The organism is Pseudomonas sp., assembly GCF_050739655.1.
In the GTDB taxonomy this organism is placed as follows: domain Bacteria; phylum Pseudomonadota; class Gammaproteobacteria; order Pseudomonadales; family Pseudomonadaceae; genus Aquipseudomonas.
Window position 1 is genome coordinate 1 of sequence record NZ_JBOIBY010000314.1, and the last position, 40,533, is coordinate 40,533.

Genomic DNA, 40,533 nt, shown 5'->3' on the forward strand with positions numbered 1-40,533 from the left:
AGCACCCGCTCCACCAGGATTTCCAGCTTGCCGCCGGAAGCCTTCTGGCCAAACAGCCGCGCCGGAATCACCCGGGTATTGTTGAACACCATCAAATCGCCCGGGCGCAAATGCTCAAGCAAATCAGTGAATTGACGGTGTGCCAGAGCGCCGCTGACCCCATCGAGGGTCAACAGGCGACTGCCGCGCCGCTCAGCCAAAGGGTGGCGAGCGATCAGCGAATCAGGGAGTTCGAAAGTAAAGTCAGCAACGCGCATGATGGGGTGTCGTCTAGCAGGGCCGGGAAGTCTAGCGGAAATATCAAAAATTCTCTATGTACCTGATTGACCGACGGTAATCACCTCTCTATACTCCGCGGCCATTGCCCTGATGGCGGAATTGGTAGACGCGGCGGATTCAAAATCCGTTTTCGAAAGGAGTGGGAGTTCGAGTCTCCCTCGGGGCACCAAATTAAAAAAGGTCTTGCTTAGCAAGGCCTTTTTTTTCGCCTATAGAAAAGTGATCCACCGCGTCGCTCTTTGTAGGAGCTGCCGAAGGCTGCGATCTTTTGATCTTGCTCCCCCCTGCCCTCCCCGCAGGAAGACCAATTCACAAGGATTCCCCCCATGGAATTACACCTGGAAACCGTCGCCCTCTTCTCCCTCAAACTCGCCTACGAAACCGAAGGCCAAAGCCCGATCCTGCGTGATGATTTGGTGATGGGTGATTACCAGCGGGACGTGTTTGAGCTACTGGTGCGGCGCGGGGACGTTGAGGGGATTCAGGTGAAGGTGGGTGAGTGTGTGGGGTTGGCGTTGGAGGCGGTTGGGGGTGTGGAGAAGCCGTTGGGGCGGGAGTTGGGGAGGTTGGCGGGGGAGTTTGCTGGGATACAGGTTATGGAGCGGCTTGGTGATCCGCTCATTGCGCTCAGGGATTATCTGAAAGACATTCAGTGAATGACAGCGTGACCTAAAAGGGGGAACGCCCGTAGTCAGGCCCAAGTTGGTTGCCATGTTAATCCAATAATAAATCTGTCCCCTTTTTCAAAGTCTGCCTTCAGCCAGTACCGGACGCTCAACCTTGGTGCGCAGTCGGTTTGCCAACCTCAAAAGCGTTCGATCGCGGTGATTTGATAGAAAATCGATGATGTATGTGATGTGCGAGGTGAACAAGGACTAATCCTTCGATTTGGGCAACCTCATTTTCCAGTCGCCCCCGCTGCAAAACTCCCGACAGCAACATTGCCAAACGTGGTGATAGCATTTAGCCTCACGCAGCAATAGGTTGGCGGATTATTATGCCTTAATCAGGCATCCGAGAAATGAGACTCCAACTGAGGACGAATCTCAGAATCCCACCACACTGTTACGTCCAAAGGGACTTGTTATGACGAACACTTATAATATCTACAAAGTCAAACCAACCAAAATTGGCCAACTAAAAGAGAAATTAAAATCAGTTGGGTTAGTAGAGCAGAAAACCCTAGAAAAGGATGGATACTTAAAGACTTTTTACTTTTCTGAAAAAGTAGAAGGCAACGAAGTTTGGTGGTGGAAGACATACCGCGACTTTTTCAATGAAAATATTGAAGAGCCAAAAAATATCTTCAATTTTGCTGTTTTAGTTTGCCAAAATACTGCAGAACCTGAAAGAATTTTTGCTGTCAGCTTGGGAAAATCACATTTTTATTTATCGAAATTCATTCAGCTAGATTTCGGGATTGACCTCGCTCTGCATATGGCAGATGAGAGTTCAATACTTCTTAAAAAAAGCCGGTATTTTACTGGTACGAAAAGGCAAGACGTTTCCTCTTACCAGCAGTTCCAGGTAAACAACTACGAAGCTGGCGAGTCCGTGGACCATATAAAACTAAAGGCAGCAAACAAAACTGTCTGGGGTAACCGCAACATTATTTTTGCTGACTCTATACAGATGGATATGGATAAGCAGCCCATGCATCTCCCTGAAATATTCGAAATCATTGAAGCCAGCTTCAAGGATGATCGGATAATACACCTTCCTAAACTCGAATCAGCCAATTCAGATATCGCCAATGATCTTGATATTCAGGCTCTCACTCATTTGAGAGATGGCGAAGGCAGCGTGGGGATTGATCAGTTCCATGTAAACGGTGTATCGATATGTTTCAGCTTCCATGACTATGACTATGCTATCAAAGCGAAGAACAGTGAAGGAAAACTCCTGAGCAAGCAACTCGGCAATACAATTGGCACCGAAGAAATTTCGGAGTTCCTCGTGGACAATCCAGATATTGACAATATAAATAATGTGACAGTGCAGTTTAAAAACGAGGAGACCGGACGCTTCACGAGAAGCCTCAAAGAGCTGCTGGATATGCCTATTGTGTGGGGCGACCAACAGTACTTCTTGAAAAATGGCGAATGGTTCTTTTTCAATCAAGTTTTTATGGAGTATCTGAAACGTTCCCTCAGCGGTATTGAGATTGTTCTCGAAGAAAAGTTGATTGAAACAGAGTTTACTGCTTGGCAAGCAAACAAACGTGCCAATCGAAAAGCCGGAGATGACAAAGTTGATTATCGGGAAGCCTATTTCAATCAGAAAATATGCAGCGAGCGCGGATACACGCTTTTAGACAGAGAACTCACTGCAATCCGCTCACTAGAAAGAAAAAGAAGGGACTATCAAGTTGATAGTTGCCGATCTTTATTACAAAGGCGAGATAATATCCGTAAAGATCTCAAAAAAGAAGCCGGAATTAATTTACAACATTGAACAATCAAAAGATTCCATAACCCTTATTAAAAACAACCAAATCAAATTTAGCAAAAAACTTACTTCGGCAGCACTTTGGTTTGTCTTTGAAGAAGACGTTAAGTCCATCACAGATGTTAATTCCATCCAATTCCTTCTCGCACTCGAGGCGTGGAAAAAACTAGTATCCGGATACTCACTGAAACCAAAGATCTACATATCGCGCCACGTAAAATAAAAGGGCCTATTGCGACCTATCAACCACCGATTCACTATCAACACACGGTGCAACTTGAAATTTCTGTATATCGTTGGACTAACAGATCTCCAAATCTCAAAAACACTTGATCAACCAATAAAGGTAGCCAACGACACATTCATCACAAATAACGCAGATTTTGTAAAATCTCTAATTCCCCCTCAACACATAGGTGTTCTAGGTCTGCTCGAATATAATTTCCTAACCAGCGGCAGACCGGTGATTTTTAAAACAGGATCGGTGCTTGTCGAAGAGGGGGCCCACATAGAAGTAATAAACTTGCTTAGAGGCGCGCATGGTTTTTTACTCTCGCTCTGGATGAATCGTGACTCTAGTGCAAATTGTGATACAGGATTTGCTATTGGTTTGGATAGCGACGCCATGCATAGCAACACCTTAAAATTTCACTATTCTCTCGCGAATGGAGAAAAAAGTGTCACAGCCTTAGGCCAGAATGATCTTGAGCGTGTGTGTGATATTTCAGATAAGCACTTTAGGGGTTTGAAAGAACAAGACAATCCATCTAGAACAGTTCTGCAAAAAACGACAGGCAGAATTAACATCTCCACCTACCATCTGCAGATGGCACGCTCCGCAAGCGACCTTGCAATAAAGATCGCCACTTACTGCTCATTTTTTGAATCGCTATTTAGTACCAACACAACAGAATTATCTCATCAGCTTTCAGAGCGCATCGCTTTTTCGCTAACAGACGACCCGCATGAAAGGTTAGAAATATTCATAAAAACCAAAAAAGCTTACGGCGTTCGATCCAAAACCGTGCATGGAGACATAATCCAGCCAAGAGAGATACTTGGACTTATAGAAACAGCAGGGCATTGCGATGTTATTGCACGAAAGATATATACAAAAGTAATAACCTGCCCTGAAACATGCAAACTATTTGAAAGCACAAATGAAAAAATTGACGACCACATGAGGAATTTAATATTCGGAATCACAAGGGCATTCTAAAAAACCTTGGAACCACCTTTTTGGCTGGGCTACGTTTATTTGGCCCCGATCGTGCCGAACCGGAAAAATGGTTAAGCAAAAAGGGGGCAGATTTATTGTCAAGAAAATAAATCCGCCCCCTTTTTGGTCGACTCGCTTGACCTATACTTCCCCATCTCACCTAAAATGGCGTACATCAGCAGTTCGGGAAATGAATACCATAAGCCCTCATAATCAGTTGACGAAGAAACAATTAAAATGCTGAATAGCCGTATAGCTATAAATTCCCACCTAAGTATTTATGGAACCTCACGAGAAGCGATAAAAAACGCTAGACGTGGTTATTACTAAACTAAGCTAGGTTAGGCCTACTATTCAATTTATAAAAACCTTGAGAAAGTAAATATGGACTTGAACACCATAGCCAACGGACTTGCGAGCCTCGTTGATGGTATTTATTCGAAAGAAGTCGCAATCGCGCTTATCGCAGCCTACATCGGTGCAAGAGCAACAAGAAAAGCCACCATAAAAGCTCATGAATATGCCGCAGAAAAATCTGCACAGGATGAAGTTAGACTCACAAAAAATACATTATTACTACTAAGTGTCGAACTAACCACCGCCTGGGAGCTCTATAAGGAAGAGTACGGAAATGAACTCTTAGAACTAGAAACTTCCGAGCCCTACATTTGCTACTTCTCTATCGGCGCAAATACATTCCCAATATTTGACTCTGCGCCTTCCCACCTTGCAAACATCAATCCCGACCTATCATCCAAAATAGTACGTATCTACATGCGCATGAAAGGCTTGATAAGCATGATAGAGATTAACAACTCCGACTTTGACGCTGCAATCAAGGCAGGAAATGAAGCAGTAGAGCGAATGATGAAAAAAGCTAATGAGGAAGAAAAAACACTAAGCGAAGAAGCGATCGAACGTCTAGACATCTACCGAGAAAATTACATCACGCTAGAAGCCAAAAAAATAGACATGGGCTCAACCGCTGATGGCATAAAGTCTTTGACTCACGAACTTCAAGATCTGATAGACGCAACAAATAAAGAGATCGAGAAATACTAAGTAATGTTACTGGTGCAGCCTACAATGTTACCGCCTTTAGTTTTATTGCTTGTAGCATTGCCGCACTCGATAGTGAATTGAATGCTGAGGCATCTGACGGCCTTGGCGTCGGTCCTGGTATTTGACTTATCCCGCGTCACGCTTGATGCCATGGGGAGACGACCACCGGCAGCGCCCATCAATTCTCCTCAAAGGAGCGCAGAATTAGAAAGCTTTCTTCCGCTTAGCACTCAAACGTAAGGAAAAATGGGGTGATCGATTTTCTTGAAAAATTAGCTGCTCACCTGCGTAGCTTCTAAGTTGTCAACATAAGCCTCTCGCGGATCAACTGCGGGAAGGATTGCTTACTCAGCAATTTCCTGCTGCATAAGTCATTGCCGTCGAAACGTGCTGCATTGAACTCTGTGGAAGGTTGCAGCGAGGAAGTCTGCAAGCTACCCTCCCACCCGTCGCTGCCAAATCAGCGACCGGGTGTGGAAACCCGTGTAATTCAAGGCGCAACAGCGCCCCCATCACGTCTGCCGGCGCTTTTTTATGCCTGCGGCGTGCGTTATGGCGGCTGTGCGTGGGACGTCTTCGGGCGTGCCGGTTTCCTTGATTCCCGGTTTTCCACCCTGCGCACAGCTGTCACCCATTCGTGTGGAAACGAACGTGGCAGCTCCTCATATCAAGGAGTTGGATAATGAGCAGTATCAGTACGTTTGAAATTTGGCTTTTTCCTCTACGCAATTCCCAATCGCGTCCCCCCCTCCCCCATTGCCTCTCCATCCTCGGAGGTGGCCAATGACTGAACAACCTGAACTCAAAACCATCGGCCTGACACCTGCCATCTATTGCGCGGATCAAGCGCTGTTTCATGTCACTCGGGGGGTTCCTCTCGGCGATGCGTTGTCCATGGCTTCGGATTTTCTGTTCCTGGCTAAAACACTTACTGAAGATGCTGCTTATACCAAGGACACTGACCGGCATGCTTGGGCGGCGCATTATCTGACTTCGATGAGTAAGGCGTTGGTGGATGATGCGGTGAAGGTGCTGACTCGGGATCGGGAGATTGGGTCGATGGCTGCGCGAGCGGCGGCTAAGGCTGAAGCTTAGTGGTTTAGGCCCTTGGGGTGTGGGTGGCTTGTGAGGGTGGCATCTTAATCAGCATTTATGTTGGCTGGGCTGGCGCCTTCGCGGGCAAGCCCGCTCCCACATGGATTGCGGTGTGCTGACGGCATTGTTTGGCCCGAGTTGTGGTTGGGCTGGCGCTTTTGCTAGCAGGCTCGCGCCTATAGGGGTTTAGATTCTGGCGCCACTGTGAGCATGCAAAAAATGGGGATCGAGTAGTTTACGGATTTATTTCCGACCAACCATCGTGACCGCAGTTTGAAGTCAGGTATCAGAGCTGGACTCAATTTCGCCTTGAGTTTTCACACCGAACAACTGGGCGGCTATCCGCCGACCGCGCTCCAACCCTTCCTCCGTTAACCAAATTGATTTGTTCTTGTTCACCGGATCACTGATGAAACCCTGTTCATGCAATCGGTTCATGATCTCAAAGTCGAACCCTTTCCAGGCGTTGCCGCTGTCGGAACTGAAGGCTGCCAACAGGGCGAGCACGGCGTCTTCAATGAGTTTGTCGTCGTATTCCATGATCATTGCTCCACTCGTATTTAATCGCTATCGCCGGGTCTGTGATGGGCGCTCCATTCCCGGTCTGACTTCCATAAAAACACAAGGATAGTGCGCATTCGTGAGCAGGCCGCAGGGAATACGTCAACGCATCTGCACCTGAGAAATACCCACGGTTCTGATGCTTACTCTCTCCTGTAATGCTTGCTATACATCAGCCATCGACAAGCCCTGCGGGCATTAGGCCTATGTGAACGCGCCTTGCCACGCTCATCTAGACTTAATGGATAGTCGTAGGCAGAACCGAGCACGTCGCTTTGGTGCGGTTCGATCAATAGCAGCGTGGCAAGCTGCCGTAATGCCCAGTAGAGGCGCGGCGAAGACCGTGCCGGGTACGACAAGATGCCCATTCAGGGTGCCCTGGCCAACGGCCGATGCCACGATACCGTGACGTGGTGTGAATGCCGCAGCCGACACTTTCGGACGACCGACAACCATCTGGTGTGTCCGTGACCGTGAGGATTGCTGAATGCCTGATGAGAGTTTGCACCTGTCTGTGGTCAACAGCCTTTTGGAGCGCCATGCGGGCACTCCGGGTGCGCTGTTGCCGATTCTTCATGATATTCAGGAGCGCATTGGGTACATCCCCGATGCCGCCGTCCCCGAGATTGCCCATGCGCTGAACCAGAGTCAGGCTGAGGTGCGCGGGGTGATCAGTTTTTACCATGACTTCCGTACCTCGCCACCGGCCCGCCATATTCTGCGCTTGTGCCGCGCCGAGTCGTGCAAGAGCCGCGGGGCTGAGCAGTTGGCGGCGCAGTTGCGCGATCGTCTGCAACTCGATGACCACGGCAGCAGTGCCGATGGCAGCATCAGTTTGCGGCCGGTGTATTGCCTCGGCGCTTGCGCCTGTTCGCCGGCGTTGGAGCTGGATGGTCGGGTGCATGCGCGGCTCAGTGCCGAGCGTTTGGATGCCTTGCTTGATGCTTGCCGGGAGGACGCGTGATGCCGACTCTTTATTTGCCGACTGATTCGCTGGCCCGTGCCGTGGGTGCCGATGAGGTGTCTACGGCGCTGATCACTCAGGCCAAGGAACGCAATTTGCCGCTGGAGCTGCAGCGCACCAGTTCCCGTGGTTTGTATTGGCTGGAACCGCTGCTGGAAGTGGACAGCCCGCAAGGTCGGATCGGCTTTGGCCCGCTGACGGCTGCTGATGTGCCGTCGGTGCTCGATGCGCTGCAAGTCCCATCTTCCAACCATCCACTGGCCTTGGGGCTGGTGGAAGAGTTGCCGTATCTCAAGTCTCAACAACGCCTGCTGTTCGCCCGCGCCGGTATTACCCGGCCGTTGTCGCTGGACGATTACCGGGCCAACGGCGGTTTCGAAGGTTTGACAAGGGCCGTCAGCCTTGGCGGTGAGCAGACTGCGACCGCTGTTTTCGATTCGGGCCTGCGTGGCCGTGGCGGCGCGGCCTTCCCCGCCGGGATCAAATGGCGCACGGTGCGCGCCACCCAGGCTGCGCAAAAGTACATCGTGTGCAACGCCGACGAAGGCGACTCCGGCACCTTTGCCGACCGCATGTTGATGGAAGGCGACCCGTTCCTGCTGATCGAAGGCATGGCCATTGCTGGCCTGTGCGTCGGGGCCACCTATGGCTACATCTATGTGCGTTCGGAATACCCGGATGCGGTGGCCGTCCTGCGCAACGCACTGGAGATTGCCAGGTCGAACGGTTATCTGGGCGCCAATGTCGGCGGCAGCGGGCAGGCCTTCGATATGGAAGTGCGCGTCGGTGCCGGTGCGTACATCTGCGGTGAAGAAACTGCGTTGCTGGATTCGCTGGAAGGCAAGCGCGGACTGGTTCGCGCCAAGCCGCCGATACCGGCGCTGAAGGGTTTGTTCGGTCTGCCGACGCTGGTGCACAACGTGCTGACGCTGGCCTCGGTGCCGCTGATTTTGGCCAAGGGCGCGCAGTTCTATCGCGATTACGGCATGGGCCGTTCGCTGGGCACCATGCCTTTCCAACTGGCGGGCAATATTCGTCACGGTGGTTTGGTGGAGCGGGCGTTTGGCCTGACCCTACGCGAGCTGGTGGAAGGCTACGGCGGCGGCACCGCCAGTGGTCGCCCGCTGAAAGCTGCACAAGTGGGTGGCCCACTAGGCGCCTGGGTGCCGCCGTCGCAATTCGACACGCCGCTGGATTACGAAGCCTTCGCCGCCATCGGTGCGATGCTCGGTCACGGTGGTGTGGTGGTGGCGGACGACAGCCTCGACATGACGCACATGGCGCGCTTCGCCATGGAGTTCTGTGCCGAGGAGTCCTGTGGCAAATGCACCCCTTGCCGTATCGGCTCGACTCGCGGCGTCGAGGTGATCGACCGTCTGCTGGCAGCAACCGATGCCGCCGCACGGGACGAGCAGGTGATCCTGCTCAAGGACCTCTGCGACACCCTGACCTATGGCTCGCTCTGCGCTCTGGGCGGCATGACGGCCTTCCCTGTGACCAGCGCACTCAAGCACTTCCCCGCTGACTTCGGTCTGCAAGCCTCGGAGGCCGAGCAATGATCACTGTATTCGATCCTAAAACCGACATGGATCTGGGCACGCCCGCTCGAGAAAGCCAGGTGCAGATCACCCTGAACATCGATGGCCGCAGCATCACCGTGCCCGAAGGCACCTCCGTGATGCGCGCTGCGGCGCTGATGGGCACCACCATTCCTAAACTCTGCGCCACCGACAGCATTGAAGCCTTCGGCTCCTGCCGCATGTGCCTGGTGGAGATCGACGGCATGCGCGGCTATCCCGCGTCCTGCACCACGCCGGTCACTGAAGGCATGACCGTGCACACCCAGACGCCCAAGCTCGCGACCCTGCGCCGCAACGTCATGGAGCTGTACATCTCCGATCACCCGCTGGACTGCCTGACCTGCTCGGCCAACGGCAACTGCGAGCTGCAAACCGTGGCCGGTCAGGTCGGCCTGCGGGAAGTGCGTTACGGCTATGAAGGCGAGAACCATCTGGAGGACGTGAAAGACACCTCCAACCCGTATTTCGATTACGACCCGAGCAAGTGCATCGTCTGCAACCGCTGCGTGCGCGCCTGTGAAGAAACCCAGGGCACCTTTGCCCTGACCGTCACCGGGCGCGGTTTCGAATCGCGGATTTCGGCGGCCGGTGGTGAGGATTTCCTGGATTCCGAATGCGTGTCCTGCGGCGCCTGTGTGCAGGCCTGCCCGACTGCGACGCTGATGGAAAAAAGCGTGGTTGAACTCGGTCAGCCTGAGCGCGCCGTAATCACCACCTGCGCCTATTGCGGCGTGGGTTGTTCGTTCCGCGCCGAGATGAAGGGCGACCAACTGGTGCGCATGGTGCCGGACAAGAACGGTCAGGCTAACCATGGTCACTCCTGCGTCAAAGGGCGTTTTGCCTGGGGCTACGCCACTCACCCGGATCGCATCACCAAGCCGATGATCCGCAAGCACATCAACGACCCGTGGCAGGAAGTCAGCTGGGATGAGGCGGTGACTTACGCGGCCAGCGAAATGCGCCGCTTGCAGCAGAAATATGGTCGCGATTCCATCGGTGGCATCACCTCCAGCCGCTGCACCAACGAAGAAACCTATCTGGTGCAAAAACTGGTGCGCGCCGCGTTCGGCAACAACAACGTCGACACCTGTGCGCGGGTTTGCCACTCACCTACCGGTTATGGCCTGAAACAAACCTTGGGCGAGTCCGCTGGCACCCAGAGCTTCGATTCGGTGATGCAGGCCGATGTGGTGCTGGTGATGGGCGCCAACCCGAGCGACGCCCACCCGGTGTTCGCTTCCCAGCTCAAACGCCGGCTGCGTGAAGGTGCGCGGCTGATCGTCATCGACCCACGGCGCATCGATCTGGTGGACGGCGTGCATGCCCGCGCCGAACTGCACCTGGCCCTGCGTCCGGGTACCAACGTCGCCATGCTTAATGCGCTGGCTCATACGATCATCACCGAAGGCCTGCAAGACCAGGCCTTTATCGACGCCCGATGCGAGGGCAGCGATTTCGCCCGCTGGAGCGAGTTTGTCAGCCGTGCGGAAAACGCACCGGAAGTGATTGGCCCGATTTGCGGTGTGCCTGCTGAAGACATCCGCGCCGCGGCCCGCCTCTACGCTACCGGCGGCAACGCGGCGATTTACTACGGTTTGGGCGTTACCGAACACAGCCAGGGCAGTACGTCGGTGATGGGCATCGCCAACCTCGCCATGGCCACCGGCAACATCGGCCGCGAAGGCGTGGGCGTGAACCCGTTGCGTGGGCAGAACAACGTGCAGGGCTCGTGCGACATGGGCTCCTTCCCTCACGAGTTGCCTGGTTACCGGCACATCTCCAACGTGGCGGTGCGGACCGAGTTCGAACAGGCGTGGAACGTCACCCTGCAACCCGATCCGGGCCTGCGCATTCCCAACATGTTCGAGTCGGCACTGGCCGGCAGTTTCAAGGGTCTGTACTGCCAGGGCGAAGACATCGCCCAGAGCGACCCGAATACCCAACACGTGACTGCGGCCCTATCGGCCATGGAATGCGTGGTGGTGCAGGACATTTTCCTCAACGAAACCGCCAAGTTCGCCCATGTGTTCCTGCCGGGCAGCTCGTTCCTGGAAAAAGACGGCACCTTTACCAACGCCGAACGCCGTATCTCGCGGGTACGCAAGGTGATGGAACCGCTGGGCGGCAAGGCCGACTGGGAAGGCACCGTGGCCCTGGCCAATGCCTTGGGCTACCGGATGGACTACAAGCATCCGTCGGAAATCATGGACGAAATCGCCCGCCTGACGCCGACCTTCACCAACGTCAGCTACGCCGAACTTGAGCGCCACGGCAGCCTGCAATGGCCGTGCAACGCCGAGGCGCCGGACGGTACGCCGACCATGCACATCGAGGAGTTCGTGCGCGGCAAGGGGCGGTTCATGCTCACCGGCTATGTGCCCACCGAGGAGAAGGTCAACGCTCGTTATCCGCTGCTGCTGACCACTGGGCGCATCCTCAGCCAGTACAACGTCGGCGCGCAAACCCGGCGTACCGAGAACGTCGCCTGGCATGACGAAGACCGCCTGGAAATCCACCCGACCGACGCCGAGAGCCGTGGCATCAACGAAGGCGACTGGGTCGGCATCGGCAGCCGCGCCGGGCAGACTGTGCTGCGCGCGCGGGTGACCGAACGGGTGGCGCCGGGCGTGGTGTACACCACCTTCCACTTCCCGGAATCGGGGGCCAACGTGATCACCACCGACAACTCCGACTGGGCGACCAACTGTCCGGAGTACAAGGTCACGGCCGTGGAGGTCAGCCGTGTGTACCACCCTTCCGAGTGGCAAAAACGCTATCAGGCGTTCAGTGACGAACAGGATCGATTGCTTAAGGAGCGCCGTCAGGCACGGGGCGATAAAGCGGAGGTACGCCGATGAGCACTGCCAACCTGATCAAGATGGCCAACCAGATCGCCCAGTACTTTGCCAATGAGCCCGACCAACAACAGGCCGTGCTCAGTGTGAGGAATCACATGCAGTTGTACTGGACGCCGGGGATGCGCAAGGAGTTGTTGGCTTGGCAAACGGCAAATAAGGGGGCGGATTTGCATCCGTTGGTGCAGACCGCTGTGAGTGAGGCGGGCTGGGAGGCTTGATCGCCGAGAATCTTCAAAACCACAAACAACCTGTGGGAGCTAGCCTGCTAGCGATGACGGCGGCACATTCGGCATCTGCTTTGAATGTGAAGGCCCTATCGCTAGCAGGCTAGCTCCCACAGTAGTCATGGGTTGGTCACGGAATTTGCGATCAACCGAAAAACAGTGTGGGAGCTAGCCCTGCTAGCGATGACGGCAGCACATTCAACATATTCTTTGATTGTGAAGGCCCTATCGCTAGCAGGCTAGCTCCCACAGGGGTTGTGTCGTGGTTGAGGGGGTTACTTATCGCCCCCGGTCACCCGCACTGCCGTCTCGATCGCCCGCACGCTGATCGCCGCGAAGATCGCCGTCAACAGCACGCCGTTGAAGCCGAGCACTATCGCCAGTATCCGCGACAGCGGCAGTTTCGGTACGAGTTCGCCGTAGCCGATGGTCAGGCCGGTGACGAAGCCGAAGTAGACCCCATCGAGAGGGTCCCAACCTTCCACGTAGCTGATGATCAGGCCAAACGTGACGATGACGATCAGCATGGTGGAAAAGATCGGCCAGGTAATTCGAAGGTAATAACCGACGGCCTTGTAGAACTCTCGACGGATATGCGACGTGTGCTTCATCTGATGGGCTCCCCGGGATTTGCCTGGATTTGCCTGGGTGCCAGGCGAATTGGCGTTCCATCAGCTTGGCACAGAGTTGTCAGTTCGCTTCGCTCTCTCGAATCAGTTTCTTGTTGATCTTGCCGACGCTGGTCTTGGGAATTTCCGAGACGAACTTGAACTGCTTGGGAATTGCCCATTTGTTGATGCGCCCGCCATCAACGAAAGCTTGCAGATGGGTTTCCAGCACTTTGCGGTCCAGGTATTGGCCCGGTTCACTGACCACCAAGGCCATGGGACGCTCGCCCCACTGCTCATCGGCAATACCCACCACCGCCACCGACATCACTGCCGGGTGTTCGCTGATCAGGCTTTCCAGTTCCAGGGAGCTGATCCACTCGCCGCCGGTCTTGATCACGTCCTTGATGCGGTCCTTGATTTCCACGCCGCCCATGGCGTCGATGGAGGCCATGTCGCCGGTGTGCAGCCAGCCGTCGGCCCAGAGTTCAGCGCCCTTTTCCGGCTCCTTCAGATAGCCTTGGGTCAGCCATGGCGCACGGACCACGATCTCGCCCAGGGACTCACCATCGTGAGCGACGTCGTCGCCGTTGGCGTCGATGATTTTCAGGTCGACCATCGGCACCGGCGTGCCGGTCTTGATGCGAATGGGCAACTGGGCTTCGCGGTCCAGTGCGAGGTCTTCATCGCGTAGATAGCTCACGCACAGCAATGGGCAGGTTTCCGACATGCCGTAACCGGCGTGCACCACCATGCCGTGGGCGCTGGCGTCACTGGCAACGCCAAGAGTCAGCGCGCTGCCGCCCAGGAGCATTTTCCAGCCGTCGAAACGGGTCGTTTTCCCTTCCTCGCAGTTGAGGATCATCTGCAGGATGGTCGGCACGCAGTGGGAGAACGTGACCTTCTCTTCGCGGTACAGGCGCACCAGGCTGTTGGGTTCGTAGCGGCCGGGATAGACCTGCTTGATGCCCATCATGGTCGCGACATAGGGCACGCCCCAGGCATGCACGTGGAACATCGGCGTGATCGGCATGTACACGTCATCGGAGCGCAGCAACGGCTGGCCCTGGTAGCCGCCGAGGGTGCCGACGGCATTGAGCGTGTGCAGGACCAGTTGGCGGTGGCTGAAGTACACGCCTTTCGGGTCGCCGGTGGTGCCTGTGGTGTAGAACAGCGTGGCGACCGAGTTCTCGTCGAAATCGGGGAAGTCGTACTGGTCCGATGCCTCGGACAGCAGGTTTTCGTACTCGCCCAACACCGGCAAGGATGTTGCGGCTGGCGTGTCGTCGGTCAGCTGGACGTAGCCCTTGACCGTCGTCAGCCGCCCTTGGATCTGCTCGATCAGCGGCAGGAAGTCGTCATGCACCAGCACCACGTCATCCTCGGCGTGGTTCATGGTGAACAGCACCTGCTCCGGCGACAGACGAATGTTCACGGTGTGCAGCACCGCACCGATCATCGGCACGGCGAAGAAGCATTCCAGGTAGCGGTGGCTGTCCCAGTCGAGCATGGCCACGGTGTCGCCGGCCTTGACCCCGGCCGCGGTCAGCGCGTTGGCCAGGCGGCGGATGCGCTGGTTGAGGGTCTGGTAGCTGTAGCGCAACTTGTCGGCGTAGACGATTTCCCGACCCGGCTCGTAGCGCACGCCGGACAGCAGCAGTTGCTTGATCAGCAATGGGTAGGCATAGGCGCCTTCGGCGGGCGGAATTATTTTTGTCGCCATCATGATTGGGTTTCCTTGTCCTTTAGAACTGATCGGCTTGCAGCGCGTACAGGCAATCGCTGCCCGCCTTGGCCGATGCGCTCAGCGAGTGGATACGCGGCAGCAGTCGGGCGAAGTAAAAACGCGCCGTGGCCAGTTTGCTGATGTAGAAATCGTCCGAGGCCTGTGCGCTCACGGCGGCCTTGGCCATGCGTGCCCACATGTAGGCGTAGGCGACGTAGCCGAACACGTGCAGGTATTCGACCGAGGCCGCGCCGATTTCATTCGGGTTGGTTTGTGCGCGGTCCAGCAGCCATGCAGTCAGTTCGTCGAGGACGTCCACGGCAGCGTTCAATGGTTGGGTGAACTCGCCAAGATCGGCGCAGGCTGCGCTGAATTCGCGGATTTCCGAAGCGAAGGAACGGTAAAGCGCCCCGCCGCTGCCGACGATCTTGCGCCCGGCCAGATCGAGGGACTGGATGCCGTTGGTGCCTTCGTAGATCTGGGTGATGCGCACGTCACGCACCAGTTGCTCCTGGCCCCATTCGCGAATGTAGCCGTGGCCGCCGAACACCATTTGCCCGTGCAGGGTGGTTTCCAGGCCCATGTCGGTAAGGAAGGCCTTGGCCACCGGGGTCAGCAGTGCCACCAGATCCTGGGCATGGCTGCGGGTCGCGGCATCTTCGCTGTACTTGGCGGTGTCCAGTTGCAGCGCGACGTAGCTGGAGAACGCACGGCCGCCTTCGTTGAGGGCTTTCATAGTCAGCAGCATGCGGCGCACGTCGGGGTGGACGATGATCGGGTCGGCGGCCTTGTCCTTGTTCTGTGCACCGGTAGGCGCACGGCTCTGGATGCGGTCCTGGGCATACGCCAGGGCGTTCTGGTAAGAACGTTCGCCCTGGGCCAGGCCCTGGATACCAACGCCCAGACGCTCGTAGTTCATCATGGTGAACATCGCCGCCAGGCCTTTGTTCGGCGCATCGACGATCCAGCCGGTAGCGCCGTCGAAGTTCATTACGCAGGTGGCCGAAGCCTTGATGCCCATCTTGTGTTCGATGGAACCGCAGGACAGCGAATTGCGCTCACCCAGGGAACCGTCGGCATTGACCAGCACCTTCGGTACCAGGAACAGCGAAATGCCCTTCGGCCCCGCCGGTGCATCCGGCAGACGCGCCAGCACCAGGTGGATGATGTTCTCGCTCAGGTCCTGGTCGCCGCCGGTGATGAAGATCTTGCTGCCGCTGACCTTGTAGCTGCCGTCAGCCTGGGGTTCAGCGCGGGTTCGAATCATGCCCAGGTCGGTGCCGGCGTGGGCTTCGGTCAGGCACATGGAACCGGTCCAGGTGCCGGCGTACATGTTTGGCAGATAGGCGGCTTTCAGCTCTTCGCTGGCGTGGGCGTTGATCGACAGGCAGGCGCCCGCCGTCAGCATCGGGTACAGGCCGAACGACAGGCTGGCCGCGTTGACCATCTCTTCGACCTGGGCCGAAATCGCCTTGGGCATGCCCATGCCACCGAACCGTGGATCACCACCGACACCGACCCAACCGCCGTCGGCGAAGGCCTGATAGGCCTCGGCAAAACCTTGCGGCGCGCTGACCGAACCGTCGCTCCAGGTACAACCCTCTTCGTCGCTTGGACGGTTCAACGGTGCGATCACTTCACCTGTGATCTTGCCGGCTTCTTCAAGAATCGCGGCGGCGGTTTCTTCATCAATCACGTCCGCCAGGCCAGGCAATTGGGCCCACAGCCGGGACACCTGGAAAACCTCGTTGAGTACGAAGCGCATGTCGCGCAGGGGAGCTTTGTATTCAGACATCGTTGGCTTACTCGGAAGTGGTCACGGCATGGGTCATGCCAGGACGTTCAGTGGTTTGGGTAGACGTAACGGCGGCAGATTCAACCGCCCGTTCACGCAGCAGGAAGTACGACAGAGCCGGGATCAGGATCAGCGCGCCCAGCATGTTCCACAGGAACATGAAGGTCAGGAGGATGCCCATGTCGGCCTGGAATTTGATCGGCGACCAGACCCAGCACACCACGCCTGCCGCCAGGGTGATGCCCACCAGCCCGACCACTCGGCCCGTGAAGGACACCGCATTGCGGTAGGCCTGGGACAGTGGCAGCCCCTGGCGCTGGAAGTGCAATTGGACGCTGAGCAGGTACAAGGCGTAGTCGACGCCGATGCCCACCCCGAGGGCGATCACCGGCAGGGTCGCGACTTTCACGCCGATGCCCATGGCAACCATCAGCGCTTCACAGAGGATCGAAGTCAGCACCAGCGGCAACAGCGCCACCAGCGTGGCGCGCCAGCTGCGGAAGGTGATCAGGCAGAACAGCGTCACCGCCGCGTAGACGTACAGCAGCATGGTGCGATTGGCTTCACGCACGACGATGTTGGTCGCCGCTTCGATGCCAGCCGTACCGGCCGCCAGCAGGAACTGACGATCCTCGGTGCTGTTTTCCTTGGCGAACTTGTCGGCAATCGCTACCACGGCATCGAGGGTTTCGGCCTTGTGGTCCTTGAGGAAGGTGATCACCGGCATCAGCGAGCAGTTGTTGTTAAACAGCTCCGGCGAGTTGACCGAGGCTTGCTGCGCGGCGTAGTTGAGCACGTCCTGGTTGCGCTGGATGCTGTTGAGCTTGGGGTTGCCTTCGTAGGTGCCGGCGGTGATCTGGCGAACCGCGTTGACCAGCGACGCCGTCGCCTGCACGCCCGGGTACTGTTGCAGCTCCCAGGCCAGACGGTCGGCGAGTACCAACGTTTTGTAGTTGAGGCAGCCTTCCGGCGCGGTCTTGATCATCACCGCGAACAGGTCGCTGGACAGCGCGTAGTGCTGGGTGATGTAGGCGTTGTCGCGGTTGTAGCGCGAGTCGGCACGCAGCTCCGGAGCACCGCTTTCGAGGTCGCCGATCTTGAGGTTGAGGCTGACGACGTAACCACCGATGCCCATCAGCACCGCGACCAACACGGCGCCTGTGGCCCACTTGGCGGTGGTGAAGCGGTCGAGCAGGTCCCACAAGCGACCAAAGCCTTTGTGTTTTTCGGCGCGGGTGTCGATTTTCAGGGCACGCTCGGCGGCCTTGGCACCGACGCCGACATAGGACAGCGCCACCGGCATCAGCAACAGCGAGGTGAAGATCAGCACCGCGACGCCGATGCTGGCGGTGATCGCCAGATCCTGGATCACCGGAATGTCGATCAGCATCAGCACGGCGAAGCCCACGGCGTCAGCCAGCAAGGCGGTGACACCGGCAATGAACAGACGGCGGAAGGTGTAGCGCGCAGCGATCAGTTTGTGGGTGCCGCGGGCGATGTCCTGCATGATGCCGTTCATCTTCTGCGCGGCGTGGGAGACGCCGATGGCGAAGATCAAAAACGGCACCAGTACCGAGTACGGATCGATGGCGTAACCCAGCCAGGCGACGATGCCCAGTTGCCAGACCACCGCGATCAGCGAGCAGCCGACCACCAGCAAGGTGCTGCGCACGCAACGGGTGTAGGCGTAGATGATGACCAGTGATGTGACGACGGCGAGGCCGAAGAACATCATCACCTGGATCAGGCCGTCGATCAGGTCGCCCATCAGTTTGGCGAAGCCGATTACCCGGACCTTGTACTGGCCTGTGCCTTCAACGCCGGATTTACGCGCAGAGCTGTCGCCGGCGTATTCAATCTTGTCGCGCAACTGCTCTTCGAGCATCTGCGAAAAAGCGTGGTAGTCGATGCGTTGGCCACCGGCAGCGGCCTTGTCCAGCAACGGCACGATCAACATGCTCGATTTGAAATCGCTGGCCACCAGGCTGCCAACGATACCGGCACGGGAAATGTTCTGGCGCAGCTGTTCAATTTGCTCGGGCTTGCCCTCGTAGGTGTCAGGCATCACCGGGCCACCCTGGAAGCCTTCCTCGGTGACTTCGGTCCAGCGCACAGCCGGGCTCCACAGGGACTTCATCCACGCACGGTCGACACCTTCGGTGAGGAACAGCTGGTCATTGACCTTCTTCAGCACGTCCAGGTAATCGGGGTCGAAAATATCGCCCTGGGTGTTCTCGACCACCACCCGTACCGAGTTGCCCAGGCCGCGCAGGGACGCACGGTTTTCCAGGAAATTCTGGATGTACGGCTGGCTCTGCGGAATCATTTTTTCAAAGCTTGGGCGCAACTCCAGGCGAGTCACGGCCATGAAGCCCAGCACCACGGTGGCCAGCGCCATCAGCAGCATGAACAGCGGGCGATAGTTGAACACCAGCCGTTCCAGCAGGTTGCCGGAGCGGCGGTCAAAATCACGCAGGTCGCGGATCACCGGCATGGCGTCTTGTTTGATATTGCCCATGTCTGGGTTCTCGCTCTTAGTTTTTAAGGACAGCGTCGAGGGCTGGCTCGACGGACAGCGTGCGGGCGCCACGGCTGCCCGCTACTACCAGCGCGCCATCGGCGGACTGGGTAGCGCCGGCGACCGGCGTCGGGGCCGGTTGCTGCACCAGGTGCAACTGCTCGCCCGTCCCTTGGCTGACCAGCATCTGTCCGCCTTGGGTGAACAGGCGGTAGTTGCCCTTCGCATCGATCAGGCCGGCGGTGAGGCTGACGTGCAGGCCGGTGTTCAGCGCGGTCCAGTTCTGGCCACCATCGGTGCTGCGCAGAGCGTTGCCGCGCAGGCCGTAAACCAGCACTTCGCCAGGCTTGCCGAGCACGCCGAAAAAGCTGCCCTGATACGGCGTCGGCACGGCGGCGAAACGCTGGCTGTTGTCATCCCATTTGAGCAACAGGCCCTGCTCGCCGGCGATGTACAGCGCATCACCGGTAGAGGCGATGGCGTTGAGGTGAAAGGCCTGGGGGTTTTCGGTGCGGTCCTGGAATGGCGTCCAGCTCTGACCACCGTCTTCGGTGCGCAGGATCAGGTTGAATACGCCGACCACGTAGCCGGTTTTTTCATCGGCAAACCAGACGTCGAGCAAGGGTTTGTCCGCGCCCTGCTCCGCCAGGCGCTGGCCTTCGGCGACCAGCAACGGCCATTGCTCGTTGCCCGGCTCGGCACTGGCCAAGGCCTCGTAATGCTTGACCAGCAAGGCGCCGATCTGGCGACCGTCGAGCTGCTTGCTCCAGGTCACGCCGGCGTCGCTGCTGTGCAGCACCACGCCGTCATTGCCCACCGCCCAGCCTTGGGTGGTGGTGGGGAAATTCACGGCGGTGAGGTCGGCACTGACCGGCACGGCGGCCTGTTGCCAATGCTTGCCGGCGTCGTCGGAATACAGGATGTGGCCACGTTGGCCGACGGTGATCACACGCTCGCCGGCGCGGGTCATGCCGGACAACGGGCTGTTGATGGCCAAGGCGCTGACCCTGGCAGGCTGGTCCAGCACGTCGACGTAATCGGCCGCGTAGGTGATGCCTTGCGACAGGCCAAGCGAAACGCCGAGCGCCAGCCGCAAAAGAAATTTATTCGAACACATACCGCGTCCTCTCCGGAAAACCGCGTCACAACACAATGTGGGAGCGAGCCTGCTCGCGATGGACGTGAACGATGACGCGCGCATCCAGACAGCCAGCGTTATCGTTGGCCTCCATCGCGAGCAGGCTCGCTCCCACAACTTTCGGTTGGTTTAGCGAATGCCGGCGCCGGCCAGGGATTCCGACGACCATTGCGCCTTGGAGAGCGGATCGACGTACTTGATGCCGCCGTACGGGCCGACGACACCGTTGATGTTGTACGAGCCGCCCACCAGGTCATAGATCATGAATGGCGTGGAGTCCGGAACCTGCTTGTCGTAGCTCTGGCTCAAGAAGGCGAAGGAACCGCGATAGAGCTGACCACGGGCGTCATATTGGTCCGAAGCCAAAGCGGTCCAGCTGTCTTCGTCGAGGTAGAAGCGACGCTTCTGGTAGATGTGACGGGCGCCAGCCTTGAGGTTGCCTTCGACGACCCACACACGGTGTTTTTCCCAGCGAACGAAGTCCGGTGCCAAATGGTTCGGCGTGGTGATCGACTTAGGATCCTGCACGTAGGTCAGCTTGTAGGTGTTGTAAGGCACGATCATTTCCTGCTTGCCCACGACCTTCCAGTCGTAGCGATCCAGCGCACCGTTGAACACGAACACGTCGTCGTAGGTGCCCGCACCGGCAGTACCTGGGTTAGGCGTGTCGTAGGCCAGGCTTGGTGCCAGTTTCACTCGACGCTGACCTGGCAAGTACTGCCAGGCGCGGCGCGGCTGCTGCAAAGGGTTTGCGGCGTCCTTGAGCATGATTGCCTCACCGGCACGGCGCGCAGGACCGGTGTACGCCAGCTTCATCTGGTAGTACACGTCGGCGCTGCTGATCGGCTGCGAGAGGTTTTCATAGATCGGGTAGGAAATGTTCGCTTGCCCGGTGGTTGCCAGGCTCGCCACGCCAGCCGAGTCGACGTTCCAGGAATCGTACTTGGAGCTGATGCTCACGCCCTGGTAGCGCAGCAGGAAGTTCCACATCGCTTCGTTGCCCGACTGCGGAATCGGGAACGGAATGCCCGGCAGCACGTTGTCGATGGCCAGGCCACCTTCCAGGGACTTGGCGCCGCTAGCGTTCTTCACGCCGTTGTCCAGAATGGCTTGAGGCAGCGAAACGGTACGGTGAGTCGGGTACACGTCGACACGGAAAGTCGGGAAGCGCTTGGCCAGTTCTACCGTGGTCGCCGTGAGCATGCCCTTGTACTGATCGACGTTCTTGCCGTCGATCACCAACAGCGGTTTTTCACTGACAAACGGATCCGGGCGCATGCTGTCGCCGGCCTTGTAGCTGGCTGGCGGCGTGGTCAGGCCACCGTTGTAGGCCGGAATCGAACCATCGGCATTGCCGGCCTTTTCGGCGCCCACCAGGGTCAGGCTGCTGCCCAGTTTGGCAGCTTCCTGGGTTGAAACAGCGGCCTGTGCCTGGGCGGCAAGGACCATGGCCAGCGACGCGGCCAACACGGTTTGTACGAATTTCATATTGTTATTCTCCTGCTTGCATTGAGCAAATCAGTGGTGCATCAAAAAGTTGTTTTCATCGTCAGGTACAGGGCGCCACGGTCCTCAGTCGTTGCACCACCTCCGGAGAAGGACGAATAGCCGCCGGCGTAACAGGCGTAGTTTTCGTTGCCGCTAAAGGCGTTCGGGGTAGAGCCGTCACCGCCTTTCGGGCCGGTACTCACACCACTGTTGTTGCACTTGTCGGTCTGGCCGAAGGAGTCCACGTACTTCAGGTCGACGAAGTATTTGTTGTACACAACGGCACCCAGGCCGACTGCGTAGTTACCGGTGTCTTTGGCACCGCCACCGGAGACCGGCGACACACCATCGAGACCGACGTTGACGGACATCGGCGCGTTGAGGTCAACACCGGGGAACACCTGGTACCAGGTCGGTGTGAAGTTGACCGCCAGGCCCCAGTTATCCCGGGTCGGTGCGTCGATGCCACGGTAGGAATCCTTGCCTTTGTAGAGCGCCTCGTTCTTGCTATCGAGCTTGAGCAAGTTGCTGTAGTACAACTCGGTGAGGATGGTTGCCTGATCGAATACCGGTGTTTTCGGCAGGGTCATCAGGCCGTTGATTGTCCAGTGCAGGGTGTCACCAGTGGCGCTCATGCTGTCGCCGCGGTGTGGGGTGTCATAAACCACGCCGGTGGCAGCGGTACGTGGCGGCAACAGGCCCAGGCCTTGCCCCAGCCCCAAAGGACTGGTCGAGCTGACAATCGCCGGAATACTGGCCAGCGGCATGTTGTGACGGAAGTTCAGGTCCGAACCGACGCTCACCCCACCGACATCCTTGGACAGGCTCAAACCAAAGATCTGAATGTCGTCGCCGTAGGCCATTTGATAGCTTGCGGTGTTCAACGAGTTAAGCGTGTTGACGACCGTGCCCAAGGGTCCCGGTCTGCTTCCATTGGCATTGGCCGCCGAAATCCCGGTGGCCGTCAGGTAGGCCTGAGGCAGAATGTCTGACGTATTGCGGAAGTACACACCGAGGGTGCCGTCCAGCCAGGCTGGCGACCACTTGGCCATGACACCCCAGTCGCCGCTGCTGTGCGGCGTCAGGTCTTTGCCTCGAACAACGTTGGTCAAGCCATTACACGGCGCCAGGCCACACCCCAGAAAAGCAGGGCCAGAAGGACCATTAGTGTTGCCCAACAGGAACGACTGCGCGCCGAAACCGACCAGGTCCGACCCGCCGTAGTAGGTGCCCGCTTCGGGTAGGCGAGCGGCATCCCAGTCGAGAAAGTATTGAGCGCCCACCGTCAGCTCGGGGTTGATGGTGAACGACATCGACAGCTGATTACGCGGGACAAACAGCTCTTTAGCTTCCGTACCCGGTGAGGCTGCCAGTTTTGCCAGGTCGAGACCGGACTGGCCGTAGCTCATCGAGTGCACCGGGTTGAGAATGGTCTCGCCCCAGAACACGTTGTGCTGACCGGCCTTGACGCTGAGCATCGACTCTTCACCGATTTCGGTGCTGTAGAACACGAAGGCGTCGAGGATTTCACCAGACGGCCCGGTGTAGTAGCGCTGGGCATAGTTGCTCAGGTGCGGGCTGCCATTGCCGACGTTGTCACGGGTGACGCCGGCAAAGCCTGGACGTGTGTCGTTCCTGATCAGGCCCGAAACATCGCCGTTCCCGTTGACGAACGGGTTGGAATTGGAACCGGTGTTCTCATAGGCCTTGTCGTACCAGCTGGCGGCGCTGACGCGAAAGCCCATGGCGTTCTTGTAGACCACGTCCATCTCGGTCAACAGGTCGATACGGTTGGTGATGTTGGTACCGGCCTTACGGAAGTTGTAGTCACCGTCGTTGTTGTTCGGTGTACCCAACATGCGCTTGTCGGCGCCTTCGGTGCGCACGCCGTAGTTGTACTTGACGGTGTTGTCGAAGCGCGCGGTCCAGTCCGGGTTGCCCAAATCGAGCTCGGCCGCATGGGCCGTCGGCACCATTGCCGCGAGAATGGCCGAGGCCAGCAGGGTGTAGCGTGAAGCGGTGAACCCGTGACTCTTGATGTTGTGCATTGCGTTGTCTCCGCCTTTTTGTATTTATTTTTTAGCGCAGCCGCCCTCGCGCATTCCTCTCCGGGTCTGCGTTTAAGGTATGAGGGCAAATGCCGGCTGGCGTACTGCCAGTCCAGCTCCTTGTGCTAGCGATCCAGCTCCTGGATGAGTGTTTCAGCTTGTTGCCATTGGCCAAATCCTGCGGCCGGATTGAGGTGGCCGACATCGCCCAGATCGAGCAATTCGGCACCCCAGTTTTCTGCCATGCGAGTCACGGCCGAGAAACTGGCCAAGTGATCGTTGGTGCTGCCGGCCACGATGCTGCGAAACGGCAACGTGCCTTCGGGTAGAGGATCCCAACCATTGCTGCGCAAGGTTTCAGGGGATGGGTAGTTGGCGGGCCAGGTCGCTTCGAGATCCGGTGGTGCGGCCAGCAGCGCGCCCTTGATCGAACCGCTGTAATGAGCCGCCCAGTGCGCGACCATCAAGACGCCGGCGCTGTGGGCGACCAGGATCACCGGCCCGTCGATCTGTTCCAGCTGGTGCTGGATCGCCCGAACGCGGGCCATGCAGTCGAGCTTGTCGGTTTCCAGTGGCGGGACACTGCGTACCTTTTCGAGCTTCGCTTCAAGCAACGTTTGCCAATGTTCGGCAACGTGCTCGCGCAGGCCCGGTACGATCAAAACGGTGGCGGCAGTTTGCAGTTTGTCCACGGTAAACACCTTCGCTATCTCGATGACTCGACTGGCTCTTTCGCCAGATTCTTTTTTTGTTGTGTCGACATTAAAGAGCGGCCACCCATGACGCTTTACATTGGACGTCATGCACTTTTCTTTTGATGACAGATTGTCCGACACTTAATCGCCACTACCGCTGGTCGAAAAACCCCACGGGGTGGCGCAAGCTCACTGTAATCAACGGATGAGACTGGATTGCGCCCCTCGGCAGTGCTGATTTGGCACCTGCAGGTGTGTAATCCATCAACGACAAGACAACTGTTCAACGGCCGAAGCGCTGGATATAGTCGCTACGCTCATGCCATTCACCATCGGCCCAGGGAAGACCTACGCATGTCCAAGCTTGTTCGCGCAGCCGTGTTGACCAACTACCTGGAGGTCACCCAGTACCTGGGATTCAATCCGCGCGATGTATTGGAGGCTGTCGGTTTGAGCAGGGCTCAGTTGCTGGCGCCGGAACATCGCATTTCCATCGACGCCGCCGTGCGTCTGCTGGAAGATTCGGCTACCGCCAGCGGTTGCCAGACCTTCGGCCTGAGCATGGCCGAGTCGCGTCAGCTGTCGGACTTTGGTGTGGTCAGCCTGCTGCTCAGCCATCAGCGCACCTTGCGCGATGCCTTGCAGGTGGTGGTGCATTACCGGCACCTGATGAACGATTCCCTGGCGATCTTCATCGAAGAGGCCGGCAAGATGGTGATCATTCGTGAAGAAGTAGTCACCGAATCGCCGATGCCCAGCCGCCAGGCCACCGAATTGGCACTGGGCGTTATGTTCCGCCTGTGCGCCGCCCTGCTCGGCTCACACTGGCATCCCTACAGCGTCAACTTCATGCACCAGGCGCCAGACAACATGCAGCTGCATCGGCGCCTGTTTGGCTGCAAGCTGGAGTTTGGCAGCGAGTTCAACGGCATCGTCTGCTCCGACGCCAGCCTGGACATGACCAACCCCAATGCCGACCCGGCCATGGCCCGCTACGCCCAGAGCTATCTCGATTCGTTGCAGAGCAACGAAGGCGCCTCGATGCTGTTCGAGGTGCGCAAGGCCATCTACCTGCTGCTGCCCATGGGCCGCGCCACCATCGAGCAAGTCGCCCAGAGCCAGGGCATGAACGTGCGCACCCTGCAACGCCGCCTCAAGGACGACGGCTGCGCCTTCAACGATGTGATCAACGACGTACGCCGCGACCTGGTGCTGCGCTACCTGGACAACCCGAACTACTCCCTCAGCCGCATTGCCGACATGCTCGGTTATTCAATGGCGAGTTCGTTTACCCGCTGGTTCATTTCCCAGTTCGGCATGCCTCCGGCCACTTGGCGGGCGCAGAAGCATGCGGGTGCGAAACCGACCTGATAGCACGGCAAAAAAAAACGGTGACTGCTGGCACAGTCACCGCAAAGAGCGAAATTGGAATGCAATCCCTGTGGGAGCTAGCCTGCTAGCGATTGCGGTGTGTCTGGCACATCGATGCTGGATGTGCTGATGCCATCGCTAGCAGGCTAGCTCCCACAGTTGATTTGGGTGATATCAAACTCTGTGTTCGCAGATGGGTTAGAACCCCCAGCGCAGCAGCAACAGCACCAGCACCACCAGGAACACCGTTTCCCCCACCATCAGCAGGATCGGCTTGATCCCAACCGACGCCAGCTCCTTGAGCCGGGTTTTCATGCCCAATGCGCTGATGGAAATCACCAGGCACCAGCGGGACAATTCGTTGACCGAGCCTTGCACCGCCGGCGCGATCCAGCCGGTGCTGTTGATGCAGGCCAGAATCAGGAAGCCGACGGCAAACCACGGCAACAGCGGAGGGCGCTTGCCGGTCGGATCGGCGCCCTGCATGCGGGTGATCATCGCTGCGGTGACGATCACCGGCAGCAACATCGCAACGCGCATCAGCTTGACCACGGTGGCGGTGTCGCCGGTTTCGGTGGACATGCTGTAACCGGCGCCGACCACCTGGGCCACGTCGTGAATGGTCGCACCGAGGAACACCCCGGCCACCTGTGGCGACAGCGACAGCCAGTTGGCGATCATCGGGTAGACGATCATCGCCATGGTGGACAGCGCCGAAACACCAATCACAGTAAACAAGGTCGCCCGTTCTTTCTGTGGATGGTTTGGCAAGGCCGCCGCCAGTGCCAATGCCGCCGAAGCACCGCAGATCGCTGTCGCGCCACCGGTAAGCATGCCGAACAACCGTTGAAACCCCAGGGCCTTAGCCGCAATCACCGACACACTGATGGTCACCACCACCAGGATCACCACCAGCGCAATCGGCTTCCAGCCCAGCGCCGCCATCTGCTCAAGGGTGATGCGCATGCCCAGCAGCGCCACACCGATACGCAGCACCGTGCGGGAGGTGAACTCGACCCCGGCCTTGCACGGGCCGTCATCGGCCAGGAAGTTCAGCGCCATGCCCAACAGCAAGGCAAACAGCATGACCGGCGCACCGTAGTGCTCAGACAAAAACGACGCGGCGGCCGCCACGATCAGGCTGACGATAAACCCCGGGGCCAGCTCGCGCGTGCGGCTCTGGATACGGGTAAGCGCGATGGCAGTCATGGCGCGGACTCCTCGGTAACGATGACGATAAACGCCTGGTCGTCGATGATCTCGACCGGGTAGTTGGTAACTTTGACCAGCGTGGAATTGAGCATGTAACCGCTGCGCAGGTCGAAACGCAGACCATGGGCGCAGCACTGGATCACCCTTCCATCAAGACGTCCGCCACACAGCGAAGCGCCCTGGTGCGGGCAGCTGTCGTCGATGGCATACAGCTGACCGTCGACGTTGAACAGCGCCAGGCTTTTGTCCTCGAACTCGAACAGAGCACGGCCACCGGCCGGCGGGAATTTGCCCGCCGGTACGGGAATGCGCCGGGTCATGCCGACTGCCGCTCGCGTTCACTTTCCTTGAGTGCTTCGCTCATGGCACCGAGCAGTGCCTGAGCCGGTTGCGCACCGATTACCGTCATGCGGCCGTCGAACTGAAAGCTCGGCACGCCACTGGTGGCATTGGGCGATCCTTCAAACGGCGTGCCGTCGCCCTTCAGGCAATCGAGCACCCCATCTGTATCGACGCCACAGGAGCGGGCAATGTCGAGCAAGGTGTCACGGCACCCCAGGTTTTCGCCTTTGCGGAAATACGCGGCGAACAGTCGCTCGAGCAACATTTCACGCTGAGTGGCATTGCCCAGCTCGCTAACCCGTTCGAACAAACGATGGGCGTCGGCGGTGTTGGGCATCGTCTGGATCTGGCTGAGGTCGAGGGTCAACCCCACCGCCCCTGCAGCCTGCTGTACCTGCGCCTGACGCATGGTCACGGCATCAGCATTGCCCAGGCGCTTGCGGTAGAAGTCGGCGAAGGGTTCACCTTCTACCGGCAAGTGGGTCAACAACTGCACGCCATGCCAAACCGTGGTGATCTGCACATCCGGATTGCGGCTGCGAAATTGCACCTGCGCATGCTCCAGCTGGCGTTTGCCAATCAGGCACCAAGGGCAAATGAAATCGAAATACACATCAACGCTTAAACAACGACTCACAGCTTCACCTCAATCCCGGCTTCGCTGACAGGCTCAGAAACGCTCTGACCCTGAAGACGGGCAATATCTTTGTGGTAGTGACACTTGGCATAGAAAAACACCGCGGCTGCCGCGAGGCTGACCAGTGGCACCAGTTGAAACGCGGCATGCAAACCGATGAGATCGGACACCCGGCCAGTGATGAACGGCCCCGGCGCCAGCCCCAGCATGTTGTTGACCAGGGTCAGCGTGGCGAACGCCGTACCGTGGACCGAGTAGTGGGTCAGGTTGGCGACCATCGCACCGGCAGGGCCAGTGGTACCCGTGGCAATCAGCATGCCCAGGCAGATCAGCAGCAGTTGCACGGGGCCTGCCTGCAAGGCAAAGGCGGCCGACAGCAGCAAGCAGCTACCCAGACAAAAACCGATGGCCAGGGCGACCTTGCGCTCAGGCGAATGCCGGCACAGACGGTCGCTGAGCATGCCGCACAGGATCATCCCCGCACCGCTGCACAGCACGATGATTGCCGCCATGCCGCCGGCCTTGTCGGTAGGCATGTCGTAGTAGCGGTTCAGGTAGCTTGGAATCCACACCATCACCGTGCCGCCGACGAACAGCTGCAAGCCGCTGCCGATGTAGGTGGCTACCACCGAGCGGCTGGACCACAACGTGCTCAGCGGACGCTTGACCGCAGCCGCTGCCTTGTTCGCCACTTGAGCGGCACGTTGCGGAGCGATGCGCGCTTCCTTGACGATGATCGGGTACAGCACCGCCAACAGCAGGCCGAACAGGGACATACCGGCAAACGACCAGCGCCAGCCCAGCTTGGCCGCAATCGCACCGCCCAGGGCCATGCCCAGCACCGAGCCGAACATACCGCCTGCCATGAAGGCACTGGCCAGGGTGGCGCGCATGTGTTTCGGGAACACCGAGATCACCACGGCGATGCCGACGCTGCCATAGGCCGCTTCGCCGACGCCGACCATGAACCGGGCGATGAACATCTGCTGGTAGTCCTGCGCCACTGCGCAACCCAGGGTCGCCAGGCTCCACAACATCGCCATCAGCGCCAGGCTCTTGACCCGGCCGAAGCGGTCAGCCATCAACGACAGTGGGAATGTCAGCAAGCCGACCATCAGGGCAACGATGCCGCTGAGCAGACCGAGCTGGCCGTCAGTCAGCGCCCACTCGGTCTTGAGCAGCGGGAACACCGCGTTCAATACCTGACGCGACATGTAATCGGAAATCAACAAGCCGAACGTCAGGGCAAAGACGATCCAGGCGTACGGACGCGCAACAGCGACGGCACCGTCGTCATCGTCGGCGGCGATCGGGTGAAAGGCCATGCAGCCTCCTCAAAGCTTTGTTTTATTGTTGTTATCAGCGTGTAGCTGGACGGCGAACGAGCGGTCACGGCCGCTCGTTCACTGTGTCGGTCAGCCGCGTTGCGGCACGCCTTTTTGCCCAGCCTTGCGGTTGGGGGCCATGCCGTTGGCCAACAGGGTTTCTTCGATGCTGTTGTACTTCACACCGATGCGATAGATCTCACGGGCTTCTTTGCCGGTGGCGATTTCGCGACCCAATTCGTGGGCGATGCGCACGGTCTGCTTGATCTGATCGACCGAGCCGAAACGATCGCCCTTGTGATCAATAATCGTGTCTTCGTTGCCCACACGCGGGTGCAGACCCATGGCCATGGACATGGTGTTGAACGGCATCACGTTCTTGAGCAGCGACTCGGAAGTCAGCGTGCAACCGTCCGGTGCGCGGTGGATGAAGTTCATGAAGTTGAACGGGTTCGGGCCGTCGAAACCGCCACCGATGCCGATCCAGGTCAGGTTCAGCGGGCCCATGTACACACCACGACGCACCAGGCGTTCAAGGGTTTCCAGGGCGTGCATGCCGGTCAGTTGGAAGTGCGGCTGGATGCCGTTGTCCATCAGGCGCTTGAGGTGTTCCGCCACCCAGGCCGGACCTGCCGGTACGGTCATTTCGCTGTAGGCGGCGTGGATCATCGGGTTGTCCAGGGAAGTGCCCTTGAGGTACTCCGGATACAGCAGCTCCATGATGTTCATCTGGGTGGTGTTGATCGCCACCGTGACCTGGTCCGGTTTTGGCGTCAGCTCGGCCAGCATGTGGCGAGTGTCGTCCGACAGCCACTTGGCCGCTTCACCGTCGCTTTCAGGGGCGAAGGAAATCGAACCGCCCACCTGGATGATCATGTCTGGCACGGCTTCACGCACACCGGCGATCAGCTCGTTGAACTTGGACAGGCGCTTGGAACCCTTGCCGTCCAGTTCACGTACGTGCAGGTGCAGAACCGTGGCGCCGGCTTCATAGCAATCGACTGCCTTCTGTACCTGCTCGTCCATGGTCAGTGGGATGTCTTCCGGGAAATCTTCAGGCATCCACTCCGGGCCGTACGGGGCCACGGTGATAACTACCTTTTCCATGTTTTCCGGGTGCAGGGAATCGTCGAAGAATTGCATGGTTAACTCCAGTTCTTATGATTGTCCCGCCTGCCCGGAGTCGTGTCGGGCAGACGTTTTTGAGTTCGGATGCAGAGGGCGTTCGATCAGAACGTCTTGTCGCCGATGATCCCGGCGCGTTCCATCTTGCGATGGCACGGCGGGTAGTCCATGACGGCGTAATGCTGGGTACTGCGGTTGTCCCAGATGGCGATGCTGTTGGGTTTCCAACGCCAGCGCACTTGGTACTCGGGGATGTACACCTGGCTGACCAGGTAGCGCAGCAGCTCGCTCGCACCAGGGTTGGCGTCCTGGCCGAAACGCACCCGCCCGGGGGTGTGGTAGTTGCTGAAGTGGGTAGTAAAGGCGTTGACGAACAACACCTTCTCGCCGGTTTCCGGATGGGTACGCACCACCGGGTGTTCGGCATCCGGATACATCGCCTTGAGCGCCAGGCGTTTTTCGATCGGCATCGCAGCGCCAAAGCTTGCTTCGATGCTGTGGCGCGCGCGCAGGTCGGCGATCTTGACCTTCACGTCTTCCGGCAGGTTCTCGTAGGCCGCGACCATGTTGGCCCACATGGTGTCGCCGCCCACTGGCGGGCATTCCACGCAGCGCAGCACACAGCCCATCGGTGGCGACTCGCGCCAGGTGGCGTCGGTGTGCCAGGCGTTCTCGTAGCGGTCCATCGGCTGGTCCGGGTTCTTGTAGATCCGAACCAGGCCCGGGTGATCCGGATCGCTGCCGGCCACCGGGTGATCTTCCAGCTCGCCGAAGCGACGGGCGAAGGCCACGTGCTCGGCGCGGGTGATGTCCTGGTCACGCAGGAACACCACGCGATGCTTGAGCAATTGGGCTCGAATCTCGGCGAACAAGCCGTCATCGTGCACGGCGTCGGCGAGATTGACGCCGACCAACTCGGCGCCAATGCTGCAGGTCAACTGTTCGACTTTCATGGCTGACCGCTCCTTAAATGACGAAAATCGACGAACCGGTGGTCTTGCGCGATTCAAGGTCGCGATGGGCCTGCACCGCGTCCTGCAAGGCGTAGTGCTGGTTGATCTCGATCTTGATCCGGCCGCTGCCGACATGGTCGAACAACTCGCCGGCCAGGGCGGCTTTTTCCGCCGGGTCGCTGATGTAGTTGGCCAGGGCCGGGCGGGTCAGGTACAGCGAACCTTTCATCGCCAGCATTACCGGGTCGAACGCCGGGATCGGGCCGGACGCGGTACCCACGCAGACCATCAGGCCACGGGGTTTCAACGAATCCAGCGAACCCATGAAAGTGTTTTTGCCAACGCTGTCGAACACCACGTTGACGCCCACACCGTCGGTCAGTTCGCGAACGCGAGCTGCAACGTCTTCATGGCTGTAATTGATCGTATGGTCGCAACCGTGAGCCTTGGCGATTTCCGCCTTTTGCTCGGTCGACACGGTGCCGATCACGTTCAGGCCCAGCAGCTTGGCCCACTGGGAAACGATCAGGCCGACGCCACCGGCAGCGGCATGCAGCAAGATGCTGTCGCCTTCCTTGAAGTCGTAGATGCGACGCATCAGGTACGAAGACGTCAGGCCGCGCATGGTCATGGCTGCAGCGGTTTCGAAGCTGATGGTTTCTGGCAACTTGATCAGCGGCGCGGCGGCGATCAGGCGCTCGGTGCTGTAGGCGCCGAGGGTATTGAGGAAACCGGTGTAGGTGACGCGATCACCCACTTGAACGTTAGTCACGCCTTCGCCGATGGCCTGGACCACGCCAGAGGCTTCGACACCCATGCCGTTAGGCATTGGAATCGGGTAGGTGCCGTTGCGGAAGTAGGTATCGGCATAGTTCAAGCCGACCGCCACATGGCGAAGACGTACCTGGCCTGGACCGGGTTCGCCGACGTCGACGTCCTCATAACGTAGAACCTCGGGACCACCGGTTTCGTAAAAGCGTACGGCTTTGGCCATTTTTCTTATTCTCCAATCTGCAATGGGGGCGTGTTGCATTGAATTGCGTGATTGGACTGTAGGACGAGGCCCTTTGAGACGCTTCTCATCAGACGACAATGGCTTTTCATTTGGTGACAGGTGGCGCGGCGTCCTCTTTTGGCTGTTGGGCTTTATCGTCAGTGGCAGGTGCTGCGGGGTTGGTAAATCCGGCCTTGGCATTCTCGGCCTTGGTCTTGTGGATATCGCAGCCCTGCAACTCGCTGACCTGGGTGCAGCCAGACTTTTCGAGCTGCTTGCGGTACTTGTCGTTGATCGCATGGGCCGGGGACTGGGCGAGCAGCAAAATGGCCAGTGTTGGCAGGATGATTTTGTTCATGGTTCCCTCTCGTCGGTTGAACACCACGTTGCGCATGGCTGCTGCACTTTAGCCTGCGCCAATGCCACCTGCGTTATCATCGCCCGCCTCTGTGCCTTCAAGAGCCTTGACCTGGATGTCCACAACACAGCCGCTGTCTGACGATCACGTTCCCTTGCCAGCGGTCTTGGCCGGCCCGCTGCTGCGGCGTCTGGAGCCCACGCGTCTGGTGCTGTGGCTGGTAGGTTCGCGGGAACTGGATCTGACGTTGCGCTTGCAGGGTGTTGCCGACATTCGTCTCGACAGCGGGCAATGCACGGTCATTGCGGTGGGCACCCATGCCTTCGTGCATTTGATCGATGTGTCGCTGGACACGGCCCTGCCCTGCGATGAGCTGATCGAATATGACCTGCTGATTGACGGTACTGAAGCTGGCATCGCCGACTGGGCACCGCATTTGCTGTATGGCGACGCCCGAGGTCCAAACTTCGTTCTGCGCTCCCGGGTCGACCAATTGCTGCACGGTTCCTGCCGCAAGCCTCATCATCCGGCGACGGACGGTTTGCTGTGTGTCGATAGCCTGCTGGCGCAGGAGCATGAAGCGAAAGATCGCCCGGCGTTGCTGATGATGAGCGGCGACCAAGTCTATGCCGACGATGTCGCAGGCCCCATGTTGCGCGCAATTCATGCCCTGATCGAGCGGTTGGGATTGTTCGGCGAGCACCTGGAAGGCGCCATCGTCAGCGACAGCGCCGAGCTCTACGGTCACGCCGCTTGTTATTACCACCGCGCGGACTTGCTTCCGGCGCTACAGAGCAACGAAACCCTGCGTGATCGCTTCTTTGGCGGCGCGCGCAAGCCGATTTTCACCAGCAGTAGTGCCGATAATCACCTGGTGACCTTCGCCGAAGTCATGGCCATGTACTTGCTGGTGTGGTCGCCGACGCCCTGGACCTTGATCGCGCCAAAACCGCCGAAGCTGATCAAGGAACGACGCGAGCGCTATGCCCTGGAGCAGACGCGCATCGACGCGTTCAAGGCTGGTCTGGGCCAAGTCGCCCGGGCATTGGCGCATATACCGACGCTGATGATTTTCGATGATCACGACATTACCGATGACTGGAATCTCTCCGCGCAATGGGAGGAAACCGCCTACGGTCATCCGTTCTCCAAACGCATCATCGGCAACGCGCTGATCGCCTACCTGCTGTGCCAGGGCTGGGGCAACAATCCGGACGCCTTTGGCGGCGTGCTGGAAAAGGCCCGTTCGTTCAGTGCCACCGGGCACGACCAATATCTGGACAGTGATGTCCAGGACGGGTTGATCGATGACCTGCTGAAATTTCAGCATTGGCACTACGTACTGCCCACCACGCCAGCCATGGTCGTACTTGACACCCGCACCCGGCGCTGGCGCAGCGAGATGAACCTCAAGCAACCCTCGGGCCTGCTGGACTGGGAAGCCCTTTGCGAGCTGCAACAGGAATTGCTCGACCACCCGAGCGCGATCATCGTTTCTCCGGCGCCGGTGTTCGGCGTCAAGCTGATCGAAACCGTACAGCGGGTGTTCAGCTGGTTCGGTTATCCCCTGCTGGTGGACGCGGAAAACTGGATGGCCCATCGCGGCGCTGCGCAGGTGATCCTGAATATTTTCCGACACTCGCGTACGCCGGGTAACTACGTGGTGTTGTCCGGCGATGTGCATTACTCGTTCGTCTACGAAGTGCTGATCCGCCACCGCAAGGCCGGGCCACGCATCTGGCAGATCACCAGCAGCGGCATCAAGAACGAATTCCCGCCAGCGCTGCTGGAATGGTTCGACCGTCTCAACCGCTGGCTGTACTCGCCCCGCTCGCCCCTGAACTGGCTGACCAAACGCCGACGCATGCGCATCGTGCCGCACATTCCCGAACACGCTGAAGCGGGTGAGCGCTTGTGGAATTCGGCGGGAATCGGCCAGGTGTTCTTCAATGAACAGGGACAGCCGCGGGATATCTACCAGCACAACTCCAACGGCTCGCCCAAGACTCGGATGGTGGCGCCAGTAGGCGATGATTAAGGTAGAGCCGACACCACAAAAAAACTGTGGGAGCTAGCCTGCTAGCGATAGGGCCTTCACCTTCAAAGAAGATGCCGAATGTGCCGCCGTCATCGCTAGCAGGCTAGCTCCCACAATTGATCGGTGTCGCTCATGAACCTCACCCGAACCCTGATCATCGGCAACTCCGGCTCAGGCAAGAGCTGGCTGGCGCAACGGCTCGCTGCGCAACTACGTGTGCCCTGCACCGACCTCGACCCCATTCACTGGCTATCCGACGAACACAGCATCCCCCGCCCCCGCGCGCAAGCGTTGGGACTGGCACGGATCGCGGCCGATGAACCACGCTGGGTGATCGAAGGTGTTTACGGCTGGATCATCAGCGAACTGTTACACCGGGCGACCGCGCTGATCTGGCTGAGCGTCGTAGACGACGATTGCGTCGCCAATATCCGCCAACGGGAAACAACCGATGACGAACGATTGATTGCCCTGCTGCAGTGGGCGGGCAGCTATCGCCAGCGGGAGGATTCCAGCGGGTTTGCGACGCATCAGCGGTTGTTTGAGGGGTTTTGCGAGACGAAATTTCAGCTCGCTGATCGAGCTGAAATTTCGAACTTCATCAGCACACTGCAAAATATCTAATGACTCTTCTTCGCACCCTTCCAGATCGGACCGGGACTACACCACTTACGGAAACCTCCTTTGGAAAACCACTGAATACTGAGCGCCCACCAAAAGCGGAAATGAATATGCGAACCATCCAGCGCTCATCAAATCGCTACAGGAAAAAAGCATTCACTCTGGTCGAACCCGAAGCTCCAGATGAAACCGCCTATCTTTTAAGCTCCAAAGCCAATGCTGAACGGTTACTAAAATCGATCAAGCGCCTGCGTAAATCATCCGGCTAAGTTCCCTATCAATCATCTCCGCGTCCCGCTCATCAATGGTCAACGGCGACGCCGGCTTCCACAAATTTGTGATGTAGCCAATCTCGTCAAGCATCCACACCCCTGTGGGAGCTGGCTTGCCAGCGATAGCGCTCTCACATTCACCACCGGCATCGCCAGCAAGCCGGCTCCTACAGAATGGCGTTGTACCCATTCTCACCAAACATGTATCAGGCTATTTTCAGTACCCGACCAATCCCCCTCACAATCATCTCCACCTCCCGACCATCAATCGTCAACGGCGGCAACAAACGAATGACCTGCCCCCTTGTCACATTGATCAGCAAGCCATGATCCCGCGCAGCGATCAGGCTCAGGTCGCGGATCGGTTGTTTGAGTTCGATGCCGATCATCAGGCCCTGCCCGCGTATCGCCAATACGTTGGGATTCCCCGCCAACTCCATGCGCAGTCTTTCCAGCAGGCGTTCGCCTTGGAGTTGGGCGTTTTCCCGCAGTTGCTGTTCTTCGATGATGTCCAGCACGGTACACCCGACCCGACAGGCCAGTGGATTGCCACCGAAAGTGCTGCCGTGGCTGCCGGGGGTGAACAACTCGGCCGCTTTGCCACGGGCCAGGCAGGCACCGATGGGCACGCCGTTGCCCAGGCCTTTGGCCAACGTCATGACATCGGGGACGATGCCCTCGTGCTGGAAGGCGAACCACTGGCCGGTGCGGCCGATGCCGGTCTGGATTTCGTCGAGCATCAGCAGCCATGAACGCCGGTCGCACAGTTCACGCAGCGCCTTGAGATAACCGGGCGGCGCCAGTTGCACCCCGCTCTCACCCTGAATCGGCTCCATCAGGATCGCCACGATGCGCGAGCCATGGGCATGCTGCACCTCGTCCAGAGCCTTGAGATCGCCAAAAGGTACCTTGATGAAATCCCCCGGCAATTTATTGAAACCCAGGCGCACAGCCGGGCCATCGCTGGCGGACAAGGTGCCAAGGGTGCGACCGTGAAAAGCGTTCTCCATGACAACCACCAAGGGTTGCTCGATGCCTTTGCGCCACCCGTGTAGCCGAGCGATTTTCAGTGCCGTTTCGTTGGCTTCAGCCCCAGAGTTGTTGAAGAACGCCCGGTCCATGTCCGCCAACCGCGTCAACTTCTGCGCCAGCCGCTGCTGCCAGTCAATGCTGTAGAGATTGGAGGTGTGCAGCAGCAAACCAGCCTGCTCAGTGATGGCCGCAACGATCTTGGGATGGGAATGGCCGACGTTGGTCACCGCCACGCCGGCCACTGCATCCAGGTACTCACGACCCGCCTGATCCCACAGGCGCGTACCCAGGCCCTTTTCAAAGCTCAAGGCCAGCGGTTGGTAAGTGCTCATCAGGCAGGTGGCGGTCATGACATCAAGCTCCATCAATGGTCGGTGTTTTTGCAGTATGGTTAGCCACTTGAGCTGGATAAACGCTGCAATACTTCAATCATTTTAAAGTCAGGCTTGATAATGGATTTGTTCCAGGCAATGAGCGTTTACGTGAAAGTGGTGGAGGCCGGCAGCATGACGGCCGCCGCGTTGGAGTGCGCAATGTCCACGACCATGGTCGGCAATCATCTCAAGGCACTGGAGCAACGCCTGGGGGTACGTCTGCTTCACCGCACGACACGACGCCAGCGCCTGACTGAATTTGGTAGCGCGTATTACCAACGCTGCCTGGAAGTGCTGGGACTGGTGGCCGACTCCGAGCGCCTGGCTGAGCAGGCCGTGGACGAACCGAGCGGGACCTTGCGCATCACCGCTCCCCTGACCTTCGGCACCGAGCGCCTGGCGCCGGCATTGAGTGAATTCAGCCTGCAAAACCCGCGAGTGAAACTCGACGTGGTCCTGACCAACCGTCGCCCGGATCTGCTGGAAAATGGTCTGGATGTAGCCTTTCGCCTCGGCGCACTGGAACCCTCCAACCTGATTGCCCGCCCACTGATCGACTACACCCTGACCATGTGCGCCTCACCGCAGTACCTGGCCCGTCGGGGCACGCCACAGACACCTGAAGACCTGCGCCACCACGACTGCCTGTCCTTTGCCTATCCGGCCGGGGATGACTGGCAATCGGTGCAAAAGGAATGGCGTCTGGCCGGGCCTGATGGCGAAGTCAGCGTGGGGGTCAGCGGGCCGATGCTGATCAACAGTTCGGCCGGGTTGCATCAAGCGGCGCTGACCGGCATGGGCATCGTGATGATGCCCGACGCGCTGGTCGAACAGGATCTGCAGGAAGGAAAGTTATTGGCGTTGATGCCCGATTACTGCCCGCCCAGCCGACCGATGCATCTTGTATACGCCCAGGACCGCCACCGCTTGCCCAAATTGCGTCGTTTCGTCGACTTCGCCGTGCAGTTGTGGGGCAAGCACTAGCAGGCCGAATACGCCATGCACTAATCTCCCGGCTGACAGGTCACATTTCGATATCGCGGCGCCAGGGAGAGCACAGATGAGTGAGGCATCGAACATCGAGCCGTTGAAGTTCAACGTGTCAGACTTGAATGACGACAAGCTGCACACCATCCTGGAACTGGTCAGTGATGGCATCTGGGACTGGAACGCCAACACCGGCTTCGTCTACCGCACGGCGCGGTGGTATGAAATGCTCGGCTATACCCCTCACTCTCTCGATAACAGCGTACTGACCTGGGAAAACGTCATCCACCCCGATGATTACCCACGGGTCATGGCCCTGTTCGACGACTATCTGAGCCAGCGCGCTCCCGGCTATCAGGCCGAGTATCGTTGCCGTATGCACGATGGCAGCTACCTGTGGATCGAGGACCGCGGCCACATCCTGGCGCGCAATGCCGACGGCTCTGTGGCGCGGATGATTGGCGCGCATCGCAGCATCGAAGACAAGCGGCGCCTGTTCGAAGAGCTCGAACGACGCAATCACTCCCTGGAAGCGCTTATCGAAGAGCGCACTCAGGAACTGTCACGGGTCAATCAGCAGTTGCAGCTGCAACTGGAAGAAAACCGCAAACTGGCACAAACCGACGCGCTGACATCCATTGCCAATCGCTATCGCCTGGATCAGGTGCTACCCCTGGCCTGCGAGCGAGCCCAGCGCTTTCGCGAGCCGCTGTCGGTGATCGCCATGGACATCGACGATTTCAAGACCATCAACGATCACTACGGCCACGCCTTGGGCGATGCCGCGTTGGTGCAGGTGGTCGAGAACGTCAAACGCTTCGTACGCGAAGGCGACCTGCTGGCCCGTTGGGGTGGCGACGAATTCATCATGACGCTGCCCAACACGTCATTGGCCGCTGCCCGAACCATCGCCGAACAAATCCGCCATGGCCTTGCGGATTTGCTGCCCGTGGGGGACTTCCAGGTGACCATGAGTTTCGGCGTGGTCCAGCGCTTTGACGAAGAACAACAGACCGGTTTGATGGCTCGCGCCGATCAGGCGCTGTACCGCTCTAAAATCGCCGGCAAGAATGTGATCTGCGGATAACGCCCTACATCCCCGCCTTCACCAGCACCGGTTTTTCCTGATAGCGATCCGGGTACAGCTGCTTGAGCTGCGCCACTTTCGGCAGGTCGTTGATCACGATGTACGGATAGGTCGGATGCTCGGTCAGAAAGTCCTGATGTTCTTCCTCTGCCGGGTAGAAACCGTTGTAGGTTTCCAGCTTGGTCACAATCGGTTTACTGAACGATTTGGCAGCGTCGAGTTGAGTGATGTAGGCCTGCGCGACCCGTTGCTGTTCGGCATTTTTGGTGAAAATGACCGAGCGATACTGAGTACCGGTGTCCGGGCCTTGGCGATTGAGTTCGGTGGGGTTGTGCGCCACTGAAAAGTAGATTTGCAGCAAGGCGCCGTAGCTGACCTGGCTTGGGTCGTACGTCACTTCCACGGACTCCGCATGGCCCGTATTGCCATTGCTGACGCGCTCGTACTGCGCCGTATTGGCCGCGCCACCGGCATAGCCGGACACCGCATTTTTCACGCCTTTGACATGCTGGAACACCCCTTGAACGCCCCAGAAGCAACCGCCTGCGAAGACTGCGGTTTCGCTGTGGGCCTGGGTGGTTTCATCGAGGGTCGGAGGCGGAATGATGACCGCCTCTTCAGCACCGCCGAAGGAGAATGCCGAGCACTGGCTGATGACGCCGGCAGCCACCAGCCCCATCAACGTACGCCGCCATGTGAACAAGGTTTTCATGAAGTGAATTCCTGAATGATTGAGGGGAATCAAAAATGAGTGCCGGCGATCAAGCAGTCTTGGGCTCGAACTTCATCGACAGGCCATTCATGCAGTAGCGCAGGCCGGTCGGCTTGGGGCCGTCATCGAAGACATGGCCCAGATGCCCGCCACAACGCCGGCAGTGCACCTCTTCGCGGACCATGCCGAATGTGCGGTCCTGGCGGGTGGCCACGGCCTTGTCCAGCGGCGCCCAGAAACTCGGCCATCCGGTACGACTGTCGAACTTGGTCGCCGAAGAAAACAACGGCAAATCGCACCCGGCGCAGGCGAACGTGCCGTCACGGTGCTCGTTGTTCAGCGGGCTGCTGTAGGCGCGCTCCGTGCCTTCTTCGCGCAGGATTTCGTACTGCTCGTTGCTCAGGATGGTTCGCCATTCGCTATCACTGTGGGTCACTTCGAATGCCTCCTCTGCGCTGGCATCACTGATCAGCGCCGCACCTGTGGAAAACTTCGGCAACAGACCGATCGCCAGGGCTGCAACCCCCAACCCACCGCCCGCTACAAGAAATTGCCGTCGTGAAAACATGTTCGTCTCCGAAAAATCCAGGGGCCTTTCATGGAGCACAGCCTAGGCTTGGGGTGATCGCCAAATCCTCACGGGAAGTTAAACAATTCGTGATAACTCAGGCCGTGAAAAACCCGCACAATGCATAACGCCGATGTTGAACACTGCTATTCCTGTGGGAGCGGGCTTGCTCGCGAAGGCGTAGTGTCAGTCGATGGTGATACTGGCTGAGCTGACGCT

General features: G+C 58.5%; 36 protein-coding genes and 1 tRNA gene. 16 read left to right on the plus strand and 21 right to left on the minus strand.

The features are described 5' to 3' along the window. Positions 1-257, minus strand: a 257-nt coding sequence (locus ACRESJ_RS15240) for an S-adenosylmethionine:tRNA ribosyltransferase-isomerase (protein ID WP_431758637.1), incomplete at its 3' end; no start/stop codon positions are given. A gap of 106 nt (positions 258-363) precedes the next feature. Between ACRESJ_RS15240 and ACRESJ_RS15245 the strand changes: the two genes are divergently transcribed. The 6 genes from ACRESJ_RS15245 (at position 364) to ACRESJ_RS15270 (ending at position 6,103) form a co-directional block, all read left to right on the plus strand. Then, positions 364-448 (plus strand) — tRNA-Leu (locus tag ACRESJ_RS15245). Positions 449-605: 157 nt separating this feature from the next. Next, positions 606-935 (plus strand): hypothetical protein, encoded by a 330-nt coding sequence (locus tag ACRESJ_RS15250; protein WP_431758638.1) that lies wholly within the window; start codon positions 606-608, stop codon positions 933-935. 430 nt (positions 936-1,365) lie between these two features. Beyond that, positions 1,366-2,733 carry a DUF6119 family protein gene (locus ACRESJ_RS15255; protein ID WP_431758639.1) on the plus strand — a complete coding sequence of 456 codons (1,368 nt, stop codon included), beginning with the start codon at positions 1,366-1,368 and terminating at the stop codon, positions 2,731-2,733. A gap of 271 nt (positions 2,734-3,004) precedes the next feature. Further along, positions 3,005-3,946, plus strand: coding sequence for a hypothetical protein (locus ACRESJ_RS15260; protein WP_431758640.1), 942 nt, complete (start codon positions 3,005-3,007; stop codon positions 3,944-3,946). A gap of 384 nt (positions 3,947-4,330) precedes the next feature. Beyond that, the gene (locus tag ACRESJ_RS15265; protein ID WP_431758641.1) at positions 4,331-5,008 is read left to right on the plus strand and encodes a hypothetical protein; all 678 of its coding nucleotides are present in this window, start codon (positions 4,331-4,333) and stop codon (positions 5,006-5,008) included. Between the two features lie 783 nt (positions 5,009-5,791). Then, positions 5,792-6,103, plus strand: a complete 312-nt coding sequence (locus ACRESJ_RS15270) for a DUF3077 domain-containing protein (RefSeq protein ID WP_431758642.1) — start codon at positions 5,792-5,794, stop codon at positions 6,101-6,103. A gap of 279 nt (positions 6,104-6,382) precedes the next feature. On the opposite strand, the gene ACRESJ_RS15275 is transcribed toward ACRESJ_RS15270, so the two are convergent. Next, positions 6,383-6,643: a DUF6429 family protein gene (locus ACRESJ_RS15275; protein ID WP_431758643.1), complete on the minus strand. Its 261-nt coding sequence runs from the start codon at positions 6,641-6,643 to the stop codon at positions 6,383-6,385. A 508-nt stretch (positions 6,644-7,151) separates the two neighbouring features. On the opposite strand from ACRESJ_RS15275, the gene ACRESJ_RS15280 reads away from it, so the two are divergent. From ACRESJ_RS15280 to ACRESJ_RS15295, 4 genes are read left to right on the plus strand one after another with little or no spacing between them, the layout of a single operon-like run. Then, positions 7,152-7,628 (plus strand): formate dehydrogenase subunit gamma, encoded by a 477-nt coding sequence (locus ACRESJ_RS15280; RefSeq protein WP_431758644.1) that lies wholly within the window; start codon positions 7,152-7,154, stop codon positions 7,626-7,628. Next, positions 7,628-9,187: a formate dehydrogenase beta subunit gene (locus ACRESJ_RS15285; RefSeq protein ID WP_431758645.1), complete on the plus strand. Its 1,560-nt coding sequence runs from the start codon at positions 7,628-7,630 to the stop codon at positions 9,185-9,187. The genes ACRESJ_RS15280 and ACRESJ_RS15285 overlap by 1 nt, the downstream gene beginning before the upstream one ends. Beyond that, positions 9,184-12,066 (plus strand): formate dehydrogenase subunit alpha, encoded by a 2,883-nt coding sequence (gene fdhF / locus ACRESJ_RS15290; protein WP_431758646.1) that lies wholly within the window; start codon positions 9,184-9,186, stop codon positions 12,064-12,066. Before ACRESJ_RS15285 ends, fdhF begins: the two co-directional genes overlap by 4 nt. Continuing rightward, positions 12,063-12,284, plus strand: coding sequence for a formate dehydrogenase subunit delta (locus tag ACRESJ_RS15295; protein ID WP_431758647.1), 222 nt, complete (start codon positions 12,063-12,065; stop codon positions 12,282-12,284). Before fdhF ends, ACRESJ_RS15295 begins: the two co-directional genes overlap by 4 nt. 281 nt (positions 12,285-12,565) lie before the next feature. Here ACRESJ_RS15295 and ACRESJ_RS15300 read toward each other — a convergent pair whose 3' ends face one another. The 8 genes from ACRESJ_RS15300 to ACRESJ_RS15335 all read right to left on the minus strand — a co-directional run bounded on the left by ACRESJ_RS15300 (position 12,566) and on the right by ACRESJ_RS15335 (position 24,303). Continuing rightward, complete coding sequence (locus ACRESJ_RS15300; RefSeq protein ID WP_431758648.1) at positions 12,566-12,901, minus strand: potassium channel family protein; 336 nt, start codon at positions 12,899-12,901, stop codon at positions 12,566-12,568. Between the two features lie 79 nt (positions 12,902-12,980). After that, the gene (locus tag ACRESJ_RS15305; RefSeq protein ID WP_431758649.1) at positions 12,981-14,624 is read right to left on the minus strand and encodes a fatty acid--CoA ligase; all 1,644 of its coding nucleotides are present in this window, start codon (positions 14,622-14,624) and stop codon (positions 12,981-12,983) included. A gap of 19 nt (positions 14,625-14,643) precedes the next feature. Next, complete coding sequence (locus ACRESJ_RS15310; RefSeq protein WP_431758650.1) at positions 14,644-16,419, minus strand: acyl-CoA dehydrogenase C-terminal domain-containing protein; 1,776 nt, start codon at positions 16,417-16,419, stop codon at positions 14,644-14,646. A 7-nt stretch (positions 16,420-16,426) separates the two neighbouring features. Next, entirely contained in the window at positions 16,427-18,937 is a 2,511-nt protein-coding gene (locus ACRESJ_RS15315) for an efflux RND transporter permease subunit (RefSeq protein ID WP_431758651.1), read from the minus strand. 16 nt (positions 18,938-18,953) lie between these two features. Beyond that, complete coding sequence (locus tag ACRESJ_RS15320) at positions 18,954-20,054, minus strand: WD40/YVTN/BNR-like repeat-containing protein (RefSeq protein ID WP_431758652.1); 1,101 nt, start codon at positions 20,052-20,054, stop codon at positions 18,954-18,956. 150 nt (positions 20,055-20,204) lie between these two features. Then, positions 20,205-21,563, minus strand: coding sequence for a DUF1329 domain-containing protein (locus ACRESJ_RS15325; protein ID WP_431758653.1), 1,359 nt, complete (start codon positions 21,561-21,563; stop codon positions 20,205-20,207). Positions 21,564-21,604: 41 nt separating this feature from the next. Continuing rightward, a complete protein-coding gene (locus ACRESJ_RS15330) occupies positions 21,605-23,611 on the minus strand; it encodes a DUF1302 domain-containing protein (RefSeq protein ID WP_431758654.1) in 2,007 nt (668 codons plus the stop codon). A gap of 125 nt (positions 23,612-23,736) precedes the next feature. Further along, complete coding sequence (locus ACRESJ_RS15335) at positions 23,737-24,303, minus strand: RBBP9/YdeN family alpha/beta hydrolase (protein WP_431758655.1); 567 nt, start codon at positions 24,301-24,303, stop codon at positions 23,737-23,739. A gap of 357 nt (positions 24,304-24,660) precedes the next feature. Here ACRESJ_RS15335 and ACRESJ_RS15340 point away from each other — a divergent pair, with 357 nt between their 5' ends. After that, entirely contained in the window at positions 24,661-25,677 is a 1,017-nt protein-coding gene (locus ACRESJ_RS15340) for an AraC family transcriptional regulator (RefSeq protein ID WP_431758656.1), read from the plus strand. 198 nt (positions 25,678-25,875) lie between these two features. Here the strand turns inward: ACRESJ_RS15340 and ACRESJ_RS15345 are convergent, their stop codons facing one another. From ACRESJ_RS15345 to ACRESJ_RS15380, 8 genes are all read right to left on the minus strand, one after another. Next, entirely contained in the window at positions 25,876-26,886 is a 1,011-nt protein-coding gene (locus ACRESJ_RS15345) for a YeiH family protein (protein ID WP_431758657.1), read from the minus strand. After that, the gene (locus ACRESJ_RS15350; protein ID WP_431758658.1) at positions 26,883-27,209 is read right to left on the minus strand and encodes a Rieske (2Fe-2S) protein; all 327 of its coding nucleotides are present in this window, start codon (positions 27,207-27,209) and stop codon (positions 26,883-26,885) included. The genes ACRESJ_RS15345 and ACRESJ_RS15350 overlap by 4 nt, the downstream gene beginning before the upstream one ends. After that, entirely contained in the window at positions 27,206-27,868 is a 663-nt protein-coding gene (locus ACRESJ_RS15355; protein WP_431758659.1) for a DsbA family oxidoreductase, read from the minus strand. The genes ACRESJ_RS15350 and ACRESJ_RS15355 overlap by 4 nt, the downstream gene beginning before the upstream one ends. Then, a complete protein-coding gene (locus ACRESJ_RS15360; RefSeq protein ID WP_431758660.1) occupies positions 27,865-29,193 on the minus strand; it encodes an MFS transporter in 1,329 nt (442 codons plus the stop codon). Before ACRESJ_RS15360 ends, ACRESJ_RS15355 begins: the two co-directional genes overlap by 4 nt. 90 nt (positions 29,194-29,283) lie before the next feature. Then, positions 29,284-30,336, minus strand: a complete 1,053-nt coding sequence (locus tag ACRESJ_RS15365; protein WP_431758661.1) for a 3-keto-5-aminohexanoate cleavage protein — start codon at positions 30,334-30,336, stop codon at positions 29,284-29,286. 86 nt (positions 30,337-30,422) lie between these two features. Then, a complete protein-coding gene (locus ACRESJ_RS15370) occupies positions 30,423-31,271 on the minus strand; it encodes a TauD/TfdA dioxygenase family protein (protein WP_431758662.1) in 849 nt (282 codons plus the stop codon). 13 nt (positions 31,272-31,284) lie between these two features. Continuing rightward, positions 31,285-32,265 carry a quinone oxidoreductase family protein gene (locus ACRESJ_RS15375; RefSeq protein WP_431758663.1) on the minus strand — a complete coding sequence of 327 codons (981 nt, stop codon included), beginning with the start codon at positions 32,263-32,265 and terminating at the stop codon, positions 31,285-31,287. A gap of 106 nt (positions 32,266-32,371) precedes the next feature. Further along, a complete protein-coding gene (locus ACRESJ_RS15380; RefSeq protein ID WP_431758664.1) occupies positions 32,372-32,623 on the minus strand; it encodes a hypothetical protein in 252 nt (83 codons plus the stop codon). A gap of 115 nt (positions 32,624-32,738) precedes the next feature. Between ACRESJ_RS15380 and ACRESJ_RS15385 the strand changes: the two genes are divergently transcribed. The 3 genes from ACRESJ_RS15385 (at position 32,739) to ACRESJ_RS15395 (ending at position 35,551) form a co-directional block, all read left to right on the plus strand. Beyond that, a complete protein-coding gene (locus ACRESJ_RS15385; RefSeq protein WP_431758665.1) occupies positions 32,739-34,661 on the plus strand; it encodes an alkaline phosphatase D family protein in 1,923 nt (640 codons plus the stop codon). 132 nt (positions 34,662-34,793) lie between these two features. Beyond that, positions 34,794-35,285 (plus strand): adenylate kinase, encoded by a 492-nt coding sequence (locus ACRESJ_RS15390; protein WP_431758666.1) that lies wholly within the window; start codon positions 34,794-34,796, stop codon positions 35,283-35,285. Positions 35,286-35,392: 107 nt separating this feature from the next. After that, on the plus strand, positions 35,393-35,551 hold the full coding sequence (locus ACRESJ_RS15395; RefSeq protein ID WP_431758667.1) for a hypothetical protein: 159 nt from the start codon (positions 35,393-35,395) through the stop codon (positions 35,549-35,551). A 209-nt stretch (positions 35,552-35,760) separates the two neighbouring features. Here the strand turns inward: ACRESJ_RS15395 and ACRESJ_RS15400 are convergent, their stop codons facing one another. Beyond that, positions 35,761-36,936, minus strand: a complete 1,176-nt coding sequence (locus ACRESJ_RS15400) for an aspartate aminotransferase family protein (protein ID WP_431758668.1) — start codon at positions 36,934-36,936, stop codon at positions 35,761-35,763. A gap of 102 nt (positions 36,937-37,038) precedes the next feature. On the opposite strand from ACRESJ_RS15400, the gene ACRESJ_RS15405 reads away from it, so the two are divergent. Beyond that, positions 37,039-37,944: a LysR family transcriptional regulator gene (locus tag ACRESJ_RS15405; protein WP_431758669.1), complete on the plus strand. Its 906-nt coding sequence runs from the start codon at positions 37,039-37,041 to the stop codon at positions 37,942-37,944. Positions 37,945-38,020: 76 nt separating this feature from the next. Then, positions 38,021-39,034, plus strand: a complete 1,014-nt coding sequence (locus ACRESJ_RS15410) for a sensor domain-containing diguanylate cyclase (protein ID WP_431758670.1) — start codon at positions 38,021-38,023, stop codon at positions 39,032-39,034. 4 nt (positions 39,035-39,038) lie between these two features. On the opposite strand, the gene msrA is transcribed toward ACRESJ_RS15410, so the two are convergent. Together msrA and msrB are read right to left on the minus strand one after the other, a co-directional pair. Further along, positions 39,039-39,746, minus strand: coding sequence for a peptide-methionine (S)-S-oxide reductase MsrA (msrA, locus tag ACRESJ_RS15415; RefSeq protein WP_431758671.1), 708 nt, complete (start codon positions 39,744-39,746; stop codon positions 39,039-39,041). A 49-nt stretch (positions 39,747-39,795) separates the two neighbouring features. Next, positions 39,796-40,314, minus strand: a complete 519-nt coding sequence (gene msrB / locus ACRESJ_RS15420) for a peptide-methionine (R)-S-oxide reductase MsrB (RefSeq protein WP_431758672.1) — start codon at positions 40,312-40,314, stop codon at positions 39,796-39,798. Positions 40,315-40,533: the final 219 nt, after the last annotated feature.

Bases quoted from the DNA above. Each gene is read 5' to 3' on its own strand.
- ACRESJ_RS15380 (WP_431758664.1), bottom strand. From the start codon at position 32,623: ATGAACAAAATCATCCTGCCAACACTGGCCATTTTGCTGCTCGCCCAG.
- ACRESJ_RS15275 (WP_431758643.1), bottom strand. From the start codon at position 6,643: ATGGAATACGACGACAAACTCATTGAAGACGCCGTGCTCGCCCTGTTG.
- ACRESJ_RS15365 (WP_431758661.1), bottom strand. From the start codon at position 30,336: ATGCAATTCTTCGACGATTCCCTGCACCCGGAAAACATGGAAAAGGTA.
- ACRESJ_RS15315 (WP_431758651.1), bottom strand. From the start codon at position 18,937: ATGGGCAATATCAAACAAGACGCCATGCCGGTGATCCGCGACCTGCGT.
- ACRESJ_RS15320 (WP_431758652.1), bottom strand. From the start codon at position 20,054: ATGTGTTCGAATAAATTTCTTTTGCGGCTGGCGCTCGGCGTTTCGCTT.
- ACRESJ_RS15350 (WP_431758658.1), bottom strand. From the start codon at position 27,209: ATGACCCGGCGCATTCCCGTACCGGCGGGCAAATTCCCGCCGGCCGGT.
- ACRESJ_RS15375 (WP_431758663.1), bottom strand. From the start codon at position 32,265: ATGGCCAAAGCCGTACGCTTTTACGAAACCGGTGGTCCCGAGGTTCTA.
- ACRESJ_RS15385 (WP_431758665.1), top strand. From the start codon at position 32,739: ATGTCCACAACACAGCCGCTGTCTGACGATCACGTTCCCTTGCCAGCG.
- ACRESJ_RS15370 (WP_431758662.1), bottom strand. From the start codon at position 31,271: ATGAAAGTCGAACAGTTGACCTGCAGCATTGGCGCCGAGTTGGTCGGC.
- ACRESJ_RS15340 (WP_431758656.1), top strand. From the start codon at position 24,661: ATGTCCAAGCTTGTTCGCGCAGCCGTGTTGACCAACTACCTGGAGGTC.
- ACRESJ_RS15310 (WP_431758650.1), bottom strand. From the start codon at position 16,419: ATGTCTGAATACAAAGCTCCCCTGCGCGACATGCGCTTCGTACTCAAC.
- ACRESJ_RS15325 (WP_431758653.1), bottom strand. From the start codon at position 21,563: ATGAAATTCGTACAAACCGTGTTGGCCGCGTCGCTGGCCATGGTCCTT.
- ACRESJ_RS15265 (WP_431758641.1), top strand. From the start codon at position 4,331: ATGGACTTGAACACCATAGCCAACGGACTTGCGAGCCTCGTTGATGGT.
- ACRESJ_RS15360 (WP_431758660.1), bottom strand. From the start codon at position 29,193: ATGGCCTTTCACCCGATCGCCGCCGACGATGACGACGGTGCCGTCGCT.
- ACRESJ_RS15270 (WP_431758642.1), top strand. From the start codon at position 5,792: ATGACTGAACAACCTGAACTCAAAACCATCGGCCTGACACCTGCCATC.
- msrA (WP_431758671.1), bottom strand. From the start codon at position 39,746: ATGAAAACCTTGTTCACATGGCGGCGTACGTTGATGGGGCTGGTGGCT.
- fdhF (WP_431758646.1), top strand. From the start codon at position 9,184: ATGATCACTGTATTCGATCCTAAAACCGACATGGATCTGGGCACGCCC.
- ACRESJ_RS15280 (WP_431758644.1), top strand. From the start codon at position 7,152: ATGCCTGATGAGAGTTTGCACCTGTCTGTGGTCAACAGCCTTTTGGAG.
- ACRESJ_RS15330 (WP_431758654.1), bottom strand. From the start codon at position 23,611: ATGCACAACATCAAGAGTCACGGGTTCACCGCTTCACGCTACACCCTG.
- ACRESJ_RS15295 (WP_431758647.1), top strand. From the start codon at position 12,063: ATGAGCACTGCCAACCTGATCAAGATGGCCAACCAGATCGCCCAGTAC.
- ACRESJ_RS15285 (WP_431758645.1), top strand. From the start codon at position 7,628: ATGCCGACTCTTTATTTGCCGACTGATTCGCTGGCCCGTGCCGTGGGT.
- ACRESJ_RS15400 (WP_431758668.1), bottom strand. From the start codon at position 36,936: ATGACCGCCACCTGCCTGATGAGCACTTACCAACCGCTGGCCTTGAGC.
- ACRESJ_RS15255 (WP_431758639.1), top strand. From the start codon at position 1,366: ATGACGAACACTTATAATATCTACAAAGTCAAACCAACCAAAATTGGC.
- ACRESJ_RS15395 (WP_431758667.1), top strand. From the start codon at position 35,393: ATGCGAACCATCCAGCGCTCATCAAATCGCTACAGGAAAAAAGCATTC.
- msrB (WP_431758672.1), bottom strand. From the start codon at position 40,314: ATGTTTTCACGACGGCAATTTCTTGTAGCGGGCGGTGGGTTGGGGGTT.
- ACRESJ_RS15345 (WP_431758657.1), bottom strand. From the start codon at position 26,886: ATGACTGCCATCGCGCTTACCCGTATCCAGAGCCGCACGCGCGAGCTG.
- ACRESJ_RS15390 (WP_431758666.1), top strand. From the start codon at position 34,794: ATGAACCTCACCCGAACCCTGATCATCGGCAACTCCGGCTCAGGCAAG.
- ACRESJ_RS15250 (WP_431758638.1), top strand. From the start codon at position 606: ATGGAATTACACCTGGAAACCGTCGCCCTCTTCTCCCTCAAACTCGCC.
- ACRESJ_RS15305 (WP_431758649.1), bottom strand. From the start codon at position 14,624: ATGATGGCGACAAAAATAATTCCGCCCGCCGAAGGCGCCTATGCCTAC.
- ACRESJ_RS15300 (WP_431758648.1), bottom strand. From the start codon at position 12,901: ATGAAGCACACGTCGCATATCCGTCGAGAGTTCTACAAGGCCGTCGGT.
- ACRESJ_RS15405 (WP_431758669.1), top strand. From the start codon at position 37,039: ATGGATTTGTTCCAGGCAATGAGCGTTTACGTGAAAGTGGTGGAGGCC.
- ACRESJ_RS15410 (WP_431758670.1), top strand. From the start codon at position 38,021: ATGAGTGAGGCATCGAACATCGAGCCGTTGAAGTTCAACGTGTCAGAC.